This window comes from Pseudomonas sp. NBRC 111132 (genome assembly GCF_001320565.1).
GTDB lineage: Bacteria > Pseudomonadota > Gammaproteobacteria > Pseudomonadales > Pseudomonadaceae > Aquipseudomonas > Aquipseudomonas putida_P.
This window is the reverse complement of record NZ_BCBI01000017.1, coordinates 55,927-96,769: the sequence shown is the minus strand read 5'-3', so window position 1 is coordinate 96,769 and position 40,843 is coordinate 55,927. Positions and strand designations below refer to the sequence as shown.

Below are 40,843 nucleotides of genomic sequence, written 5' to 3'. Positions count from 1 at the left end.
CTCGTAGCTCTGGCGCACCAACGGCGGCAAACGCCCTGTACCGGCGCCATCCTGCCACCACACGGTCAAGCCCAACCCGACCAGTTGATCCAGCCAGCTGGCATGGACGCGCGGCGACAGCTTGCCAGCACTGAATGCACTGATGTGCAACGGTTTGTCCAGCTGGCGGTTGAACGCCTGCAGTTGGCTGTAGAGCGCATCGCGTCGTTCGCCATCACGAAAATGCTGGTCGTCCAGTTCCATGGGCAGGTACCAGCCATCCACCGGCAACTGCCACACCTGACGAAGGTGTTGGTACTGGCTGAGCGAACGGCCCAATTGCGCCTTCCAGTAGCTGTTCAGGCCCTCGCCATCCAGTTGCTCGAGGCGCTGGTAATAGGCCGGGTCCATGTACAGCCCCATAACCAGCTGCAGGCCCTCGGCACGCGCCGTGCGCAGGCTGTTGGCCAGCCAGCCCTGGGCGCCACCGAAATCGCTGTCGCCATAGGCGCTCCATTGCACGATCAGGGTGTTGCCACCTTGGGCAGCGGTGGCATGCCACAGTTGCTGCCATTGGGCGGGGGTGACGCTGGCATCACGGTTCAGCGGTTGGTAGAACAGGCGCTGGTCGGCGGAGGCCTGTAGGCACAGGACCAGCAGGCAATAGGCGATGATCGTACGCATCAGAAAGTCATCTCCGCACCGACCAGCACACCGTTGGCGCGCTCGTAGAGGTTGCCGCCCAGCGATTGCTGGTATTCGGCACGCACTTTCAGCGAGCCGCGGTAGGCGTTGTAGCGGTCGTCGTCGAACCACCATTGCCAGCGCACGCCGACCCCGGCGCGGGCATCCTGGCGCCAGTCGTTGCTTGGGTCCTGGCTGGAAAATTCGACAAAACCGTAAGGCATGAGGGTTTGCGGGGAGCTGCCCGGCAGTTTCCAGGCGTGGTCCTGCTGGAAGCGTGACAGCCAGGCGTGGTCGCCGGCACGGGTCCACCAGGCGGCGTCGAGGTAGAGGAAACGCTCGTTCCAATCGTCCTCATCGACACGCCAGTCGTTGCGCCAGTCACCCTGGTCAAGGAACGAGGCGGTGGCGCGCAGCAGCAAGTCGTTGCTCGATTCGGCGTGGTGACGTAAATCGCCCCAGTTGCCGCCGACCTTGGCCGGGCTCAGCAATTGGCCAAGGCTGAGGCCACGGTAGTGTTCTTCGTCGATCTGGCGCTGGTGGTACAACTCGGCATACAGGTTGAGGTTGGCCTGGCCGAGCGGCTTGTAGCGCAGGCCGACCCCGGTACCCATGCTTTGTGCATAGTCGGTGCGGCTCTGGCCGCCGAACAATACCCGGCCATACACCGACAGGGTGCTGCCGTTGCGGCTGGGCTCCTCGCCCAGAGCGTGGTCCCACATGGCCAGTTGTACGTTCTGCGATTGCGCCCGGCGCGAGCTGCCGCTGCGCTGGCCATTGTCGAGGAACTTGTCGTTGGTGGAGGTGCCGGCTGGTGACCAGGTGCTGGCCAGGGTAATGGTGTCGCGACGTGACAGGCTCTCGTGGGCGCGGCGCTGACGGTACTTGCGGGCTTCGAGGCTACCGTACTCGTCATCAGCGTCGACCAGGTTCTGCTCTACGTCGAGGATGCGCCGCAGTTCGCGGCGTGCCGCAGCGCTGTCTTCATGCTCGTCGTAGCGCAGGGCCAGTGTTTCGCCCAGGCGGTAGTCTTCGGGGAAGTCGTGGGTGGCGCGCTCAAGGTAGGGGATCGACTGAATGCGCTGGGCCTTGTCTGTCGAACCGGCCAGGCGCATGCCGTAATCGGCTCGATAGCGCGGCTGATCGGGGGCCAGGCGCACGGCTTCGGCCAGCCAGGCGGTGCTTTGCGCGCTGTCGCCAGCCAGTTGCGCGGTGCTGGACGCGGCGTAGTAGTGATCGGCGCGTGGGTTGTGCGCCAGCGCCTGGCGCTGAAAGCCCAGCGCGATCTGCGGGTCGCCTTGGCGCTGGGCGATGGCGGCGCCCAGCGCCCAGTCATCGGCGCTGTGGTGTGCGGCGGCGTCCCAGTAGCGGCGGGCTGCACCAGCGTCGCCTGCATTCAGCGCGCCACGGGCGGCGGTGAGGCGGGCGTTGTCGGTCCAGGCGCTGTCCGGCAGGCTGCGCCAGATGGGCAGGGCGGCTTCGGAGTCGCCGGCCGCTTCAAGTGCGTAGGCCAGTGGCAAGCGGTTGCCATTGTCGCCCAGTCGTTCGGCGGCCTGGTAGTAGACCACCGCCTCGCCCGGCTGGTCGGGCATGGCGCAACGCCCAAGGGCGCGGTACTGGCCGGGCTCGCCCGGGGTAGCCGGCACTGCCTGGCGCACGGCATCGCACAGGCCGGCCTCGGCCAGCCGGCCAAGCAACTGGGCGCGGGTATTGGCGTCGACCCGGGGGATCAGGCTGAGCATGCGTCGGCTGTCCAGCGGGCCGTCGTTTCGGGCATACAGGTTGCCCAGGCGCTGCAGCAGCGAGGGGGTGAGGCGGCCCTGGCGACGGTCGTAGGCCTGCTCCAGCAGTTGCCGGGCGCGATCACCGTGGCCCTGTTCGGTCAGCAGGAAGGTGGCTTGCTCCAGCGCGGCGAGGTCGCCGCTCTGCCGGTAGCGTTTCTCCCATTCGGCAGCGGTGCGCGGCTGCGCAGGTTGTGGTGGGTCGCCGTACAGGCGTTGCTTGAGCACCGCGTAGGCCCGCGGGTCGGTACTGGCGGTGCAGCCTTTGAACTGTTCACGGGCCAGATCCGGGTCTTGGTGTGACAACCAGTCGACCGTTTCCAGGCAAGGGCGTTGCAGGTCGTTGCTCAGGCGCTGCACCAGTGCAGCGTCGTCGCCTTCGCGGGCCAACTGCCAAAGTTGCTGGCGCTGTTCGGGGTGCTGCAGTTGCTCGGGCGGTAGCGACTGCAGCCAGCGTTGGGCTTGCTGGTGGTGGCCAACGGCAATGGCGCGGTTGGCCATGGCCAGGCGCGCCTGGTTGGCCGCTGTGGCGGATGGCGCGCTGGGTAACAGCGCATTCAGGCCTTTTTCGTCGACTTTCTGGATATAGGCATTGGCCAGGCGTTGCCAGTCTTCGGCGGGCAACTGGCCTTTGTCGGCCAGCGGCTGCAGCTGTTCGATGGTTTCTTTCCAGTTGCGCAGTTGCTCGGCGAAGTTGGCCCGAGCCAGGCGCAGTACCTGGCCGTCGTTGCCGGGCGGTAGCTGGTTGAGCCAGTCCAGCGCCTTGGCCGCGCCACCAAACTTGGCCAGGCTCAGGCTGTAGGCCTGCCACAGGCGCACCCGCTGGTTGCCGTCGCTGGCGGCCAGCCATTGTTCCACCTGGCTGGCCGCCGGTGGGTCCTGTTCGATCCAGGTCAAGCGTAGCGCCAGCAGGGCGTCGGCATACTCGGGGCTGTCGCCCAGCTGCTCGGCCTGCGCCTGGGCCTCTTTGTAACGGCGTTGGTGGGCCAGGGCCTCGACCAGCAGGGCACGCGCCTCGTCGTTGTTCGGCACCCGCCCCAGCACGTGGCGAGTCAGGCGCTCGACTTCCGCCCAATTGTCTTTCTTGGCCTCGCGGTAGCTGCGGTCCATGAACGGAAAGCTGGTGAACCGCTGAAAGTCGGTCATCGGCGCCGAAGCAGCGGCGGGCAGGGCAGCGCAGAACAGCAACAGTCCAGTGAAAGTCAGGGAAAAGCGCGGCTTCATGCCACCTCCCGGGTCAGGTCAAAGGCGGCCTGCTGTTCGCTGGCCTGTTCGATCAGGGCCTGCTCCAGCACCTGTTCGGTGATGATGCCTCGGGCGATCAGGTGCTCGCCCAGGCTCTGGTGTTCAGGGTCGAAGTCGATCAGCGCCTGGTTGAACAGGGTGACCGGGACCATGCCCCGCACCTGCAGCAGTGCGCCGAGCATGACCTGGTGATGGCTGACCCGTTCCAGCAGCGCTTCGTTGTCCTGGTGGCGTTCAAGGACGGCCAGCATGTCGCGGGTTTCTGGCTTCTGCCAGGGGCTTGGGTAGTGGTAGCGCAGGCCCAGCGTGACCCGGCCCTGGGGTGCCAGGCGGGCCTTGACCGGGCGTTTCAGCTGGCGGCTGATAACCCCAAGCGACACCTGGCTGACCGGGCTTTCGCTGGCCAGGATCAGCGTGTCGCCGTCTTCATCCACCGGCAGCACGCCATAATGCGTGGCCAGCTTGCGCGGCAGTTTGGCGATCAACTGCGGGTCGAGCTTGAACGGGTTCAGCGGTGCCCAGGGCAAGTCCAACTGTTCGGCCAGGGTGGCCACCAACTGCTCGCTGTTCAACCAGCCGCGCAGTAGCAGTTCGCGGCCCAGGCGCCGGCGAACCGGGCTGGTGATGGCCTGCTGCAGCTGTTCGTCGCTGATCAGGCCCTTGGCCACCAGGCGCTGGCCCAGTGGTATGCGGGCAGGTGCGGCGATGGCGGGGAACTCGTGGGTGGTCTTGTCCCAGGCCACGCGCCGCGAATCGCCCATTTCCATGACCTGGCGCAGGGCGCGCAGGTTGGCGAAAAAATTGACGAAGTTGCTCCACATCATCCGCGGTGCCGACAGCAGGCCCTCGCCGATGCCATAGAAGCGGGTGACGAACCAGGCGCGCTGGAACAGCCGGTTGAACAGCATCAGGCCGTTCAGCCACAGCAGGGTCGACAGCAGCCAGCTGTCGCTTAGGATCGACATGAAACGCCACGAATTCGGCGCGACCACCGTGACCAGCCACATGGCCAGCAATACCAGCAGCAACAGGTTGACCAGAAAGCTCAGCAGGTAGGCGAACAGCCCACGGCGGTCACGCCAGAGGAAATAGTTGAGTGCGCCTTTGCGGCTCCACCCGAGGTTGCTGGTGCCCTGGAACACGATGCCGACAATCCAGCGCGACTTCTGCCGGATGGCATGCTGCCAGTCACGTGGGAAGTGCTCGCGTACGCAGATTACCTGGGAGAATTCGCGGCTCATGCCCGGGCGCCAGTCCTGCTTCAGGGTCAGTGCCGGGTCGGTGATGGAATAGCGGGCGAAAATGCACTTCATGCCTTTTTGCTTCAGGCGAAAACCGATGTCGTAGTCTTCGGTCAGGCTCTGTACGTCGAAGGCGATGCCGTCACCGTCCTCGAGCAGCGCGCTGATGGCGCGGCGGCTGAAGCAGGTGCCGACGCCGGCGCTGGGCACCTGGCCCGTCAGCGCTTCACGCACGATCACGTCCTTGCCGTGGTTTTCGGCGAACTCGTCGACATAGTGGCCGGCAGTAAAGCCCTTCCATTCCGGTGCGTAGGGGTACACCGGGATCTGGATCATGTCCTTGCTTGGCAGCAGGTAGTTGAACAGGCGCAACTCCATGGGCGAGATCACGTCTTCGGCGTCATGCAGGATGAAGCCGGCAAACGCGATGCCCGCGTCCTGCTGGAAGCGCAGCAACGCGTCGATGATGTTGTTCAGGCAGTCGGCCTTGCTGGTGGGGCCAGGGCGCGCGCAGACCACCTTGTGCACGTTGGGGTAGTGCAGGCACACCGCGTCGACGTCGGCCTGGGTTTGCGGGTCGTTGGGGTAGGTGCCGACGAAAATCTGGTAATTCTCGTAGTCGATCGTCGAGGCTGCCAGGCGCGCCATCTCACCGACCACGCCTACTTCGTTCCAGGCCGGGACCATGATGGCCAGGGGTTTTTCCGGCACCTCGAACAAGCGCTTTTCATCGGCTTTTTCGAACTTGTCGTAAATGCGAAAACGCCGGATCAGCTTTCGCCCCCAATAGCACAGGTCGATGAAAAGGTCGTCCAGGCCCAACAGGAACATCAGCGAGGCAAGGGTGATTGCCAGAATTTTCAGGCCGAACAGCACATAGGTGAGAAAATCGATGAATGCCAAACTCATGTGGCAGCCACCGAAAGGGTAGAGGGGGCCATCGTCATTATCCTCGCTCGGTTCCTTCGACGAAGTTGTACGAGATGTCACTGTTTGTACGGGATAGATACAAGCAGCCGAACGCGATGTTGTCCAAATTTCGGGCTTTTTCTTACAGGCTACATCTTGTAGTTTTACAGGTCGTTTATTCAGGGAGTTGAACATGCAAGGCAAGGCCCGCAAGATCGTCCAGGCCATTCTCTATGAGGCCATCGCCGTCGCCTGCGTGGCGCCCGCGCTGGAACTGGCGTTCGGTGCCGGGATGGCGCAGTCGACCGTGTTGTCGGTGCTGATGTCGGGCATCGCGATGAGCTGGAACATGGGCTACAACTGGGTGTTCGAGCGTTGGGAAGCGCGCCAGCACAAGCGGGAGCGCACTTTCTTGCGGCGCCTGTTGCATGCGCTGGGCTTCGAGGGCGGGTTGGTGGTGATTCTGCTGCCGTTGGTGGCGTACTGGCTGGACGTGAGCCTGTGGGCGGCACTGCTGACCAACCTGGCGTTGTTCGTGTTCTTCTTCGTTTACGCCTTCGTCTTCCAGTGGGGCTTCGACAAGGTGTTCGATGTGCCGCTTTCGGCGCAGCAAGCCAAGTGTTGACTTGCGGCCGGGCGGCAGGCTAAGTTCCTATCCCATGAACACATTCCCGTACGTGAACGCCATTATTATTACCGCCATTATCAGCTTGGCGGGCTAGCGCGTACGTGCACCGAACCCGCCCTGGAGGCGGGTTTTTTCTCTCTGACTCCTGGGCAACGTGAAAACAGCCAAGGAGTCATCGATGACCAGCTTCAGTGTCCTTCGTACCACCGTCACCCCCCAGCAACTGCTGTCGGAGCAGGTGCGGCGCATTCTTGCCGCGCCGGTGTACGACCTGGCCATCGAAACGCCCCTGCAGGCCGCGCCTGCCTTGTCCGCCAGCCTGGGTAACCAAGTACTGCTAAAGCGCGAAGACCTGCAGCCTACGTTCTCGTTCAAGATTCGTGGGGCCTACACTCGCCTGTCGCGTCTTACCCCCACGCAGCGCGAGTGCGGGGTGATCACCGCTTCGGCGGGCAACCACGCCCAGGGTGTGGCCCTGGCGGCATCGCACCTGGGCATGAAGGCCACCATCGTCATGCCGACCACCACCCCGTCGTTGAAAGTGGAAGGGGTGCGGTCGCGCGGCGGGCATGTGGTGCTGCACGGCGAGAGCTTCCCTCATGCCCTGGCCCACGCATTGAAACTGGCCGACAGCGAAGGCGCCACCTTCGTACCACCGTTCGATGACCCGGACGTGATTGCCGGGCAGGGCACCGTGGCCATGGAAATCCTCCGCCAGCGCCCAGGTGCCCTGGACGCCATCTTTGTACCGGTAGGCGGAGGCGGCTTGATCGCCGGTATCGCCGCGTATGTGAAGTACCTGCGCCCAGAGGTGAAGGTGATCGGCGTGGAGCCGGAAGACTCCAACTGTCTGCAGGCTGCCATGGCAGCTGGCGAGCGGGTGATCTTGCCGCAGGTCGGCACCTTCGCCGATGGCGTGGCGGTGGCGCAGATCGGTGCCCATTGCTTCGAACTGTGCCGGCACTTCGTCGATGAGGTGGTAACGGTAAGCAGCGACGAACTGTGCGCGGCAATCAAGGACATCTACGATGACACCCGCTCGATCACCGAGCCTTCCGGGGCCCTGGCCGTGGCCGGGATCAAGAAGTACGTGGCGCGCGAAGGCGTGCAGGGGCAGACCCTGGTAGCAATCGACTCCGGGGCCAATGTCAACTTCGATCGTTTGCGCCATGTGGCCGAGCGGGCTGAACTGGGCGAGCAGCGCGAGGCGATCATCGCCGTCACCATCCAGGAGCAACCGGGCAGCTTCCGCGCCTTCTGCCAGGCGCTGGGCAAGCGGCAAATCACCGAATTCAACTACCGCTACTACCCCGGCAAGGAAGCGCGCCTGTTCGTGGGTGTGCAAACCCACCCTGTGCACGACCCGCGCGAGCAGTTGCTGGCCAACTTGCGCGAGCAGGGTTACAACGTGCTGGATTTGACCGACAACGAGCTGGCCAAGCTGCATGTGCGCCATACCGTGGGCGGGCATGCAGCACCGGGCGCGGATGAGCGGGTACTGCGTTTCGAGTTCCCCGAGCGGCCTGGGGCGTTGCTGGGCTTTTTGGAGCGGTTGGGCAAGCGCTGGAATATCAGCCTGTTCCATTACCGTAACCATGGGGCAGCGGAGGCGCGGGTGTTTGCGGCTTTGGAAGTGCCGGTGGATGAGCTGGCGGGGTTGCCATTGGCCCTGGATGAGATGGGGTATCGGTATTGGGATGAGACGGATAACCCGGCGTACACGCTGTTTTTGGGCTGACACGCAATCGTTGAACAATGCAATCTCGTGTAGGAGCGGCCTTGTGTCGCGATGGGCCGCAAAGCGGCCCCTGAATATCATTGCCGCCGCAAAAATCGAGGGGCTGCTTTGCAGCCCGATCGCGACACAAGGCCGCTCCTACAAGGGTTCGTGCAAGGGCGGGTATCAACGCTCGCGCATGAAAAAGCCGGCGACGAACTTGCGGAAAGTTTCCAAACTTTTGAAGTCGGCGTAGCGCTTGAAATTTTCAGCATCCGGCTCGGGCCCGATCGGCTGTTCCAGCAGTGACACCGACAGCACCCGGTCCTGGTCCGAGGTCATCAGCAGCTCATCCATGACCTGCCCGCCAATCACCGGCCTGCGCATCTGCACTTTCACGCCCTTGCTGGCCATCCAGTCGATCAGCGACACCAGCGCCTTGAGCGGCTCGCGTTCTTCATCGCGGTATACCGGGAACAGGTGCGCGCGTGACAGCACGGGCACGCTGGCCACATGAATCAGCTCGTAGTAATGGCTACCGGCGCTGGTCGGCGAGTAGATCATCAGGGCCAGCAACGGCCCGGTGGTACGGCTGCCGCCCCAGTACAGGTGGTGCCCCTGGAAGTCGAAGCCGTCTTCACTGCGGTTGTTGAACAGTTTGCGCCCTTTGATCTGGTCGACGCAGTCCAACAGCAGGCCGTGGCGGCGGTGGTTGCCGAACACCGAGGCTTCGCGCAGGCGGGACTTGAGCATCATCATGTGCTTCATGTCCAGGCGTGTTTCCAGGTAGTTGCTGGCAGGCACCCGTTCCAGCAGCGGGTAGCGGCTGGCCACGCTGCGCAGTTCGGCGAACTGGCCGGTCAGGTCCTTTTTCAGGTGGGTGGCGTAAAGGTTGAGGCCACTGGTTTCGAGCCAGGTCAGCAGCAGTGACAGCAGGCGCTGTTGTTCGCGCCGATCGCTGCCATCGCTGCCTGCACCGGCTGTGCCTGCGCGCAAGTCGCCGATCAGGCGCAAGGGGGTGTCTGGCGGTAGCCAGGCGGCGGGTGGCGCGGGGTCGTTTTCGCGCTCGGCGGCTTCCTGCTCGTCTTTGGTGAACGGGCAGCCGGGCGCGTGCTCGGCGGTGCCTGGGTTGTTCTTGAGGAACAGCGTGCCAGTGTTGCCGTTAAGGGTGACATTGAGCACCGGCAAGGCGTCGTTGCGGCAATCGCAGGCCAGCCACTGGTTGGCATTGCGCACCTTCATCAGCAGCTGGTTGGCTTGCAGCAGGCGCGGGCCGGCGAGGCTGCCGGTGGCAAAGCCGACCAGCAGCTCTTCTTCGGCAGGGGTCAGGCTGCGCACCTGAACGGCGGTTTTGTCGATGATTCGCATGAAGCGGCTCCAAGCTACGAGCCTCAAGCTTCAAGCAAAGTCGCGCCGCTTTCAACTTGCCGCTCAGTTACCGCCGAACATCTTCGCGGCGCGGGCGCGAATCTCGTCGGGTGTCAGGTCCTCTTTGTGAGTGGAGACGAACCAGATGTTGCCGAACGGGTCTTTCAGGGTGCCGCTGCGGTCACCGTAGAACTGGTCGGTCAAGGGGTGCAGTTGGGTGCCGCCAGCGGCCAGGGCCTGGGCATAGACTTTGTCGCAGTCTTCGACATACAGGTGCAGGCCCACGCCTGCGCCGCTGAGCTTCTGGCTGGCGGTGAGGCCGCCTTCCATGTCGCAGGGGTCGCCCAGCATCAGCGACGAATCACCAATCTTCAGCTCGGCATGGCCAACGCGGCCACCTGGGGCATCGAGGCGGAACATTTCAACCGCGCCAAAGGCCTGCTTGTAGAACTCGATGGCCTTGGCGGCGTCGTTGATGGCCAGGTAGGGGGTGATGCTGTGCTGGCCTTCGGGGATGGGTTTGACTGCCATGTTGGACGCTCCTGTGCAAGGGGCGCCGGAGGACGCCCTGTTGCTTAGAGTCGTTTGCACAGATGGAAAATCGACAGTGACGCTAGATCGATTGTCTATAAGCGCGGCCGTCAGAAGATGTAGTCGGTGGTCAGGAAGCTCGACTGGCGGTTGCGGATGATGTCGCTGATCAGTTCCTTGTTGGCCTCCTGGAAGCGCGTGGCGACCAGGGTACGGATCGAGAACACGCGCAAGGCGTCATGCACCGACAGTGTGCCTTCGGCGCTGTTCTTGCGGCCGTTGAACGGGTAGGTGTCCGGGCCACGCTGGCATTGTGCGTTGATGTTGATGCGCCCGACCTGGTTGGCGAAAATGTCGACCAGGCTGCCAATGGTGGCCGGGTCGTTGCCGAACAGGCTCAGTTGCTGGCCGTAGTCGGAGTTCAGCACATAGTCGATCACCGTTTGCAGGTCGCGGTAGGGTACCACCGGCACCAGCGGGCCGAACTGCTCCTCGTGGTACACGCGCATTTGCTGGCTGACCGGGTACAGCAAGGCGGGGTAGAAGAACGAGCCGCGGCTGTGCCCGCCACCTTCGTTGAGCACGTGCGCGCCTTTGGCCGTGGCGTCGGCGACCAGGCCATCGAGGTAGTCGACCTTGCCAGGCTCGGGCAGCGGTGTCAGCGCCACGCCAGGCTCCCACGGCATGCCGGGTTTGAGCGCTGCCAGTTTGCGTTGGAACTTGTCGAGGAAGGCGTCGACCACGTCCTCGTGAACGAACAGGATCTTCAGTGCCGTGCAGCGCTGCCCATTGAACGACAGCGCCCCGGTGACGGCCTCTTCGACGGCATTGTCGAGGTCTACCTGGGGCAGCACGATGCCTGGGTTCTTGGCATCCAGGCCCAGTGCGGCGCGCAGGCGGTGGGGGCGTGGGTGCAGCTTCTTCAGGTCGCTGGCGGCCTTGTGGGTGCCAATGAAGGCGAACACATCCACCTTGCCGCTGGCCATCAGCGCGCTCACCGTTTCCCGGCCGCGGCCATAGATGACATTGATCACCCCCGGCGGGAAGCTGTCGCGGAACGCCTCGAGCAGTGGGCGAATCAGCAGCACACCGAACTTGGCCGGCTTGAACACCACGGTGTTGCCCATGATCAGCGCCGGGATCAGCGTGGTGAAGGTTTCGTTCAGTGGGTAGTTGTACGGCCCCATGCACAGTGCGACGCCCAGTGGCGCACGGCGGATCTGGCCGAGGGTGCCCTGTTCCAGTTCGAAGCGGCTGGAGCGGCGGTCAAGGTCCTTGAGGGCGTTGATGGTGTCGACGATGTAGTCGCAGGTGCGGTCGAATTCCTTTTCCGAGTCCTTGAGGTTCTTGCCGATTTCCCACATCAGCAACTTGACCACGGCCTGGCGCTGTTCACGCATGCGTGCGAGGAAGGTTTCGACATGCTGGATACGCTCGGCCACGCGCATGTTCGGCCAGGCACCACGGCCTTTGTCGTAGGCCTGTACGGCGGCGTCGAGGGCGGTGAGCGCGGTGTCGGCATCGAGCAGCGGGGCGCTGCCCAGAATGACCTGATGCTCGGTGTCGCCTTGCTTGAGCCACACCGGGCTGCGCACCGTGGCCAGGGGGCCGTCCCAGCGCCTGAGTTCACCGTTGACCAGGTAGTCGCGTTGTTCCAGGGGGGCTCCCAGGCGCCAGGCTTCCGGAATGTTATCGGCGCTGGGGAAGAGTGAATCGAGCAGACGGTCCATGGGTACTGCACCTCACATTACAGGGCGGGTTTCAAGCCAGGTGAATCGCTTCAGCCTCGAGCATGCACCGGCTGCGGAAAAAACACCAGTCTGGCTCACCCGCAGAGCAAATGCCTGCCGATGCGCCGACAGGCACCGCGAACATGACTAAAGCGGCAGATTGAAAAGGTCGCGTGGCGGGTGGGTGAGCCACTCCTCGCGCAGGGCTTGATTCGTATCGATCACTGTCAAACGTCTCCAGAATTCCCTGCGGGCCTGATTCGGCTGCGACAGGAAGGGCTCTTGGTCGAGCAATGGCCGAAGGTCACGGCGAAATTGCAGTGGCAAGCGTTGCCACAATTCGACTTCTGCAGGGCCTGTGTTCTCGAAGAAGTCCAGGTAATCATCTTCGTTTACCATCAGATCGACACCGTGGGCGGTGTTGTAGGCATCGATTTGTGCCAATGCAGTCTGGCCCAGCCACTCGCTTTCAAGGCTCAGGGATTCAGCTACCGGGTGTGGAACGTTGAACGCGGCAGGCAGTTGCTGGAACTGGTTGGATGTAAGGTCCAGTACCACAGGTTCACTGATGAGGTGCAGGCCCCGCGGCAGTTCGGTGAGCGCACAACCAGACAGGAACACGGTCCTGAGCCCGGAAAGCCGACGCAGGTCGGGTGCCTGAAGCAGGGGGTTGTCAGTCAGATCAAGTATGCCTAGTTGGCTGAACTGGTTTAGCGTTCGTTGAGCCTGGCGATCCCAGGTGATGCGATTGCTGTCCAGGTCCAGCCAGAGTAGATGCTCGGGGTTGGTCAGTTCAGGTAGGCGCTGGAAACGGCAATTGGTGAGAAACAGGCGCTTGAGGTTGGGGAAACGTTCGTGAAAATCAGCTGGGAGGTGGCTGAGCATCGGGTTGTCGTTAAGTGCAATGTGTTCGATGTGGGTGAATTGATCGGGCAGGTAGAGTGTCGCCAGGTCCTCGTTGCGCAGGTCGAGGCCGGAAAGGTCAAGGCTGAAGAGTCGGCCAGTGCTTCCGAATGGCAGCCAGGAAAGGCGGCGCCAGGCGTTGATGATTGGGCGCACTGCCAGGTGCCGCTGGTGCGGGCTTGATGGGTCGGGCCTTGCCCATTGCTGCAGGTTTTGCCGCAGAGCGCTCAGGTGCTGCTGGAGGTCTCGCAGTCGCTCGGTGGGTGTACGCATGTCATACAGGTCGTGGTCTTCCTGTTCATCGCCCAGCCAGTCGGCGAATTCCGCATCGGTGGCATCGGGGAAAATGCGGCGGTAAGCCGCTGCCAGAGAACCGGCCTGAAGCGGGGGCGCTGGCAACGGCTCCAGGGGGCGGCCGCCGCGTAGCCAGCCTTGTGTCGAGCGCCGCTGCAGAGGCGCTCCCCAGAGTCGCTGCGCCAGCACGGGCCTGTTTCTATCGACCCACGCCAGTACGCGCTGGCGCACTACGCTGCCGTCGCTTCGTGCAATGCCGAGGGCTTCGCGCTGCACGCGTGGCAGCGCCTGCTCCACGGCACGGCACAGGTCCTCATCACGCAGCGCGGGCGCCGGGCGCTCTCCCAGATCGGCCTCATAGCCTTCGGCCGTTTTGATCACCCGGCACAGGGTGGTGGCCTGCTCACTGCCGACGTAGTTCAACATTGGGCCTTGCGGGCTTGCAGCGCGCAACTCAAGGCGTAGGTCAGCAGGCCATTCGGGCAGGGCGTCCAGTGCGCTGAACAGCAGGCGCTCACTGTCAGCGCTGCACCGCGCAGGATGCAACAAGTCTTCCAACGCACGTACCAGCGGCAGCTCGCTGTGTGCCCGTTGGATCTGTTGGCCAATCGCTTTGGGGAGCTCGCCGTGCTCTTGCCAGGTGAGTGATTCAGTATCGTCCAGCCGTGCCAGCAACCGCCTGGCCAAGGCGGGAGACAGGCGTGGGTAGGCCGTAAGCAACTGCTGCGTTGCGGGGGCGACTGCCGCGTCGCCGTTGTAGAGCTGGTCGAACAGACCCGGCGCTGCGTTTGCACCCATGCCTCGCACTTCGGTCCGTATCGCCATGCGTTGCAGGGTGTCGAGCAACAGCGGCGGGGTTGGCTGGCCTTGCAGGTGCACCTGTCGCAAGCGTTCTGCGTCGATGCCGCAGATGCGCCCGGCCTGCTCCAGTTGCTGGGGTGTGAACGCTGCGAATGGCTCACCCAGGCGCCGCACGAGTGTTGCGAAAGGCCACTGGGCGGGCTGTTCATGCTGGCCGCGCCAGGCACCTTGCCCGTTGTGTTCCAGCGGTGGCTGCCAGGCATCCGGTGTATCCGGGTGAATGATGCGCCATTGCTGCAGCGTGTTGTCGAAGTGCTGCTGGAAAAGATGGCCGTCCAGGCGGATGAATTGCTGGCCCTCGTGCAGGTACTGGCCTTGCGCATTGGGTTGCAGATGCTCTGGCAGCTCGATGCTACTGCGGTAAGGGGTCAGGTCCTGATTCCAGAGCTTGTAGCCCCCGTTGTTGCCGGGCACTTCCTGGAGGTTTTCCAGCAGCGGGCTGCCGAACAGTTTGGGGACCACGCGGCCTGCCACGGCAAGGCCGCCTATGAGGCCCAGGTTCAGGCCGACGGCTTCCAGATGGCGCAGGGCAAGGTGGCGGTCGCCTTCCTCCCAAGCCTCGTAGCCTTCGAATACCTCGCCCAGCAACTGGCAAGCGGTGACGGCCAGCATCAAGGGGCCTGCCCCTGGTATGAAGAAGCCGGCAACGTTCAGTGCATCCCAGCCAAGGCTTTCCCATTCTTCCAGGCGTTTGGTTCGAGCGTTGGCATCGGCCGTTGCGGTCGGTACCGCAAGCTGGCTGGCTTCATGCTTGAGGCGGGCCAGGTGCTGGTCCTGGTAGTAGCCGAACGGCTCTGCCGCGATCACCTGGCGCGTCGGGCGCAAGTCCACGTGCGCTGCACGCAGCCAGGGGCGGTCGAAGGCAGCGTTGCCGGAGGCGTCGAGGTTCTGTTGCAGCAGGTCGAGAAAGTGCGCGCGCTCATCCAGCCTGATGTAGGCGGTAAATGCCTGGCGCGCTGCGGGCTCCAGCAACAACGTCGCCAACGCTTCATGCACCGCTTCAAGGTCATGGCACTGGCGCAGCGCTGGGTCATGGCCAGGCAAGAACAGCGCAAGCCCCGCGCTGCCGACATCGATCAGCATCACTTCGTGCAGGATGCTGCCGAACAGCGCCAGCTGCCAGCACGTCACGTTGTCACCTTGCAACAGTCGCTCTATTTCGTCACGAGCGTTGCCGCCAAGCAGGTGTCGCAGGTAGGCCAGGTCGGCCGCCAGCCGCAGGCTGTCTTGTTGCACGTGCATGGCTTGCGCGCGAACGCCGGGTTGCCCTAAATGGTGTGTCAGATGGGCCTGGTAGGTGCCACCCAAGTCCAGTTCTCGACACAGTGTGGCGAAGGCTTCGGGACTAAGCGGCAAACGATCTACCTGGTAGTGTTCCGACTTCAGTGGAAACTGCGCAGTCGGCACCTGCATGCCAAGGGGAGCGTACCCTTGAACCTGAATTGCCGTGACATAAATGTTGTCCTTCAGCGCAATCGCGCTCTGGGAGGTAAATACTTCGTCATCGGCAAAGTTCTGCAGGGCCGCTTGTAACAAATTGTCGCGACGATGGCTGTAGAGATAGCGTAAGCCGACCCAGTGCCAGTTGCTTTCAACCCGCAGCAACTGGCTGTTGCGCAGTGGCGCGTGAAAACCATGTGCCGCAAGGTGGCCTTGCAGCAAGGGTTCGGCGAATTCGGTGATCTGTGCGAGGCCCTTGAGTGAGCGGGCCAAGGCGGCTTGTGAGCGAACCAGGCGTGCCTGGCTGGCGTGCGCTGCCTGGCGCAGGTCTGGGGCGGCATTGGCGAACCAATCCTGCTCTTGCCACGCATTAGCCTGGGTTTGCTGCAACGCGGCCCACTGTTTGGGTGTTGCCCGGTGGGCCCAATGGGGTAGCTGCGCCTTCAGCAGGGCTTGATGCGGGATGTAATCAGGCATGGTGATGCTCCTTTTATGCAAAGAAGGCATCAAACGCTAATTATCAATAGCCAAGTGGTAACGGAGTATCGTGCTTATCGGCACGGTTATAGCAAAGTTTCGATGATGAAAGCGTTTCGAGCAGAAAATTTGACGCCATGAAACTTGTTCTAAAGTCAGCGAAGAGCCGCTTGCCAAAGCCTTTCGGGGCATCTTAAATTGTTACTGAATGTGATAGGAAAGTTGTAGGGCAAACTATAAAAATCAAAGCGTTAAGTGTTTTTGCTGGTTTTTTCTCTCTTTACGCATGGCCATAGAGCACTTCAAAGGACGTTGAAGAAGAAATGAAAGAGACCTTGACAGCTGTGGCGCGAAAGCTCCTGTCGCCCTCCACGCGCTACGAAATGAGACTGCTGGCCAGCAAAACGCGAGAAACGATGGCGCGTGCCTGTTTCTGGCGGTGGGAGGTTGCCAGGTTTCGGCCGCAGCAGGAGAGCCCGTACGAAATCCTCTACATCGGCCGCAAGCAGCAACGGGAAATGGCCAAGCTGCTGATCGGCGGCAAAGGCCAGGGCAGCGCATCGATCGTGGAGGGTGCAAATGCCACGGCGGCTGCCAACCATGTGGTGGTCATCAGCGAAATGCCGACCTCGGGGGCGCTGTCCGTGCCGCATTACCTGAGCGCCGTGGTGCCGCTGGGGCGACCACTGGATGACATCACGGCCCGCTACGACAGCGAACTGCGCCGCAGCATTCGCAAGAACCGGCCGCTGTATCACATGCGCCAAGCCCTCTCGGACGACGAAATCAGCATGGCCGACCGGGACCTGCTGCGCCCTTATGCCACGGCCAGGCAAGGCATCCACGCCGCGCAGTTCCCTACCGAAGAGGTGTTCCGAATTGCCAAGAGCGTCGGCCGGCTCGACTTGATCATGCTGGGCGATGAAGTGATCGGCTGCCACCTGGGGTGTGAAGTGGTACGCGGCGGCAAGCGTTACTGGAGCACCTTGCGCTTTGGCTATTGCGAGGCGGTGTTTTCCGATGCGAAGAAACTGCGCGAGGTGAATTCGATCACCACCTTCATGGCGCTTGAATGGGCACTGGAGCAGGGCTTCGATTACTACGACATCGGCCTGTGCCTGGCACGCCCGGACGACGGCCTGTTGAAATGGAAGCGCCGCCGGGGTGGTGATATCGACTCACTGGGTAACCATGCGTACCTGTTTGTCCGCCTGCCAAAGACCGGCACGGCGAAGTTTTTGTGGGACACGCCGATGTTCGCCGTCGAAGGCGACAAGCTCACGCTGCATCTGGGGTTGCCGGATGGGCCTAGCGATGAGGAAGTTGCCAGCCGTTACCACGAAATGGTGTTTGGCGGCCTGCACAAGATTTATCTGTACGGTGGCAACGGTGCAGGTGAGCCGTTCGTGGAAACGTTGCGCAGCCGTTACGCAAGCCAGCAGTCACCGCCCACCATGGAAAGGGTCACATGCAACTGAGTGGCTGCCAGGGATGCATTGATAGGGCGCCTTGCGCCAGGCTTCAGACTTCGTCATCAAGGGAGGACGCTTCATGGGAGGCGATATCTCGCAGTTCAGTGCATCGCCCGCAGCCAAGCATCACACCTGGACCTTGGCCGCCTATCGCTACATGGCGCGTAAACGCTTGGGCAAGAACACGGCCATCGACCTTAAAAGCATCGCCACCAAGAGCTGGGACATAGCCCCTGGCGAAGCCACGGTTTCGCCGCCAGCCATTTTTCTGCCCGGCCAGCTGGAACGGGTGACAGGCTGGGAAGGCAAGCGCTTCTACCCCTACGTGCACCCGGCACGCACCATGGAAGGCGGCGTCAATACGCTGCAAGGGCCAACCCGCGGCTACCTGATCAAGGATGTGTGGCTAATCGACGGGGCGTTGTACAAGGGCAAGGCCAGCCATTGGTTGTCACTGAAGCCAAGCACCTTCCCGACCATCATCGTCGACAATGAGATCGACCGCGCGGCTATCTACTGCACGCAAAACGGCAACTCGTGGTTCGGCACCTGGCTGATGGAAGATTGCCCGACCTATGCGCTGGCTTGTAACGAAGGTATCCCGGTGACCACCGCACCTTCTGCCCGGTTTCCACTGTTTACTCAGGCACCGGCCTATGAGGAGTTGCTGGGTATGAAACCGCTGCGTTTGCGCAGTGCGTTCTTCCGTGAGCTGGTGCTGTTCGATGACCAGAGCAACAACCGCAGCCGGCATGCCCGCTATCGTGCGATGGGCGACAAGCTGCTTTCGCATGTGCCGCATGCGCAACATCCTGGGGTGTTCCTGCTGCGCGGTGGTGATGGCGACCTGCGCCTCTTGCGCAACGAGCTTGAGCTTGCCGAGCACTTGCGCGTTACCCGTGGTTTTCGCATCGTCAACCCGCTGAAGTCCGACCTGCCGAGTATTGTCGCTGCCTGCGCCGGTGCCCAAGTGGTGATCGGGGTAGAGGGCAGCCAGTTGGTGCACGGCGTGAATGTGCTGCAGGCAGGCGGTTGCCTGCTGACCTTGCAGCCACCTAACCGCTTTGTCAGTTACTACAAGTACCTGACGGACCGCGACCACCAGCATTTCGGTTTCGTGGTCGGCATACCCGAAGGTGACGGTTTTCGGATCGATATCGGCGAGGTAGAGCGCACACTGGACCTGTTCCCACGCTAAGTGTGTAGTATTCGGGCACATGGCTGCGGCGGGCGAGGCGAAGGATGATCGAGGTATCACGGTTCTGGCGCGACCCGGCGCTGCCGTTCGTCGAAGCCCGAAGGGTAGGGGACGGGCGCAAGGTGTGTTACGCCGCGCACGCCCACGAAAGCTTCTCCATCGGGGTGATCACGGGTGGGCGCAGCACCTACCTTAACGCCGGTCAGGGTGTCGAGGTGACGGCGGGGACCACGGTGCTGATGAACCCGGGTGTGGTGCATACCTGCAACCCTGTTGCCGGGGAGCCGTGGTCCTACCTGATGCTGTTCGTCGACCAGCCTTGGTTGCAGGCCTTGGGGTTTGCCTTGCCGGCGCAGACCTGGAGCCGTTCGCCACTGTTGTACCAGCGGCTTTTGCAAACCTTCGCCGACCTGTTCGATACCCGTCTGCCAGATCGCGAAGCGCGCCTGGCGGCTTTCTTCAGCGGATTGCCGGAATTACTGGGTGGCAGTGCCCCTGTGAGTGACGAGGGCAACCCTCGACTGCAGGCGGCGGCAGCATTCATACGCGCCCACCGCAGTGACGCGTTGAGCCTCGAGGACATCTGCGCGGCCTGCGGCCTGTCACGCTCCTACCTGATTCGTGCGTTCCGCCAACATTTCGGCCTGACCCCGCATGGCTATCTGCTCGACCAGCGCGTGCAGCTGGCCAGGGCGCGGCTGCGGCAAGGCCGGGCGATTGCCGAAGTGGCACAGGAGGCCGGGTTTGCCGACCAGGCGCATTTGCAGCGGGCATTCAAGCAGCAACTGGCGGCGACACCAGGGCATTATCGCAATGCGCTTGGCTGAATGATCAGGTAAACCGCACTGGCAATCAGCAACACGGCCAACCCTCGGTTCAGCAGGCGCATATGCCGTGGATTGCCCAGATACCGCCGGATCACGCTCCCGGCCCACGCCCAGCAGGCCACCGAGATGAAACAGATTGGCCCATAGATCCAGGCGAACAGCCACAGCAGGTGCTGTTCACCGCCGGTGTAGGCGCCCACGCCGGCGACTGCTGCCAACCAGGCTTTGGGGTTGAGCCACTGCATTACCGCGCCCTGCCAGGCTGAAGGGGCCATGGTCGGGTGTTCGCTGCCCAGGTTGCCATCGTCACTGGCCAGTTTCCACGCCATGTACAGCAGAAATGCCACACCGCTCCAGTGCAACAGCAGGCCCAGCAAAGGCCAGCGCAACATCAGCTGATGCACGCCCAGCCCGACCAGCACCAGCAGCAGGCAAAAGCCCAGCGTGGCGCCGGCCACATGTGCCAGGCTGGCGCGCAGGCCGTGGCGGGCACCGCTGCCTAGTGCGACGATGTTGACCGGGCCGGGGGAAATCGAGGCCGCCAAGGCGAAGGCGGCCATTGACAAGGACAGGCTCATGAGGGAAATCCGAATGGCTGAAGGAGGGCTTCATCCTCGGGCATCCGCTTGCAGAGGTATTGAACAAAAGTACCCTCTCCACAACTGGAAGCGTGCAGTGCAGAGGTGTTACAGGTTTTGTAATAGTTTTGCGCTACTAGAGAAACCTGCTGTGCTTGTAGCATCATCCTCCCAATTTGTTATCAAGGTCTATATGAGCACCTTCGCGGAGCCCCCCAGTTTTCGGCCGTTTCGGCCATCCTTTCCCTGTCCTTGTGACGCCTTCCTCGTGAGTACCCGCTAATGGAATGGCTAGCCGACCCAACGGCCTGGCTAGGCCTGTTGACGCTTATCGTCCTTGAGCTGGTGCTGGGTATCGACAACCTGGTGTTCATCGCCATCCTCGCCGACAAGTTGCCGCCTCACCAGCGTGATCGCGCACGGGTCATTGGCCTTGGCCTGGCGTTGATCATGCGTCTGGGCCTGTTGGCCAGTATTTCGTGGATGGTCACACTTACCGCGCCGCTGATCGACGTATTCGGCAAGAGCTTCTCTGGCCGTGACCTGATCATGCTGTTCGGTGGTGTATTCCTGCTGTTCAAGGCCACCATGGAGCTGCATGAACGCCTGGAGGGCCACGTGACACAGGCCAGTGGCACATTGCGCCATGCCGCGTTCTGGCCGATCGTCGCCCAGATCGTGGTACTGGACGCAGTGTTCTCGCTGGACGCCGTGATCACGGCGGTGGGCATGGTCGATGAGCTGTCGGTGATGATGATCGCGGTGATCTTCTCGATCGGTATCATGATCGTTGCCAGCAAGCCGCTGACCCGTTTCGTCAACGCCCACCCCACGGTAATCATGCTGTGCCTGGGCTTCCTGATGATGATCGGTTTCAGCCTCACTGCAGAAGGCCTGGGCTTCCATATCCCGAAAGGCTACCTGTATGCGGCGATTGGCTTCTCGATCCTGATCGAGCTGTTCAACCAGCTGGCCCGTGCCCGCCGCAAGCGCAGCTTGCAGCAGCATCGACCGCTACGCGAACGTACTGCCCATGCGGTGCTGCGCCTGCTGGGCGGCCGCCGGATCGAAGCTGACGAGGTGGGTGAGGAAATCGCCGATCTGGTCGAAGGTGGCGAGGAACAGGTGCTGTTCGACCGCCGTGAGCGGGTAATGATCAGTGGTGTGCTGAACCTGGCAGAGCGGCCGATCCGTACGGTGATGACCGCGCGTGCCGAGGTCGATGTGATCGACCTGGCACAGCCGGCCGAGGCCATTACCCAGGCCTTGGTCAACTCGCCGTACTCGCGCCTGCCGTTGATCCGCGATGGCCGTGTGGACGAACCCTTGGGTTTTGTGCACAAGAAGGAATTGCTCAAAGAGCTACTGTCGGGCGACCAACCCGATCTGGAAAGCATGGCCCGGGCGCCGTTGAACCTGCTGGAGAGTTTCAGCATCCTCAATGCCCTGGAGCAGATGCGTGGCCAGTCGACCCACATCGCATTCGTGGTCAACGAGTTCGGCGACTTTACCGGCCTGCTGACCATGACCGACATCCTTGAGTCGATTGCCGGTGAATTGCCGGATGCGAGCGAGGTAGAAGGCCCCGGCATCGTTCAGGAGGGTGAAGCCTTTGTGGTCAGTGGTGCACTGAACTTGAGCCAGGTGCAGGCCCGTACAGGCTTCAGTGCCCGTGCTACCGAAGATTACCAGACCCTCGCGGGCCTGGTGATGAGCTTGCTCGACCGCCTGCCGATGGTGGGTGATCAGTTGGCCTGGAACGGCTGGATGCTGACCGTGGAGGCGGTTGAAGAGCGGCGGGTGCGCCAGGTTCGGCTTACACCGAACGGCGGCGCTGACGCAACAGGTGCTTGAAGCCTTCGAGCACCAGCACCAGCACTGCGGCCCAGATTGGCAGGTAGGTCAACCACTGATCCGGGCCGATGGTTTCGCCTAGCAGTAATGCCACCCCCACCAGCAGCACGGGTTCGACGTAGCTGAGCAGGCCGAACAGGCTGAATGGCAACATGCGGCTGGCCAGTACGTAAGCGATCAGGGCCGAGGCGCTGATCGCCCCAAGGATCGGGATCAGCGCATACAGCCCAGGGTGTGCTTGCAGGTCGGCATTGGATAGCGGGCCCTGGATAACGAAGTACAGGGCCCACGGCAGCAGCAGGCACATGTCGCACCACAGGCCACCCAGGTGGTCGGTGCGGCAACGCCGGCGCAGCACGAAGTAGATCGGGTAACCGATCGTCACCAACAGGGTTTCCCAGGCAAAGCTGCCATTTTGGTACAGCTCGTGGCCCACGCCCAGCGCGGCGCAGGCCACCGCCACCTTTTGCAGGCGCGACAGGCGCTCGCCATACACCAGCCGCCCGGTCAGGACCATGGCCAGCGGGAGCAAGAAGTAGCCCATCGACACTTCCAGGCTACGCCCGTGCAGGGGCGCCCAGAGAAACAGCCACAGCTGCACGCCCATCAGCCACGAAGTACCGACCATGCCGAGCAACAGCACCGGCGTGCGCTTTACCCGGCCCAACAGCTCGCCGACCCGTTTCCAGTCCTTCGAGACAAGCATGAACAAGGTGAGGCAGGGCAGCGTCAACAGGGTGCGCCAGCCAAAGATTTCTTCGCCATCGAGTGGCTTGAGCAGCGAGGTATAGAAGTACATCACGGCGAACAGACAAGACGCCATGACCGATGAAACAATGCCTTTTGACACGAATGCCTCGAATACGGGAGTTGAGCGAGTGAATCAGCCGCGCATGATCTCAGGGGCAGCGCCTTGCGGCAACTGCGCAGCGCCCGGGCGTGTGGCCAGGGCTTCAAGGAACTGGGCAGCTGGCATGGGCCTGGCGAACAGGTAACCCTGCTGGAAGTCCACCCCATGCTCGGCCAGGTAGTCGCGCTGAATGTCGGTTTCGACACCCTCGGCTACGATGCCCAGGCCCAGCTTGGCCGACAGCTCGATGATGCTTTCGAGAATGTGCACCGACAGCGCATCGGCACCTATCATGGCGACGAAACTCTGGTCGATCTTCAGGTAGTCGACCTTGAATTGCCGGAGGTAGTTGAGGCTCGACTGGCCGGTGCCGAAGTCGTCGAGGGCAATCATTACGCCCATGGCATGCAGTTTTTCGAACAGTTCGAGGGCCACGGGCGTGGGTTCGATCAGTTTGCGCTCGGTCAGCTCCAGGGTGAGTACCACCCGGCCGGGCGGAAAGTGTTGCAGGAACGTACGGCAGTCATCCAGCAACCTGAGATCGCGGCAATGGTCCGCGGTGATGTTGATACCAACATGAAAGCCGTCCTCCATCAGCCCGGCATAAGGTGCCAGGCTTTGCGCGGTATGCGTCATCAGCGCCCGGGTCATGGCGACAATCTGCCCGCTGTGTTCTGCATATGGGATGAACAGGTCAGGGCGAACGAGGCCTTCTCGTGGATGATTCCAGCGCATCAGCACTTCGGCGCCGGCCCAGCGGTAATCGCCTTTGCGTACCACCGGCTGGAAATACGGCAGAAACTCATCGGCCTGCAGGGCGCGATCCAGTTCGGCACGGGGGGAGGTGACGCGACGAATCTGCCAGCGGCATGCCAGCGCCGCCACAACCCCCAGCACCAGCAGCAGGCTGAGCAGGGCCGGGTAGTGGCTGCGTAACAGTTGGCCTTGCTTGTTGGCGCTGTAGCCGCCCTGCACGCTAAACGGGTATCGCGTGGAGCCTAGCAACACGTTGGCGCTGGAGGCGGCAGGTGGTACGCCTTTGTGCACCACTCCGTCTTTGCCCATCCAGGCGTCGCCGACGCGGATTTGCAGTTCTTCATCGGGGCCGATCAGGCGCAATGCCGTCAGCAGGTGGTCGCCATCCACCGTGGTGATTGCACCGTGGTCACCATCGCTGGCACGGTATACCAGTAGCGGGTGGCCAGGCGTAACCGAATTGCCGTCCATCAGCCATAGCTTGCCGTCTACGTAGTCGGCTGCATTGACCGGTTCCTCGAACTCGCCGAACAACGAGGTGCAATAAAGGTTGTTGTGCCTGAACAGGTTGGTCGAGCGCACGAAGGCATTGCGGGTAACCTGGGCCCGCAACGTGAGCTGGGCTTGATCGCAAGCGCTGCCAGCCAGGGGCAGCAGCGCATTGGCAGCAGCGGACAGGTTGTCGAGGATGCGCTCGACGTGCTCCACCGCCTGCCGGGTGGTGGCCTGGCTACTGGCTTGCATTTCGCGCTCGATCTGCCAGTTCATCACGCCCAGGCCGCACATTACCGGCAGTACGCCGACGACCCAGGGCAACAGGGTACGCCAGCTGAGCGCGGCGCGGCGTTTGGTGGTGAGGGGCATGCTGACCTGACTACTATGAGGGATAAACGAGAGGATAGCCGTTTGCCTGACCGTGCGAGCAACTAAAACGCGACAAAAATTTTTACGCAATGTAGAATCGGTTTACGAATACAACAATAAGGTCCTTCATTTCCGAAGGATCAAGCCCGCCGAGAATGGGTCCATATGACATACCATGGGTTCAAGCTGATCATAGGTGGCTTCCTCGCTCGCAGCGTGCGGGGCATCCCGTGCTCACCGCCGTTTTTGTTCCGCATCCCACGCAATCAATAATATTTCGCTGCAGATGAGGACACGAACATGGCTGATATCTTCGACAATCCAATGGGCCTGATGGGCTTCGAATTCATCGAACTGGCTTCGCCGACCCCTGGCGTACTTGAGCCGGTCTTCCAGATACTGGGTTTCACCAAGGTGGCTACCCACCGCTCCAAAGATGTGCACCTCTACCGTCAGGGTGGCATCAATCTGATTTTGAACAACGAGCCCAAAAGCATCGCCTCGTATTTCGCGGCTGAGCACGGCCCGTCTGTCTGTGGTATGGCATTCCGTGTACGCAATGCCCATGAAGCTTATGCCCGTGCCCTCGAGCTGGGCGCCCAGCCGGTGGAAATCGAAACGGGTCCGATGGAACTGCGTCTGCCAGCGATCAAGGGTATTGGTGGCGCACCGCTTTACCTGATCGACCGTTTCGAGGAAGGCAGCTCGATCTACGACATCGATTTCAACTTCATCGAAGGCGTGGATCGCAACCCGGTGGGCGCCGGCCTGAAAATCATCGACCACCTCACCCACAACGTCTACCGCGGACGCATGGCCTACTGGGCCGGCTTCTACGAGAAGCTGTTCAACTTCCGTGAAATCCGTTACTTCGATATCAAGGGTGAGTACACCGGCCTGACGTCCAAGGCCATGACCGCTCCTGATGGCATGATCCGCATCCCGCTCAACGAAGAGTCCTCCAAGGGTGCCGGGCAGATCGAAGAGTTCCTGATGCAGTTCAACGGCGAAGGCATCCAGCACGTGGCCTTCCTGACTGATGACCTGCTCAAGACCTGGGATGCCCTGAAGGGCTTCGGTATGCGCTTCATGACCGCGCCACCGCAAACCTACTACGAAATGCTCGAAGAGCGCCTGCCTGGTCACGGCGAGCCGGTCGATCAACTGCAAGCGCGTGGCATCCTTCTCGATGGCGCCTCGCAGCCCGGCGACAAGCGCCTGCTGCTGCAGATTTTCTCGGAAACCTTGCTTGGGCCGGTGTTCTTCGAGTTCATCCAGCGCAAAGGTGACGACGGCTTTGGTGAAGGCAACTTCAAGGCATTGTTCGAATCCATCGAACGGGACCAAGTTCGCCGTGGTGTACTGAGCACCGACTGATGCCGCTCTGGGTAGCGCCTGCCTTCATGGGTTGTTGGCGGCGCTCTCAGGCTTGCAGGAGCGGGTCCTGAACAGGCCCAGATACACGATCAAGCTGGTCGCGATCCCCACCAACATCAACGATGGCAGGATCTGCAGCATGGACTGGCGTATTTCCTGGGCGGTGAAACCCTGTGCATAGCCGCCTTTGATTCTGTATCCATACTTGGCCGACAAGGCGTTGGCCAAGAACTCGGACTGCGAGGGGGGCTGTGCGTCACGGCTATCACCCTTGCTCCAGATATAGCGATCGTCGAACTCCACTACCAGTGTCAGCCCATCCTGAAAAGCATCCAGTTCATTGCGCAGCTGTGAGGCATACGCGGTCACGATTACGCCGACGCCATTGCTTTGCAGGTAGAAGTTGACCAGCAGTTTGCGGCGGTTGTCGGGTTGCCCATAAGACAGTTCGACCTGTTGGCCCGACAGCGTCAAGGACGACAAGTAGTCCATTGAGCCTGAAGCGCTGCTGCAGTAAGCTTCATTGTCCTCCACCAAGGTCAATGACCTGAGCATGGAGCGGCTGACAACCTGGTCCTGTAAAGCGCTTCTGACGTTTTCGCAGGGCTTGCCGGCAAGTGGCAATGCGCGATGGGCAGCCTCGCTCAGCCTGTTCAGCGCCTGATCGATGCTGAACACCGCTTCCCGAACCGAGATGTTCGCGTTTTCCGCAAGTTTCATTTCCAGTTGAACAATCATTACCAGCAAACCGGAAATCACAGGTACAAGGCCCACAGTGGTGAGTAGCAGCAGCTCCCGCATGCGGCGCCCGGCGTGCAAGATTTTCAACATAGGACAAGGGTTCTCCGGCCCGAAGCTGTTCGCGTTGAACAGCTGAGCCTTGAGCCTATGTTTTCAATGAGCTGCCTGCTGTAGTCCGCGTGCAGTCTGCTCGATAGGAAACCAACAAGGTTAATGTAAGGTTTTACTTGCCCTGGAGTTTCGCGAGGACTTTTTCGGCGAGCAGCGCGGTAGAGGCAGGGTTCTGCCCGGTGATCAGTCGACCATCATCGACCACGTATGGCTTCCATGGATCGTCATGCTTGCTGTACACGCCGCCACGGCCACCCAACTCGTTTTCTGTCAGGAATGGCACCACGTTGTCCAACTCGACCAGTTTTTCCTCGATATTGGAAAAGCCGGTTACCTTCCGATCTTTCAGCAGCAGGCTATTGTCGCTGAGCTTGATGTTCAGCAGGCCGACCACACCGTGGCACACTGCGGCAACAATGCCGCCATTTTCGTAGACCTTGCGTGCCAGCTCCTGCAGCGGTTGGTTTTCGGCAAAGTCATACATCACTCCGTGCCCGCCTGTGTAGTAGATGACGCTGTATTCTTCGGCCTTTACCTGGCCAGGGCTAAAGGTGCTGCCCAGGCGATTCATGAAGCCCTTGTCGTCATACCATTGCCAGTCCAGGTCGGGGGCCATCTGCAGGCTGTGTGGGTCGATGGGGATGTAGCCGCCCTGTGGACTGACATAATCGACCGTGTAGCCGGCCTTTTCGACCTTCTCGACAAAGTGCACCGCTTCGCCCAGCCACAGCCCGGTCGCCCGACTCAGCGTCGGATACTTGGCTGTATTGGTCAGTACTACCAGTATTTTCTTGCTCATGACCACGCTCCCGTCGGCAACCTGAATGGGCCGTTGCTCCCTGGCCCGAGGAAAAACCTAATGAGCATAGCTGCCACCAGCCAGGGCGTCATGGTGTGCGATGCATGCTGTGCTAAGTTGAATGAATTCACAGCTGGAGCCACGACATTGGTCGCAAACGGTACGCCACGCGAGCCTGTACCGCAGGCTATACGGCAGTCGCTTGTTTCGTCATCGATCAAGCCGATGGGGGAACGCATCGCCCAGTTCGAGTGGGGGCATACCTCGCTCGGGCCATTGCCGCGCTGGCCGGCTTCATTGCGCATTGCTGTAGACATGATGCACTTGTCGCCGTTCCCGTGTGCGGTGGTCTGGGGGCCTGACCTCTGTGTGGTGCACAACGATGGCTATCGGGCGCTGCGGGCTGTTACCCATGATGCGCTGGGTAAGACGTTCGATGCCCTTTGGCATGATGTCTGGCCAGCAGTGGGGCCTTGGGTGTTCAACGTACTTGAGGGGCGCTCGAGTTTCGTCGAGGACCCACCCCTGCGAATCGTCCGGGGCGAAGGCGCCGAGCCGCTATGGTGCGCGTTCGGTTATGCCCCCCTGCATGATGAACTCGGTAACGTGGCCGGGTTTCTGCATACGGTGATCGAAACCACGGCCAGCGTCGAGGCGCACCGTCACTGGCGTGAGCAGGCGCAGGGATTTGAACGGCAGGTCGAGCGCCATGTGGCCGAGCGCGAGCAGTTCTGGCAGCTGTCGCGCGACGCCATAATGACGATTACCCCGGAACTGAAACTGCATGCCGCCAACCCGGCCTGGCACCGCATTTTGGGATGGCCTCAAGAACAGGTGCAGGACATACCGATACTGGAGCTGGTTCACCCCGCCGATCGTGTCGAAGTGCAAGTGGCAGTGTCGGGGCTACTGCAAGACAGTCATGCGGAACAGATCGAGACCCGTCTGCGCCACCGCGATGGTCACTACCACTGGTTTTGCTGGAGTGCGCGGTTTGATGGCAGCCTTCTGAACGTGGTTGGCCGGGACATTACCGCAGAGCGCGAAGAGGCTGCACGTCAGTCCGAGGTGCTGATGCGCAGCAGCGAGCGTATGGAGGTGGTAGGCCAGTTGGCGGGCGGCATGGGCCATGAAATGAACAACTTGCTGTCCGGTATTGGTGGCAGCCTCGAATTGCTGCAGCGGCGCCTGCAGGACGGGCGCCTGGAGCGAGTGGAGGCCTATGTGGAGGTCGCGCGTGACTCAGTGCAGCGTGCGATGGAACTGACTCATCGCTTGCTTGCGTTTTCTCGCCATCAGCCGTTGGCACCTGGACCGCTGAATTTCAATCGGCAGTTACGTCAGAGCGAGCCGCTGTTATTGCAGGCGCTGGGGGCAGAGATGCGTTTGCACTGGCAACTGGATGTTGCGCACTGGGCGGTGAACTTGGACGTGCGCCAGCTTGAAAATGCGCTGATCAATTTGTGCGCCAATGCCCGTGAGGCATGCCTGGCGCAAGGCAATGTCACCATCAGCAGCGTCAACGAACGGCTGACTGCCTTTTTCCCGGATGAGGGTGGCTTGCCCCCAGGCGACTACGTGGCTTTGCATGTCGAGGACGATGGCCATGGCATGGCGGCGGTAGATATCCCCAGGGCATTTGAACCGTTCTTCACCACCAAACCCGTCGGGCGTGGGTCCGGCCTTGGTTTGTCGATGGTTTATGGCTTTGTCGGCCAGTCGGGCGGGTATGCCTGGATCGAGTCGACCCAGGGAAAGGGCACCAAGGTTTCCATGCTTTTCCCTCGGTGCCATGAGCCGGTACCGGACGAGCTCACGCCGGCACCGCGTCCGCAGCGTATGGCAAGAGGCGAGCGCCTGCTGTTGGTCGATGATGAGCTTAACTTGCGCGCGGTGATGCGCGAATACCTGACTGAGCGTGGTTTCAACGTGACCGACGTGGGCGATGCCAATACTGCGCTGGACCGCTTCCGCTATGGCGGCCCCTTCGATTTGGTAATCACCGACATCGGCCTGCCGGGTGGTTTCAGTGGCCGGCAAGTGGCCAAGGCCATGCGCATGCAACTTGAACAGCAGAAGATTCTGTTTATCACAGGCTATGCGGATCAGCCGATTGAAGCGCAACTGCTCGGCCAGCCGGGCACGGCGTTAATGAACAAACCGTTCTCGTTGGCGGACCTTGCCGACGAAGCGATACGCATGCTTGATGAGTAGGGCGCTTCAGGGCTTGCCAAGAATCTGCGTCACTTGGGCCTGCAACTGCTTCAGTTCGAACGGTTTGCAGATCAGGTGCATGCCCGTGCCCAGGAAGCCCTCACGGGCCATGGCTGTCTCCGCATAGCCGGTGATGAATAGCACTGGCAAGTGCGGTCGCAGGCTGCGAGCAATTTCGGCCAGTTGCCGGCCATTCATGCCGGGCAAGCCAACATCGCTGACCAGCAAGTCTACCGCTTGTGCCGAGCGTAAAACTTTCAAACCCTCGTTGGCATTGGCGGCGCTGTGGCAGGGGAAGCCGTCGTCGCGCAGAGCCTGGCACAGCAGATGGCGCACATCAGGGTCATCTTCGACCACCAAGACATGCCGGCTACAATCGCCTTGTTTGGGAGGCGTTGGGCTGGACGCTCGCCGAGCTTCACCGCGATGGCGGGGCAGGTACAGTTCTACCTGGGTGCCTTGGCCAAGCTCGCTGTGCAGCGTGACATGCCCGTGGGATTGCTTGCTGAAGCCGTACACCATCGACAAGCCGAGCCCGATCCCCTGGCCGGTCGCCTTGGTGCTGAAGAACGGCTCGAAGGCGTGCTCCAGTGTGCTTTGTGCCATGCCCTGGCCGTCGTCGATGATCCGCAGGCGCACATAATCGCCCTCGCGCAGAGCGCCGTCGGCGAATTGCTCGGTGGCGATGTATTGATTGCTCGCCTCGATGCGCAGTAGACCACCACTGGGCATGGCCTCGCAGGCATTGAGCAGCAGGTTGTCCAGGGCTTCGTGCAGCTGCTCGTCGTCTGCCTCCACAGGCCAGAGCCCTTTGGCAACCTGCACCTGCAGGGCTACCGCCGGGCTCACCCGAGCCTTGAGGCGCTTTGCCTGCAGAAGTGTATGCAGGTCGATTCGTTCGTTATGCAGCGATTGTCGGGAAGAGAATGCCAGCAGGCGGTGTGTCAGGCGGGCGGCGCGTGCTACAGCCTCGCGGCCCATGCTCAGCACGCCGTCCAGGCCGTCGCTGCGGCCTTGGTGCAGGCGCCGCTCGATCAGTTCGAAGCTGCCACCAATGCTGGTGAGCAAATTGTTGAAGTCATGGGCGACGCCGCCGGCCAATTGGCCGATGGCTTCCATCTTGCGTACTTGGTAACGGGAGAATTCGCTGTGCTGCTGTTCTTCGTTTGGCGGCTCAAGCTGGGTGTCCAGGCGCTGCTGCAGGCCATGGAGCTGGTCACGTATCAGGTATTGCCTGCGGCGGTTGCGCAGTGCGGACTGGGTCATGTGCAACAGCTGGGCGTGTTCGAAGGGCGCAATCAGCAATGCCAGGTTGCCCACGGGGTGATTAGTCGCGCCAGTGGCTGACCAGGCGCCCTGGGTCACCAGTACGATGGGCAGGTCCGACCAGCTTGGTTGCTGGTCAATATAGGCTTGCAGCGACTCGCATGGGCCATGGCTGAACACTTGTTCGGCAATGATCGCCAAACCTGCGCCTTCGGCCAGGCGCGCCTGCAGGTTGGCCATGTCGACCGCACACAGGCTTTCGATGCCGGCGCGAGCGAGCAGGTTCGAGGTGTCCGCCGCCAACGGCGGGGGTGCCAGAATCAACGCACGTTGATCCAGCGTCAACGAACTGGCCAAAACGGCTCTCCTGTAGGGTGGCCTGTTATCCACTGGACCCCGGGCACTGGCACGGGGTTCAACAATAAATCAGGAATGGCCTACAGGCCCTGTTGCAATACGGGATCGTCCGGGTTCTGGCGTTCCAGTTCGGCCAGCAGTACCTGCACATTCTGCAGTTGGCCGGATTCTTTCCAGTACTGAATCAGCAATACCCGCGCCCGACGATTGGCGGGTTGCCGATTGAGCACGGTTTCCAGTTGCTTCTGCGCGGCATCGAGTTGCTCCAGTTCGTGCAGGGTAACCGCCAGCGTATAGCGATAGTCTGTGTTGTCCGGGTCAAGTTCGACGGCGCGGGAAAGGGCCAGCAAGGCATATTCGCGCTGCTCGTGGCGGTTCAGCCAAAGCCCGAGTTCGTACTGCAGAAAGGCCGAGTCAGGGCTCAACGTCAAGGCTTTGCCCAGTACTTGGCGTGAGGCGTCGTGATGGCCCTGGCGTTCCAGCAGGCGCACTTGAGTGGCCAGCGCGTCGAGGTTGCCGGGGTCAACCGCCAGCGCGCGTTGCAGTGCTGTGGAGGCCTGGGTGTAGTCGTTTTCATGCAGGTACAGGCGCGCCAGGTGCACCTGCGCGTCGGCATCCTCGGGTTGCTGTTCCAGGGCTTGCTGGTATTGCTCAAGGGCTGCCTGAAGCGGGCCGAAGTACAGGCCGATGGCGTCGGGATCGAGGCCTAGCAGGGCATCCACGGCGGCAAAGCGCACGCTTTGGTCGTCATCGTCCAGCAGCGGGCCGAGTACCAGGCTGCGCTGCGCCGCCGGCAGCAGGCGACGGATACCCGCAATGGCCGCACGACGCACCAGCGGGTCGCCATGCTCCAGGTCCTGGCTGGCGAGTTTCAATGCCTGCGGCGAGGGGTAGTTGGGCAACTCTGTGTACAGCGCCGCACGGCGGATGGCGGGCAGGTCGTTACGTTGTAATTGCTGGTACAGCACCCGTGCTGCTCCAGGCTGACCGTCGTGTGCCTGGCGTAGCGCCTTGGTGTAGCTGTGTGCCGGCAAGGTAGGCTGCGCGGGCGGGGCGTCACGCCACAGGTAGCCGAACAGGGCCAATACCACAATCGACGACAGTAGGGCGATCAGGTAGCGGTTGCGTCTGGGCATCTGACGATCCGTGGCGGCGGGAAGGGCAGAGCTTGGGCCAGCCGGGGGGTAATTGCAACCGAACCGAACAGGCTGCTTGCCACGGGCCAGGCCTGCGTGGTGACATTACGTGCATTGCGTATGTAAGGAGAGACACATGGTTCGCCGCACCCGTGCCGAGATGGAAGAAACCCGCGCCACGCTGTTGGCAACCGCCCGCCAGTGCTTCACTGCGCTGGGTTATGCGGACACCTCCATGGATGACCTCACCGCACAGGCGGGGCTGACTCGAGGGGCGCTTTATCATCATTTTGGTGACAAGCAAGGCTTGTTGACTGCGGTGGTGGAGCAGATCGACGCCGAGATGGACCAGCGCCTGCAAGCAATTTCGGAGGCGGCCGAAGATGCCTGGGAGGGCTTTCGCCAACGTTGTCGGGTTTACCTGGAAATGGCCTTGGAGCCGGAGATTCAGCGCATTGTGTTGCGTGACGCCAAAGCGGTGCTCGGCGGGGCTTCGCCGGGTTCGCAACGGCAGTGCATTGCGTCGATGCAACGGTTGATCGCAGACCTCATGCAGCAGGGCGTCATTGCCGAAGCCGACCCACAGGCGTTGGCATCGTTGATTTACGGGAGCCTGGCGGAAGCCGCCTGCTGGATTGCACAGGGGGAAGACGGCCAAGGCCGGCTGTTGAAGGGTTTGAACGCACTGGAGTTGCTGTTGCGGGGCGTGTTGAACAAGGCCTGAGCGCTGCGTACCGAGCCTCGGCCCCCGATGCTGTCGGGCATAAAAAAGCCCCGCGGGCCAAGGCCTGCGGGGCAAACGGTTGGGGGAGGAACCAACCAAAGGAGTCGTTGAAACGGGGGTCAGTGGGCGCTGGCAACGGTCTCCGGTTGCCAGCCACCGCCCAGGGCCTTGTAGATCGAGACGATGCCGCGGTAGAGCTCAACCTCACCCTGGGCCTGTGCATCTTCAGCGCTCAGCCGTTCGCGCTCGGCATCGAGCAGTACCAGGTAATCCACCGTACCCTCGCGATAGCGAATCGAGGCCAGCTCCGCCGCCTTGCGGCTGGCGTCGCTCTGACGCATCAGCGACAACAGCCGTTGCTGGGTTTTGTCGTAATCGCTGAAGGCGTTGGCCGACTCTTCCAGGGCCAGCAGTACTTGCTGCTCGTAGTTGGCCAATGCCCCTTCGGCATCGGCCTTGGCGCCGCGCAGGCGGGCCCGCACGCTGCCCAGGTCGAAGGCCGCCCAGGTAATGCTCGGGCCCAGCGCCCAGGCGTTGGCCGCCGAGGAGCCGATCTGCGAGCCGCGCGCGGCGGTAAAACCGAGGAAGCCGCTGAGGCTGACCCGCGGGAACAGGTCGGCGGTGGCCACGCCCACGTTGGCGGTGGCGGCCGCCAGCTGGCGTTCGGCGCTGCGGATGTCCGGGCGGCGGCGCAGCAACTCACCCGGGTCACCCACCGGCAGCGCCTTGGCGATGGCCGGCAGGGCTTTGGGCGACAGGTCTACGCTGAGCGCGTCAGGGCGTTGGCCGAGCAGGGTGGCGATGCGGTGCCGCGCCCGTGCCTGTTCGGCCTGCAGTTGCGGCACGGTGGCTTCGACCCCGGCCAGGCGCGCATCGGCACGCACCACGTCAAGGTCGTTGCCCACGCCGGCATCGCGCAGGGTTTCGGTGATAGTGCGCGATTCCTGCTGGGTCTTGAGGTTGGCCAGGGCGATTTTTTCGCGTAACTGGGCACCGCGCAATTGCCCGTAGGCATCGACCAGTTCGGCGATCAGGCTGACTTGCAACTGCTGCAGGTCGGCGGCGGCTACCGCTTCCTGGGCTTCGCTGGCTTCGATCTGGCGCTGGATGCGGCCGAACAGGTCAAGCTCCCAGGCCATGTCCAGGCCCAGGTCGTAGCGCTCGCTGTTCACCCGCTGGGTGGTCTGGCCTGGGATCTGGCCCTTGCCGATGTCGCTGCTGGCGCGGCTGGTGACCACCGGGAACTGATCGTTCTCAGCGTCTTCACGGATCGAGCGGGCCGACTTCAGGCGGGCGAAGGCCACGCGCAAATCACGGTTGCCGTCCAGCGAAGCCTGCACCAGCTGGTTCAGCACCGGGTCGTCGAACTGCTTCCACCACAGGCTCTCGAAGCGGCTTCGGTCGTAGGCCTTGGCCTGCACATCGCTGGCCAGCTGCGCAGGCTCGGTAGCGGGGGCCTGGTAGTCCGGGCCTACCGCACAGGCCGCCAGGGCCAGTGCCAGCAGGCTTGGGGTCAGGGGTTTGAGCAGGTTCATGCATGGTTCTCCAGCACTTGAACGCGTTCGGCCTTGCGGGCCTGGCGACGCTCGACGAAACGGCGGATCAGGAAGAAGAACACCGGGGTCAGGAACAGGCCGAACACGGTCACCCCGATCATCCCCGAGAACACCGCCACACCCATGGCATGGCGCATTTCGGAACCTGCACCGGAGCTGAACACCAGCGGCACCACACCCATGATGAAGGCGATCGACGTCATGAGGATCGGCCGCAGGCGCAGGCGGCAGGCTTCCAGCACCGCAGCCAGCGGGTCGAGGCCCTTGGCCTGTTCATCCTTGGCGAACTCGACGATCAGAATCGCGTTCTTGCACGCCAGGCCCACCAGTACGATCAGGCCGATCTGGGTGAAGATGTTGTTGTCGCCACCCGACACGATCACACCGGTGATGGCCGACAGCAGGGTCATCGGTACGATCAGGATCACCGCCAGCGGCAAGCTCCAGCTTTCGTACTGGGCAGCCAGTACCAGGAACGCCAGCAGTACGCACAGCGGGAACACCAGCAGTGCAGTATTGCCCGAGAGAATCTGCTGGTAAGTCAGGTCGGTCCACTCGAAGGTCATGCCGTTGGGCAGTTCCTCTTTCAGCAGCTTCTCGATGGCGGCTTCGGCCTGGCCAGAGCTGTAGCCCGGCGCTGCGGCCCCGTTGATTTCGGCTGTGATGAAACCGTTGTAGTGCATGACGCGGTCTGGCCCGGAGGTATCGCTGACCTTGAGGAAGGTCGCCAGCGGGATCATCTCGCCCAGGTTGTTGCGCACCTTCAACTGGCCGATCTGCTCGGCATCGAGGCGGAACTGTTGCTCGGCCTGGACGTTGACCTGATAGGTGCGGCCAAAACGGTTGAAGTCGTTGGTGTACAGCGAGCCCAGGTAAACCTGCAGGGTGTCGAAGATGTCTGTGATCGCCACACCGTGGGTCTTGGCCTTTTCCCGGTCGATGGCGGCATCGACCTGCGGCACGTTGACCTGGTAGCTGGTGAACAGGCCTGCCAGCTCGGGTACGTTGTGGCTCTTGGCGATGATGTTCTGGGTTTCCTTGTACAGCGCTTCGTAGCCCAGGTTGCCACGGTCTTCGATTTGCAGGCGGAAGCCGCCAATCGTGCCCAGGCCCTGTACCGGCGGCGGTGGGAAGATGGCGATGTAAGCGTCCTGGATGTCGGCGAATTGGGCATTCAGCGCGGCTGCAATGGCTGCCGCCGACTGGCTCGGGTCCTTGCGCTCATCAAACGGCTTGAGCGGGGTGAACACGATGCCGCTGTTCGGGCTGTTGGTGAAACCGTTGATCGACAAGCCTGGGAACGCCACCGAGTCTGCAACGCCAGGTTGTTTCAGGGCGATTTCGCTCATGCGCTTGATCACCGCCTCGGTGCGGTCGAGGCTGGCGGCGTCCGGCAGTTGGGCGAAGGCTACCAGGTACTGCTTGTCCTGGGCCGGCACGAAACCGGTCGGGGTGGACGAGAAGCCGAGGTAGGTCAGGCCCATCAGGCCGGCATACACGAACAGGGCGATGCCGCTGGAGCGAATGACTCGGCGCACGCCGCCGACGTAGCGGTGGCTGGCACGGTCGAAGAAACGGTTGAACGGGGCGAACAGCCAACTGCCCAGCAGTTTGTCGAGGAACCGCGAGAAACGGTCCTTGGGTGCATGGTGGTCCTTCAGCAGCACGGCAGCCAGGGCCGGCGACAAGGTCAGCGAGTTGAACGCCGAGATCACAGTGGAAATGGCGATAGTCAAGGCGAACTGCTTGTAGAACTGCCCGGTAAGGCCAGAGATGAACGCGGCCGGCACGAACACCGCGCACAACACCAGCGCGGTGGCGATGATCGGCCCAGTCACTTCGCTCATGGCCTTCTGCGTGGCTTCCAGGGGTTTCAGCCCGAGCCCGATGTTACGTTCGACGTTCTCCACCACGACGATGGCATCGTCCACCACGATACCGATGGCAAGCACCAGCCCGAATAGCGATAGCGCATTGAGCGAGAAGCCGAACAGGTGCATCACCGCAAACGTACCGATCAGCGACACCGGTACTGCCAGCAGCGGGATGATCGAAGCGCGCCAGGTCTGCAGGAACAGGATCACCACCAGCACGACCAGCACCAGGGCTTCGAACAGGGTGTGCACCACCGCTTCGATGGAGCCGCGCACGAAGATGGTCGGGTCATAGACGATGCTGTAGTCCATCCCTTCCGGGAAGTCCTTCTTCAGCTCGGCCATTTTCGCCCGTACTTCGTCGGAGATCTCGATGGCGTTGGAGCCTGGGCGCTGGAAGATCGGGATGGCCACCGCCGGCTGGTTGTTCAGCAGCGAGCGCAAGGCGTACTGGCTGGAGCCAAGTTCGACCCGGGCGATGTCTTTGAGGCGGGTAATTTCGCCATCGGCACCGGCGCGGATGATGATGTTTTCGAACTCTTCCTCATTGACCAGACGGCCTTGGGTGTTGATCGACAGCTGGAAGCTGGTGGAGCCGGGGGCGGGCGGGGCGCCCAGCTGGCCAGCGGCTACCTGGCGGTTCTGCTCGCGGATCGCGGCCACTACATCACTGGCAGTCAGGTTGCGCGAAGCGGTCTTGTTCGGGTCCAGCCACACGCGTAGCGAGTAGTCGCCCATGCCAAACAGCTGCACGTCGCCTACACCACCCAGACGCGCCAACTCGTCCTTGATGTTGAGGATGGCGTAGTTGGACAGGTAAAGCATGTCGTAGCGGTTATCCGGCGAGGTCAGGTGCACGACCATGGTCAGGTCGGGCGAGGCCTTGTCGACGGTGATACCGATACGGGTCACTTCCTCGGGCAGTTTGGGCTGGGTACGCGTGACGCGGTTCTGCACCTGCACCTGAGCGTTGTCCAGGTCGGTCCCCAGGGCGAAGGTGATGGTCAGCGTCAGCTTGCCGTCAGCAGTGGACTGGGAGGACATGTACAGCATGTTCTCCACACCGGTAATGGCCTGCTCCAGCGGCGCGGCAACGGTTTCGCCAATGACCTTGGGGTTGGCACCGGGGAAGTTGGCGCGCACCACCACGGTGGGTGGCACCACTTCGGGGTATTCGCTGATCGGCAGCTGGAACAGCGAGATGGAACCCGCAATCAGCAGCACCAGCGACAGCACCGCGGCGAAGATCGGCCGGGTAATGAAGAATTTCGAGAAGTTCATCGGTAGGTTCCCTTAACCGCGTGGCGCCTGGGCGCTGGCGACTTTCACGTTGTTGCCCGCCACCTTCGGCGCCGGGTTGCTGGCCTCCAGGGCCTGGCGCTGCTGGGCGAGGGCGGCGAGGGTCTGTTCGCTGGCCATTGGCGTTTCTTCTGGGGTGACCGGCGAGCCAGGGCGCACGCGCTGCAGGCCCTTGACCACGATGCGGTCGTCCTTGCCAAGGCCGCTGCGCACGATGCGCAGGCCTTCCAGCTTCGGCCCCAGCTCCACGGCGCGGTAGGCGGCCTTGTTGTCCTTGTCCATGACCAGTACGAACTTCTTGCCAAGGTCGGTGCCTACGGCTTCGTCGTTGATCAGTACGGCGTCGTACTGGGCGCTGCCGACCAGCTTCAGACGCGCATACAGCCCAGGGGTGAACTGGCCGTCGCTGTTGTCGAACACCGCACGGCCACGGATGGTGCCGGTGCGCGGGTTGACCTGGTTGTCGACGAAGTTCATCTGGCCCAAGTGCGGGTTGCCGGTTTCGCTGGTCAGGCCCAGGTACACCGGGGTGCTCTGGCCACGCTGGCCTTCGCGGGCCAGCTGGGTGTACTTGAGGTAAACGCGCTCGTCGGCGTCGAAGTAGGCATAGACCTTGTCGGTGGACACCACGCTGGTCAGCGGGGTGACATCGGCGCTGACGATGTTGCCTGCGGTGAACTGGGCGCGGCTGACGCGGCCGCTGATGGGTGCGGTGACGCGGGTGAAGCTGAGGTTCAGGCGTGCCAGGTCGAGTTGAGCCTGGATCGCATCGACCCCGGCGCGGGCTTCGGCGGCGGCGCTGCTGCGCGATTCGGCCAGTTCGGCGGAAATGGCATTGCTGTCACGCAGACGCTCGCCACGGCGGGCCTCGTTGGCGCTGCGGATGGCGGTGGCCTTGGCTTGTTGCAACTGCGCTTCGAGGCGGCGGACTTCTGCCTGGAACGGGCGCGGGTCGATCTGGAACAGCAGGTCGCCTTTCTTGACCTGGGCGCCTTCAGTGAAGGCTACCTGGTCGATCTGGCCGGAGACCCGTGGGCGCACCTCTACGGTTTCCGGTGCTTCGAGGCGGCCGGTGAACTCGTCCCATTCGTTGATCGGTTGTTCGATCACCTTGGCAACGGTGACTTTCGGCGCGGCGGGAGCCTGCACGGCGTCGGGGGTTCGACCGCAAGCGCTGATCACCACCACTGCCAGGGCAGCGAGGGGAAAGCGCAAGGGTTTGAGTGATTGTTCCATGGAGAACTCCGCCAATGTATTAGTAGTGGGCGGAGTGTGAGTGTGTTGCGCGTGAGGCACGAATCGAACGAGACGAAGGTTATTATCACGCTGAATGATATGTGCGGATCAATCATCGATGGCGGGCATGGTTGGGGCGCAGAGCGCCCCGGCAATCTCAGCTCAATACGCTGAACCCATGGGTGCCATCGCGCTCCAGTTGGGCAATCAACCCGAACTCCCAATCCAGATATCCCTGCATGGCTTCGCGTGGGTTATCAGTGCCTTCATAAGGCCGGCGATAGCGGTCGGTTCGCGCAACCGCCAGGTGGGTTTCGCCACTGTCCAAGGGTTTGCCTGCCGCAATCCAGCGCGCAGTACCGCCGTCCAGTACATACACCGGGGTTTGCGTAAGTGCTTGCAAGTCTACCGCCGCAAAGCGTGCCAGCAGGCTGCTGCCGCAGGTCAGCACATAGCGCTCGGCAACCGGCAACTGCTCCAGCACCTGCGGTAATTGCGCACGGATCGCCCAATGGGCGCCTGGAATGTGGCGTTTGACGTAGTTGGCACTGCTGGTGAAGTCCAGCAGCACGGTGCCTGGCGCTTGCAGCCAGTCATGCAGTTGCTCGACGCCGATTTCGGTGACTGCGGGTAGTGCAGGCTGCGGTGCCTGCCAATCGCCGGTCTCGCTGAAGTCCGCCACCGACAGACCATCGAGCACCCCTACCTGCCAGCCCATTTGCGCCAGCCACGAGGCGCTCATGTTGGCCCGTACGCCATCGTCATCCACCAGCACGATGCGCGCCCCGCGCACGCTGGCGACATGGTCGGTTTCCTGCACCAGTTGCCCGCCTGGCACACTGCGGCTGGCCGGTAGGTGGCCATGGGCGTATTCCTCAGGCGTGCGCACATCGAACAGGTAGGTAGTACGGCGGCTATCGGCCTGCCAGGTGGCCAGCGTTTCGCGCGTCAGGCGCAGCACACCGGCACGGTCGGCTACATGGCGTGCACGCTGAGCGGCGTCGATGCGGGTGGTATCGCTGACCGCTGCAAAACGGCGCTCCTGGCCGTGAGCCAGGGTTTGCCCGGCCAGGGTCCAGCCGATGGTGCCGTTGCGCAGGGCGGCCACCGGGTTGGGGATGCCGGCGTTGACCAGCGACTGGGTGCCGATGATGCTGCGGGTGCGCCCGGCGCAGTTGACGATGACTTGGGTGGCGGGGCTGGGCGCCAGTTCGGCAACCCGTAGCACCAGCTCGGCGCCCGGCACGCTGATGCCTCCAGGAATGCTCATGGTCTGGTATTCGTCGAAGCGGCGGGCGTCGAGCACCACCACATCGGCTTTGGCGTCCAGCAGCGCTTGCACGTGTTCGGCCGCCAGCGATGGGGTGTGGCGCACGCTTTCGACCAGCTCGCCAAAGGCCTTGCTCGGCACATTGACGTCACGGAACAGCTCGCCACCGGCTGCGCGCCAGCCGGCCAGGCCACCTTCGAGCACTGCAACATCGCTGTAGCCCAGTGCCACCAGGCGTTCGGCCGCCAGAGCAACCAGCCCTTCGCCGTCGTCATACACCGTGAGGGGGGTGTCACGGCGGGGCACGCGGGCGAAAATTTCCAGCTCCAGTTTCGACAATGGGAGGTTGGCGGCGAACAGTGGGTGTGCTTGGGCGAACGGGTCTTCCTCGCGCACATCGATCAGTGCCAGTTCTTCATGGGCCAGCAGGGCTTGGCGAATGGCGTGATAGGAACGGGTGGCAACGGTGCTCATGGGGCAGGGTTCTCTTTGGACAAGTCCCAGATGTTGGGCAGAAGGTGGTTGGAGTAGCCGGAAATGAACGCTTTTTCGGTGCCATCGGGCAGGTAAACCGCCCGGCTGACGGCGCCAATGTTGGCGCCGTACACGTGAATACTGATCGACACCCGGTCACCGAAGGCATTGCTGACCTGGTGGATATCGCCGATGCGGGGCGAAACAGCCTCGACGTGGCCG

At 62.3% G+C, this 40,843-nt stretch carries 28 protein-coding genes (1 of these 28 cut by a window edge); 9 read left to right on the top strand and 19 right to left on the bottom strand.

Going from position 1 to position 40,843, the window contains the following annotated elements:
- The 3 genes from APH35_RS10835 to nfrB all read right to left on the bottom strand — a co-directional run.
- Positions 1–663, bottom strand: a 663-nt coding sequence (locus APH35_RS10835) for a DUF4434 domain-containing protein (protein ID WP_060514779.1), incomplete at its 3' end; no start/stop codon positions are given.
- On the bottom strand, positions 663–3,668 hold the full coding sequence (locus tag APH35_RS10830) for a phage receptor (RefSeq protein ID WP_060514778.1): 3,006 nt from the start codon (positions 3,666–3,668) through the stop codon (positions 663–665). The genes APH35_RS10830 and APH35_RS10835, both read right to left, overlap by 1 nt.
- A complete protein-coding gene (gene nfrB / locus APH35_RS10825) occupies positions 3,665–5,839 on the bottom strand; it encodes a cyclic di-3',5'-guanylate-activated glycosyltransferase NfrB (protein ID WP_060514777.1) in 2,175 nt (724 codons plus the stop codon). The genes APH35_RS10830 and nfrB overlap by 4 nt, the downstream gene beginning before the upstream one ends.
- A gap of 193 nt (positions 5,840–6,032) precedes the next feature.
- On the opposite strand from nfrB, the gene APH35_RS10820 reads away from it, so the two are divergent.
- Both APH35_RS10820 and ilvA read left to right on the top strand, forming a co-directional pair.
- Complete coding sequence (locus APH35_RS10820; RefSeq protein WP_003253887.1) at positions 6,033–6,464, top strand: PACE efflux transporter; 432 nt, start codon at positions 6,033–6,035, stop codon at positions 6,462–6,464.
- A gap of 181 nt (positions 6,465–6,645) precedes the next feature.
- On the top strand, positions 6,646–8,205 hold the full coding sequence (ilvA, locus tag APH35_RS10815) for a threonine ammonia-lyase, biosynthetic (RefSeq protein ID WP_082425770.1): 1,560 nt from the start codon (positions 6,646–6,648) through the stop codon (positions 8,203–8,205).
- A gap of 165 nt (positions 8,206–8,370) precedes the next feature.
- Here the strand turns inward: ilvA and APH35_RS10810 are convergent, their stop codons facing one another.
- The 4 genes from APH35_RS10810 to APH35_RS10795 form a co-directional block, all read right to left on the bottom strand.
- Complete coding sequence (locus APH35_RS10810; RefSeq protein ID WP_012272132.1) at positions 8,371–9,552, bottom strand: hypothetical protein; 1,182 nt, start codon at positions 9,550–9,552, stop codon at positions 8,371–8,373.
- Between the two features lie 63 nt (positions 9,553–9,615).
- On the bottom strand, positions 9,616–10,083 hold the full coding sequence (locus APH35_RS10805; protein ID WP_012272133.1) for a VOC family protein: 468 nt from the start codon (positions 10,081–10,083) through the stop codon (positions 9,616–9,618).
- Between the two features lie 110 nt (positions 10,084–10,193).
- Entirely contained in the window at positions 10,194–11,813 is a 1,620-nt protein-coding gene (locus APH35_RS10800) for an NADP-dependent glyceraldehyde-3-phosphate dehydrogenase (RefSeq protein ID WP_060514776.1), read from the bottom strand.
- Positions 11,814–11,960: 147 nt separating this feature from the next.
- On the bottom strand, positions 11,961–15,788 hold the full coding sequence (locus tag APH35_RS10795) for a dermonecrotic toxin domain-containing protein (RefSeq protein WP_060514775.1): 3,828 nt from the start codon (positions 15,786–15,788) through the stop codon (positions 11,961–11,963).
- Between the two features lie 323 nt (positions 15,789–16,111).
- On the opposite strand from APH35_RS10795, the gene APH35_RS10790 reads away from it, so the two are divergent.
- The 3 genes from APH35_RS10790 (at position 16,112) to APH35_RS10780 (ending at position 19,285) form a co-directional block, all read left to right on the top strand.
- Positions 16,112–17,266, top strand: coding sequence for a hypothetical protein (locus APH35_RS10790; RefSeq protein ID WP_060514774.1), 1,155 nt, complete (start codon positions 16,112–16,114; stop codon positions 17,264–17,266).
- A 73-nt stretch (positions 17,267–17,339) separates the two neighbouring features.
- Positions 17,340–18,458: a glycosyltransferase 61 family protein gene (locus tag APH35_RS10785; RefSeq protein WP_012272137.1), complete on the top strand. Its 1,119-nt coding sequence runs from the start codon at positions 17,340–17,342 to the stop codon at positions 18,456–18,458.
- A 44-nt stretch (positions 18,459–18,502) separates the two neighbouring features.
- Positions 18,503–19,285 carry an AraC family transcriptional regulator gene (locus APH35_RS10780; RefSeq protein ID WP_060493479.1) on the top strand — a complete coding sequence of 261 codons (783 nt, stop codon included), beginning with the start codon at positions 18,503–18,505 and terminating at the stop codon, positions 19,283–19,285.
- Here APH35_RS10780 and APH35_RS10775 read toward each other — a convergent pair.
- A complete protein-coding gene (locus tag APH35_RS10775; protein ID WP_012272139.1) occupies positions 19,264–19,863 on the bottom strand; it encodes a LysE family translocator in 600 nt (199 codons plus the stop codon). The genes APH35_RS10780 and APH35_RS10775 overlap by 22 nt on opposite strands.
- Before the next feature lie 282 nt (positions 19,864–20,145).
- Here APH35_RS10775 and APH35_RS10770 point away from each other — a divergent pair, with 282 nt between their 5' ends.
- The gene (locus tag APH35_RS10770; RefSeq protein ID WP_012272140.1) at positions 20,146–21,717 is read left to right on the top strand and encodes a TerC family protein; all 1,572 of its coding nucleotides are present in this window, start codon (positions 20,146–20,148) and stop codon (positions 21,715–21,717) included.
- Here APH35_RS10770 and rarD read toward each other — a convergent pair.
- Both rarD and APH35_RS10760 read right to left on the bottom strand, forming a co-directional pair.
- A complete protein-coding gene (gene rarD / locus APH35_RS10765) occupies positions 21,680–22,567 on the bottom strand; it encodes an EamA family transporter RarD (RefSeq protein ID WP_041166484.1) in 888 nt (295 codons plus the stop codon). The two genes, APH35_RS10770 and rarD, sit on opposite strands and share 38 nt — an antisense overlap.
- A 33-nt stretch (positions 22,568–22,600) precedes the next feature.
- The gene (locus tag APH35_RS10760) at positions 22,601–24,187 is read right to left on the bottom strand and encodes an EAL domain-containing protein (protein WP_012272142.1); all 1,587 of its coding nucleotides are present in this window, start codon (positions 24,185–24,187) and stop codon (positions 22,601–22,603) included.
- Positions 24,188–24,487: 300 nt separating this feature from the next.
- On the opposite strand from APH35_RS10760, the gene hppD reads away from it, so the two are divergent.
- On the top strand, positions 24,488–25,564 hold the full coding sequence (hppD, locus tag APH35_RS10755; RefSeq protein ID WP_012272143.1) for a 4-hydroxyphenylpyruvate dioxygenase: 1,077 nt from the start codon (positions 24,488–24,490) through the stop codon (positions 25,562–25,564).
- Positions 25,565–25,588: 24 nt separating this feature from the next.
- Here the strand turns inward: hppD and APH35_RS10750 are convergent, their stop codons facing one another.
- On the bottom strand, positions 25,589–26,395 hold the full coding sequence (locus APH35_RS10750; RefSeq protein WP_012272144.1) for a CSS-motif domain-containing protein: 807 nt from the start codon (positions 26,393–26,395) through the stop codon (positions 25,589–25,591).
- A 133-nt stretch (positions 26,396–26,528) separates the two neighbouring features.
- The gene (locus tag APH35_RS10745) at positions 26,529–27,215 is read right to left on the bottom strand and encodes a type 1 glutamine amidotransferase domain-containing protein (RefSeq protein WP_012272145.1); all 687 of its coding nucleotides are present in this window, start codon (positions 27,213–27,215) and stop codon (positions 26,529–26,531) included.
- A gap of 90 nt (positions 27,216–27,305) precedes the next feature.
- Between APH35_RS10745 and APH35_RS10740 the strand changes: the two genes are divergently transcribed.
- Positions 27,306–29,429, top strand: a complete 2,124-nt coding sequence (locus APH35_RS10740; protein WP_060514781.1) for a hybrid sensor histidine kinase/response regulator — start codon at positions 27,306–27,308, stop codon at positions 29,427–29,429.
- Between the two features lie 6 nt (positions 29,430–29,435).
- Here the strand turns inward: APH35_RS10740 and APH35_RS10735 are convergent, their stop codons facing one another.
- Both APH35_RS10735 and APH35_RS10730 read right to left on the bottom strand, forming a co-directional pair.
- A complete protein-coding gene (locus tag APH35_RS10735; protein WP_060514773.1) occupies positions 29,436–31,052 on the bottom strand; it encodes a response regulator in 1,617 nt (538 codons plus the stop codon).
- Between the two features lie 80 nt (positions 31,053–31,132).
- Positions 31,133–32,188: a HEAT repeat domain-containing protein gene (locus tag APH35_RS10730; protein ID WP_012272148.1), complete on the bottom strand. Its 1,056-nt coding sequence runs from the start codon at positions 32,186–32,188 to the stop codon at positions 31,133–31,135.
- 136 nt (positions 32,189–32,324) lie between these two features.
- Here APH35_RS10730 and APH35_RS10725 point away from each other — a divergent pair, with 136 nt between their 5' ends.
- Positions 32,325–32,912 carry a TetR/AcrR family transcriptional regulator gene (locus APH35_RS10725; RefSeq protein WP_012272149.1) on the top strand — a complete coding sequence of 196 codons (588 nt, stop codon included), beginning with the start codon at positions 32,325–32,327 and terminating at the stop codon, positions 32,910–32,912.
- A 119-nt stretch (positions 32,913–33,031) separates the two neighbouring features.
- Here the strand turns inward: APH35_RS10725 and APH35_RS10720 are convergent, their stop codons facing one another.
- The 5 genes from APH35_RS10720 to APH35_RS10700 form a co-directional block, all read right to left on the bottom strand.
- The gene (locus tag APH35_RS10720; RefSeq protein ID WP_060514772.1) at positions 33,032–34,447 is read right to left on the bottom strand and encodes an efflux transporter outer membrane subunit; all 1,416 of its coding nucleotides are present in this window, start codon (positions 34,445–34,447) and stop codon (positions 33,032–33,034) included.
- Positions 34,444–37,623 (bottom strand): efflux RND transporter permease subunit, encoded by a 3,180-nt coding sequence (locus tag APH35_RS10715; RefSeq protein ID WP_012272151.1) that lies wholly within the window; start codon positions 37,621–37,623, stop codon positions 34,444–34,446. The genes APH35_RS10720 and APH35_RS10715 overlap by 4 nt, the downstream gene beginning before the upstream one ends.
- Positions 37,624–37,635: 12 nt before the next feature.
- Positions 37,636–38,877, bottom strand: a complete 1,242-nt coding sequence (gene mexE / locus APH35_RS10710; RefSeq protein ID WP_012272152.1) for a multidrug efflux RND transporter periplasmic adaptor subunit MexE — start codon at positions 38,875–38,877, stop codon at positions 37,636–37,638.
- A gap of 157 nt (positions 38,878–39,034) precedes the next feature.
- On the bottom strand, positions 39,035–40,621 hold the full coding sequence (locus APH35_RS10705) for a rhodanese-related sulfurtransferase (RefSeq protein WP_012272153.1): 1,587 nt from the start codon (positions 40,619–40,621) through the stop codon (positions 39,035–39,037).
- Positions 40,618–40,843, bottom strand: the end of a protein-coding gene (locus tag APH35_RS10700) for a cysteine dioxygenase (RefSeq protein WP_012272154.1). The gene runs 383 nt beyond the window's last position; only the last 226 of its 609 coding nucleotides appear in the window; its start codon lies beyond the right edge, outside the window; it ends in the stop codon at positions 40,618–40,620. Before APH35_RS10700 ends, APH35_RS10705 begins: the two co-directional genes overlap by 4 nt.

Bases quoted from the DNA above. Each gene is read 5' to 3' on its own strand.
- APH35_RS10720 (WP_060514772.1), bottom strand. From the start codon at position 34,447: ATGAACCTGCTCAAACCCCTGACCCCAAGCCTGCTGGCACTGGCCCTG.
- APH35_RS10750 (WP_012272144.1), bottom strand. From the start codon at position 26,395: ATGTTGAAAATCTTGCACGCCGGGCGCCGCATGCGGGAGCTGCTGCTA.
- APH35_RS10740 (WP_060514781.1), top strand. From the start codon at position 27,306: ATGGTGTGCGATGCATGCTGTGCTAAGTTGAATGAATTCACAGCTGGA.
- APH35_RS10780 (WP_060493479.1), top strand. From the start codon at position 18,503: ATGATCGAGGTATCACGGTTCTGGCGCGACCCGGCGCTGCCGTTCGTC.
- APH35_RS10770 (WP_012272140.1), top strand. From the start codon at position 20,146: ATGGAATGGCTAGCCGACCCAACGGCCTGGCTAGGCCTGTTGACGCTT.
- hppD (WP_012272143.1), top strand. From the start codon at position 24,488: ATGGCTGATATCTTCGACAATCCAATGGGCCTGATGGGCTTCGAATTC.
- APH35_RS10730 (WP_012272148.1), bottom strand. From the start codon at position 32,188: ATGCCCAGACGCAACCGCTACCTGATCGCCCTACTGTCGTCGATTGTG.
- APH35_RS10760 (WP_012272142.1), bottom strand. From the start codon at position 24,187: ATGCCCCTCACCACCAAACGCCGCGCCGCGCTCAGCTGGCGTACCCTG.
- APH35_RS10805 (WP_012272133.1), bottom strand. From the start codon at position 10,083: ATGGCAGTCAAACCCATCCCCGAAGGCCAGCACAGCATCACCCCCTAC.
- nfrB (WP_060514777.1), bottom strand. From the start codon at position 5,839: ATGAGTTTGGCATTCATCGATTTTCTCACCTATGTGCTGTTCGGCCTG.
- APH35_RS10790 (WP_060514774.1), top strand. From the start codon at position 16,112: ATGAAAGAGACCTTGACAGCTGTGGCGCGAAAGCTCCTGTCGCCCTCC.
- APH35_RS10745 (WP_012272145.1), bottom strand. From the start codon at position 27,215: ATGAGCAAGAAAATACTGGTAGTACTGACCAATACAGCCAAGTATCCG.
- APH35_RS10705 (WP_012272153.1), bottom strand. From the start codon at position 40,621: ATGAGCACCGTTGCCACCCGTTCCTATCACGCCATTCGCCAAGCCCTG.
- APH35_RS10830 (WP_060514778.1), bottom strand. From the start codon at position 3,668: ATGAAGCCGCGCTTTTCCCTGACTTTCACTGGACTGTTGCTGTTCTGC.
- APH35_RS10725 (WP_012272149.1), top strand. From the start codon at position 32,325: ATGGTTCGCCGCACCCGTGCCGAGATGGAAGAAACCCGCGCCACGCTG.
- APH35_RS10800 (WP_060514776.1), bottom strand. From the start codon at position 11,813: ATGGACCGTCTGCTCGATTCACTCTTCCCCAGCGCCGATAACATTCCG.
- APH35_RS10775 (WP_012272139.1), bottom strand. From the start codon at position 19,863: ATGAGCCTGTCCTTGTCAATGGCCGCCTTCGCCTTGGCGGCCTCGATT.
- mexE (WP_012272152.1), bottom strand. From the start codon at position 38,877: ATGGAACAATCACTCAAACCCTTGCGCTTTCCCCTCGCTGCCCTGGCA.
- APH35_RS10785 (WP_012272137.1), top strand. From the start codon at position 17,340: ATGGGAGGCGATATCTCGCAGTTCAGTGCATCGCCCGCAGCCAAGCAT.
- ilvA (WP_082425770.1), top strand. From the start codon at position 6,646: ATGACCAGCTTCAGTGTCCTTCGTACCACCGTCACCCCCCAGCAACTG.
- APH35_RS10810 (WP_012272132.1), bottom strand. From the start codon at position 9,552: ATGCGAATCATCGACAAAACCGCCGTTCAGGTGCGCAGCCTGACCCCT.
- APH35_RS10715 (WP_012272151.1), bottom strand. From the start codon at position 37,623: ATGAACTTCTCGAAATTCTTCATTACCCGGCCGATCTTCGCCGCGGTG.
- APH35_RS10795 (WP_060514775.1), bottom strand. From the start codon at position 15,788: ATGCCTGATTACATCCCGCATCAAGCCCTGCTGAAGGCGCAGCTACCC.
- APH35_RS10820 (WP_003253887.1), top strand. From the start codon at position 6,033: ATGCAAGGCAAGGCCCGCAAGATCGTCCAGGCCATTCTCTATGAGGCC.